General features: G+C 75.3%; 42 protein-coding genes, 1 pseudogene and 2 riboswitches (1 of these 45 running past the window's edge). Of the genes and pseudogenes, 23 read left to right on the plus strand and 20 right to left on the minus strand.

All coding sequences use genetic code 11. The features are described 5' to 3' along the window. Positions 1 to 282: 282 nt before the first annotated feature. Positions 283 to 1338, plus strand: a complete 1056-nt coding sequence (locus tag ABD345_RS30160; RefSeq protein ID WP_344556718.1) for a DUF6777 domain-containing protein — start codon at positions 283 to 285, stop codon at positions 1336 to 1338. 147 nt (positions 1339 to 1485) lie between these two features. On the opposite strand, the gene ABD345_RS30165 is transcribed toward ABD345_RS30160, so the two are convergent. The 3 genes from ABD345_RS30165 to ABD345_RS30175 all read right to left on the minus strand — a co-directional run bounded on the left by ABD345_RS30165 (position 1486) and on the right by ABD345_RS30175 (position 5080). Next, the gene (locus tag ABD345_RS30165) at positions 1486 to 3474 is read right to left on the minus strand and encodes an NUDIX domain-containing protein (RefSeq protein WP_344556720.1); all 1989 of its coding nucleotides are present in this window, start codon (positions 3472 to 3474) and stop codon (positions 1486 to 1488) included. Between the two features lie 216 nt (positions 3475 to 3690). Beyond that, entirely contained in the window at positions 3691 to 4362 is a 672-nt protein-coding gene (locus ABD345_RS30170) for an RES family NAD+ phosphorylase (RefSeq protein WP_344556722.1), read from the minus strand. A 4-nt stretch (positions 4363 to 4366) separates the two neighbouring features. Continuing rightward, entirely contained in the window at positions 4367 to 5080 is a 714-nt protein-coding gene (locus ABD345_RS30175; protein WP_344556723.1) for an aminotransferase class IV, read from the minus strand. A 162-nt stretch (positions 5081 to 5242) separates the two neighbouring features. Between ABD345_RS30175 and ABD345_RS30180 the strand changes: the two genes are divergently transcribed. From ABD345_RS30180 to ABD345_RS30215, 8 genes are all read left to right on the plus strand, one after another. Continuing rightward, entirely contained in the window at positions 5243 to 6553 is a 1311-nt protein-coding gene (locus tag ABD345_RS30180) for a coiled-coil domain-containing protein (RefSeq protein WP_344556724.1), read from the plus strand. Continuing rightward, positions 6543 to 8627 carry an AAA family ATPase gene (locus tag ABD345_RS30185; protein WP_344556725.1) on the plus strand — a complete coding sequence of 695 codons (2085 nt, stop codon included), beginning with the start codon at positions 6543 to 6545 and terminating at the stop codon, positions 8625 to 8627. The genes ABD345_RS30180 and ABD345_RS30185 overlap by 11 nt, the downstream gene beginning before the upstream one ends. Next, positions 8624 to 9289 (plus strand): 4Fe-4S single cluster domain-containing protein, encoded by a 666-nt coding sequence (locus ABD345_RS30190; protein ID WP_344556770.1) that lies wholly within the window; start codon positions 8624 to 8626, stop codon positions 9287 to 9289. Before ABD345_RS30185 ends, ABD345_RS30190 begins: the two co-directional genes overlap by 4 nt. Next, positions 9277 to 9852 (plus strand): FHA domain-containing protein, encoded by a 576-nt coding sequence (locus ABD345_RS30195; RefSeq protein ID WP_344556726.1) that lies wholly within the window; start codon positions 9277 to 9279, stop codon positions 9850 to 9852. Before ABD345_RS30190 ends, ABD345_RS30195 begins: the two co-directional genes overlap by 13 nt. Before the next feature lie 30 nt (positions 9853 to 9882). Beyond that, complete coding sequence (locus ABD345_RS30200; protein WP_344556727.1) at positions 9883 to 12819, plus strand: serine/threonine-protein kinase; 2937 nt, start codon at positions 9883 to 9885, stop codon at positions 12817 to 12819. Between the two features lie 142 nt (positions 12820 to 12961). Then, the gene (locus ABD345_RS30205; protein WP_344556728.1) at positions 12962 to 17149 is read left to right on the plus strand and encodes a CHAT domain-containing protein; all 4188 of its coding nucleotides are present in this window, start codon (positions 12962 to 12964) and stop codon (positions 17147 to 17149) included. Between the two features lie 93 nt (positions 17150 to 17242). Continuing rightward, positions 17243 to 17824 (plus strand): hypothetical protein, encoded by a 582-nt coding sequence (locus ABD345_RS30210; RefSeq protein WP_344556729.1) that lies wholly within the window; start codon positions 17243 to 17245, stop codon positions 17822 to 17824. 415 nt (positions 17825 to 18239) lie between these two features. Beyond that, positions 18240 to 19412 carry a serine hydrolase domain-containing protein gene (locus ABD345_RS30215; RefSeq protein ID WP_344556730.1) on the plus strand — a complete coding sequence of 391 codons (1173 nt, stop codon included), beginning with the start codon at positions 18240 to 18242 and terminating at the stop codon, positions 19410 to 19412. Positions 19413 to 19513: 101 nt separating this feature from the next. On the opposite strand, the pseudogene ABD345_RS30220 reads toward ABD345_RS30215, so the two are convergent. Together ABD345_RS30220 and ABD345_RS30225 are read right to left on the minus strand one after the other, a co-directional pair. Continuing rightward, positions 19514 to 19771 (minus strand): annotated as a pseudogene (locus ABD345_RS30220) (DUF2087 domain-containing protein); the annotation flags it as partial. A gap of 210 nt (positions 19772 to 19981) precedes the next feature. Further along, positions 19982 to 20314, minus strand: a complete 333-nt coding sequence (locus ABD345_RS30225) for a divalent metal cation transporter (RefSeq protein ID WP_344556732.1) — start codon at positions 20312 to 20314, stop codon at positions 19982 to 19984. A 737-nt stretch (positions 20315 to 21051) separates the two neighbouring features. Between ABD345_RS30225 and ABD345_RS30230 the strand changes: the two genes are divergently transcribed. Beyond that, a complete protein-coding gene (locus tag ABD345_RS30230) occupies positions 21052 to 22428 on the plus strand; it encodes an acyltransferase family protein (protein WP_344556734.1) in 1377 nt (458 codons plus the stop codon). 26 nt (positions 22429 to 22454) lie between these two features. Here ABD345_RS30230 and ABD345_RS30235 read toward each other — a convergent pair whose 3' ends face one another. Continuing rightward, the gene (locus tag ABD345_RS30235) at positions 22455 to 23372 is read right to left on the minus strand and encodes a GNAT family N-acetyltransferase (protein WP_344556736.1); all 918 of its coding nucleotides are present in this window, start codon (positions 23370 to 23372) and stop codon (positions 22455 to 22457) included. A 301-nt stretch (positions 23373 to 23673) separates the two neighbouring features. On the opposite strand from ABD345_RS30235, the gene ABD345_RS30240 reads away from it, so the two are divergent. From ABD345_RS30240 to ABD345_RS30250, 3 genes are all read left to right on the plus strand, one after another. Continuing rightward, complete coding sequence (locus ABD345_RS30240) at positions 23674 to 25032, plus strand: glutamine synthetase family protein (RefSeq protein WP_344556738.1); 1359 nt, start codon at positions 23674 to 23676, stop codon at positions 25030 to 25032. Positions 25033 to 25105: 73 nt separating this feature from the next. Continuing rightward, entirely contained in the window at positions 25106 to 26482 is a 1377-nt protein-coding gene (locus tag ABD345_RS30245; protein WP_344556740.1) for an aldehyde dehydrogenase family protein, read from the plus strand. Continuing rightward, positions 26479 to 27258 (plus strand): 3-oxoacyl-ACP reductase, encoded by a 780-nt coding sequence (locus tag ABD345_RS30250; RefSeq protein WP_344556741.1) that lies wholly within the window; start codon positions 26479 to 26481, stop codon positions 27256 to 27258. Before ABD345_RS30245 ends, ABD345_RS30250 begins: the two co-directional genes overlap by 4 nt. A gap of 70 nt (positions 27259 to 27328) precedes the next feature. Here ABD345_RS30250 and ABD345_RS30255 read toward each other — a convergent pair whose 3' ends face one another. Then, positions 27329 to 27736 (minus strand): hypothetical protein, encoded by a 408-nt coding sequence (locus ABD345_RS30255; RefSeq protein ID WP_344556742.1) that lies wholly within the window; start codon positions 27734 to 27736, stop codon positions 27329 to 27331. Between ABD345_RS30255 and ABD345_RS30260 the strand changes: the two genes are divergently transcribed. Beyond that, positions 27723 to 27884 (plus strand): hypothetical protein, encoded by a 162-nt coding sequence (locus ABD345_RS30260; protein ID WP_344556743.1) that lies wholly within the window; start codon positions 27723 to 27725, stop codon positions 27882 to 27884. The two genes, ABD345_RS30255 and ABD345_RS30260, sit on opposite strands and share 14 nt — an antisense overlap. A 76-nt stretch (positions 27885 to 27960) precedes the next feature. Here ABD345_RS30260 and ABD345_RS30265 read toward each other — a convergent pair whose 3' ends face one another. Next, positions 27961 to 31059 (minus strand): SpoIIE family protein phosphatase, encoded by a 3099-nt coding sequence (locus ABD345_RS30265; protein WP_344556744.1) that lies wholly within the window; start codon positions 31057 to 31059, stop codon positions 27961 to 27963. Positions 31060 to 31194: 135 nt separating this feature from the next. Here ABD345_RS30265 and ABD345_RS30270 point away from each other — a divergent pair, with 135 nt between their 5' ends. From ABD345_RS30270 to ABD345_RS30280, 3 genes are all read left to right on the plus strand, one after another. Continuing rightward, positions 31195 to 32142 (plus strand): pseudouridine synthase, encoded by a 948-nt coding sequence (locus tag ABD345_RS30270; protein ID WP_344556745.1) that lies wholly within the window; start codon positions 31195 to 31197, stop codon positions 32140 to 32142. Between the two features lie 192 nt (positions 32143 to 32334). Continuing rightward, a complete protein-coding gene (locus tag ABD345_RS30275; RefSeq protein WP_344556746.1) occupies positions 32335 to 33234 on the plus strand; it encodes an AurF N-oxygenase family protein in 900 nt (299 codons plus the stop codon). A 153-nt stretch (positions 33235 to 33387) separates the two neighbouring features. After that, on the plus strand, positions 33388 to 34551 hold the full coding sequence (locus ABD345_RS30280; RefSeq protein ID WP_344556747.1) for a CapA family protein: 1164 nt from the start codon (positions 33388 to 33390) through the stop codon (positions 34549 to 34551). A gap of 21 nt (positions 34552 to 34572) precedes the next feature. Here ABD345_RS30280 and ABD345_RS30285 read toward each other — a convergent pair whose 3' ends face one another. Beyond that, the gene (locus tag ABD345_RS30285; protein ID WP_344556748.1) at positions 34573 to 35781 is read right to left on the minus strand and encodes a transglycosylase family protein; all 1209 of its coding nucleotides are present in this window, start codon (positions 35779 to 35781) and stop codon (positions 34573 to 34575) included. Between the two features lie 3 nt (positions 35782 to 35784). Further along, positions 35785 to 35948, minus strand: a riboswitch (cyclic di-AMP (ydaO/yuaA leader). A gap of 505 nt (positions 35949 to 36453) precedes the next feature. On the opposite strand from ABD345_RS30285, the gene ABD345_RS30290 reads away from it, so the two are divergent. After that, on the plus strand, positions 36454 to 37773 hold the full coding sequence (locus tag ABD345_RS30290; RefSeq protein WP_344556750.1) for an MFS transporter: 1320 nt from the start codon (positions 36454 to 36456) through the stop codon (positions 37771 to 37773). 131 nt (positions 37774 to 37904) lie between these two features. On the opposite strand, the gene ppnP is transcribed toward ABD345_RS30290, so the two are convergent. Together ppnP and ABD345_RS30300 are read right to left on the minus strand one after the other, a co-directional pair. Beyond that, complete coding sequence (gene ppnP / locus ABD345_RS30295; RefSeq protein ID WP_344556752.1) at positions 37905 to 38186, minus strand: pyrimidine/purine nucleoside phosphorylase; 282 nt, start codon at positions 38184 to 38186, stop codon at positions 37905 to 37907. A gap of 301 nt (positions 38187 to 38487) precedes the next feature. Next, the gene (locus tag ABD345_RS30300) at positions 38488 to 39936 is read right to left on the minus strand and encodes a glycine hydroxymethyltransferase (RefSeq protein WP_344556753.1); all 1449 of its coding nucleotides are present in this window, start codon (positions 39934 to 39936) and stop codon (positions 38488 to 38490) included. Positions 39937 to 39967: 31 nt separating this feature from the next. Beyond that, positions 39968 to 40074: riboswitch (ZMP/ZTP riboswitch) on the minus strand. Positions 40075 to 40222: 148 nt separating this feature from the next. On the opposite strand from ABD345_RS30300, the gene ABD345_RS30305 reads away from it, so the two are divergent. Both ABD345_RS30305 and ABD345_RS30310 read left to right on the plus strand, forming a co-directional pair. Continuing rightward, a complete protein-coding gene (locus tag ABD345_RS30305; protein ID WP_344556754.1) occupies positions 40223 to 40738 on the plus strand; it encodes a DinB family protein in 516 nt (171 codons plus the stop codon). Between the two features lie 98 nt (positions 40739 to 40836). Continuing rightward, positions 40837 to 41328 carry a F0F1 ATP synthase subunit B gene (locus ABD345_RS30310; RefSeq protein ID WP_344556755.1) on the plus strand — a complete coding sequence of 164 codons (492 nt, stop codon included), beginning with the start codon at positions 40837 to 40839 and terminating at the stop codon, positions 41326 to 41328. An 87-nt stretch (positions 41329 to 41415) separates the two neighbouring features. Here the strand turns inward: ABD345_RS30310 and ABD345_RS30315 are convergent, their stop codons facing one another. Beyond that, positions 41416 to 42717 (minus strand): carbohydrate-binding protein, encoded by a 1302-nt coding sequence (locus ABD345_RS30315; protein ID WP_344556756.1) that lies wholly within the window; start codon positions 42715 to 42717, stop codon positions 41416 to 41418. A 237-nt stretch (positions 42718 to 42954) separates the two neighbouring features. Then, the gene (locus tag ABD345_RS30320) at positions 42955 to 43662 is read right to left on the minus strand and encodes a TetR family transcriptional regulator (RefSeq protein WP_344556757.1); all 708 of its coding nucleotides are present in this window, start codon (positions 43660 to 43662) and stop codon (positions 42955 to 42957) included. Between the two features lie 319 nt (positions 43663 to 43981). Here ABD345_RS30320 and ABD345_RS30325 point away from each other — a divergent pair, with 319 nt between their 5' ends. Continuing rightward, the gene (locus ABD345_RS30325; protein WP_344556758.1) at positions 43982 to 45490 is read left to right on the plus strand and encodes an MFS transporter; all 1509 of its coding nucleotides are present in this window, start codon (positions 43982 to 43984) and stop codon (positions 45488 to 45490) included. A gap of 17 nt (positions 45491 to 45507) precedes the next feature. Here ABD345_RS30325 and ABD345_RS30330 read toward each other — a convergent pair whose 3' ends face one another. Both ABD345_RS30330 and ABD345_RS30335 read right to left on the minus strand, forming a co-directional pair. Beyond that, positions 45508 to 47127 (minus strand): cellulose binding domain-containing protein, encoded by a 1620-nt coding sequence (locus ABD345_RS30330; protein WP_344556760.1) that lies wholly within the window; start codon positions 47125 to 47127, stop codon positions 45508 to 45510. A 260-nt stretch (positions 47128 to 47387) separates the two neighbouring features. After that, entirely contained in the window at positions 47388 to 48311 is a 924-nt protein-coding gene (locus ABD345_RS30335; RefSeq protein ID WP_344556762.1) for a lytic polysaccharide monooxygenase auxiliary activity family 9 protein, read from the minus strand. Positions 48312 to 49007: 696 nt separating this feature from the next. Between ABD345_RS30335 and ABD345_RS30340 the strand changes: the two genes are divergently transcribed. Beyond that, positions 49008 to 50387: a collagen-binding domain-containing protein gene (locus tag ABD345_RS30340; RefSeq protein WP_344556763.1), complete on the plus strand. Its 1380-nt coding sequence runs from the start codon at positions 49008 to 49010 to the stop codon at positions 50385 to 50387. 284 nt (positions 50388 to 50671) lie between these two features. Then, positions 50672 to 52105, plus strand: coding sequence for a lamin tail domain-containing protein (locus ABD345_RS30345; protein ID WP_425556891.1), 1434 nt, complete (start codon positions 50672 to 50674; stop codon positions 52103 to 52105). Here the strand turns inward: ABD345_RS30345 and ABD345_RS30350 are convergent. The 5 genes from ABD345_RS30350 to ABD345_RS30370 all read right to left on the minus strand — a co-directional run. Beyond that, complete coding sequence (locus ABD345_RS30350; protein ID WP_344556765.1) at positions 52042 to 52953, minus strand: hypothetical protein; 912 nt, start codon at positions 52951 to 52953, stop codon at positions 52042 to 52044. The two genes, ABD345_RS30345 and ABD345_RS30350, sit on opposite strands and share 64 nt — an antisense overlap. A gap of 140 nt (positions 52954 to 53093) precedes the next feature. Then, a complete protein-coding gene (locus ABD345_RS30355; RefSeq protein WP_344556766.1) occupies positions 53094 to 53861 on the minus strand; it encodes a hypothetical protein in 768 nt (255 codons plus the stop codon). Between the two features lie 600 nt (positions 53862 to 54461). After that, on the minus strand, positions 54462 to 54695 hold the full coding sequence (locus ABD345_RS30360) for a hypothetical protein (protein ID WP_344556767.1): 234 nt from the start codon (positions 54693 to 54695) through the stop codon (positions 54462 to 54464). Positions 54696 to 54921: 226 nt separating this feature from the next. Continuing rightward, positions 54922 to 56301 carry an NADP-specific glutamate dehydrogenase gene (gdhA, locus tag ABD345_RS30365; protein ID WP_344556768.1) on the minus strand — a complete coding sequence of 460 codons (1380 nt, stop codon included), beginning with the start codon at positions 56299 to 56301 and terminating at the stop codon, positions 54922 to 54924. A gap of 387 nt (positions 56302 to 56688) precedes the next feature. Further along, positions 56689 to 57671 carry the 3' portion of a glycoside hydrolase family 13 protein gene (locus tag ABD345_RS30370; protein ID WP_344556769.1) on the minus strand. 733 nt of this gene lie beyond the right edge of the window, so only the last 983 of its 1716 coding nucleotides appear in the window; its start codon lies beyond the right edge, outside the window; its stop codon occupies positions 56689 to 56691.

The following is a 57671-nucleotide window of genomic DNA, read 5'->3' on the forward strand; positions in this document are numbered from 1 at the left end:
CGGGGCTAGGAGCAGCGGAAGCGGGTGTCGGTGGTGCGGCGGAACCTCCGTCCGGGGCCGTCGGGGCCGGCGGGCCCGCCGTCCGGGCCGCTGTCGGCGGGCGGCCTGCGCCCGTCGAACGCCTCGGGCAGCGGCGTGGCGCCGCCGCCCGGCAGCGGCGGGGCGCCGGTCGGCGGGGCGGGCGTCGGGGGGAGCGGGCCGCCGAGCGGGGCACGGCCGGCAGCCGGGGGAGCGGGGTCGTCCGGCGGGGGCGGCGGGCGGCCGTGGTGGCGGAAGGGGCCGGTGCTCGCCGGGGCGGTCCTCGTCGCCGGGCTCGGCATCGCACTGGGCGTGGTCGCCACCGGGGGCTCGGGCGGTGGCGGCAGCGCGCAGGCCGTCGAGATGCAGCCGGTGTCCGCGACCGGACAGGAGCCCTTCACCGACTCGGTCGCCAACGGCGGTACGCCGGCCTCGACCTCGCCCAGCGGCTCCACCCCGGCCGGCGGGTCGGCGGCCTCCGGCAGTGCCTCGGCCCCGTCCGGTGCCGGAAGCCCGAGCGCGTCCGGCGGCACCGTGAACGGCGGGCAGCCCGGCCTGTACGGCGGGACCCGCGAAACGGCCAGTTGCGACGTCCCGAAGCTCTCCTCCTACCTCGCCGCCAACACCGACAAGGCCCGCGCCTGGGCCGGGGTCGAGGGCATCGACGGCTCGCAGATCAACGGATACCTGAACGGCCTGACGCCCGTGGTGCTGCGCCAGGACACCCGGGTCACCAACCACGGCTACCAGAACGGGCAGGCCACCCCCTACCAGGCCGTCCTGCAGTCCGGGACGGCCGTGCTGGTCGACAGCCAGGGCGTGCCGCGGGTGCGCTGCGCCTGCGGCAACCCGCTGACGCCGCCGAGCGGCACCGGCGGCACGTACACCGGGACGGCCTGGTCCGCGTTCCACCCGGACGGGGTGGTGACGGTGCAGCCCGCGGCGGCACCGGTGAACCGGATCGTGCTGGTGGACCAGGCGACGGGCGGCCAGTTCGAGCGCCCCGTGGGCGGAACGGGCGGAACCGACGGCTCGGCCTCGCCCAGTGCGTCCGGTTCGGGCCCGTCCGGCAGCCACTCCGGGACGGGCACGCCGTCCGGCGGCTCCTCGGCCCCGTCGTCCGGGGCGTCGTCGGCCCCGTCCTCCGGCGGTTCGGGCTCGCCCGGTCACTCCGGCTCGTCCGGGCCGGCCTCGCCCGGCGGCTCGGGCTCCGGTGCGGGGTCCGGAGGCTCGTCGGGGCCCGCGAGTTCGGCCGGAGTCCCCGGTGTGTCCGCGCCCTCGGCGGGCGAGTCGAAGGCGGCGGGCTCGGGCACGCCGTGACGGCCGCCTGCTGTCGGCCGGTCGGGCCGGTCGGGGTCGGCCGCGGCCGTGCCGGGCAACGGCGACTGCGCTCGGCGGGGCGGCCGGGGTGCTCCCCGCGGTGCCGGAACGCGACACCGCGGCGCGGGTTCAGCGGGTTGAACGGTTTCAGCGGACGAGGTAGGCCGGTACGCCGGTGCGGGCCGCGTCCAGGACGGCGAGGGTGAGCTGTGCGCGGCGGGGGTCGCTCCGGGCGGTCAGTTCGGCGCGGGTCAGCAGGACGACCTCGGTGTGCTCGGCCGGATCGAGGCGGATCGCGGCCAGCTGTCCGGCGGACAGCCGGCCGCCGTGGAAGGCGAATCCGATCTTGGCGGGCCAGCCGTTCCGGGGCTGTTCGAACACGGTGGCCAGCAGCGGTAGCCGCTCCGGGTCGGGTTCCAGCAGGATGCCGGTCTCCTCGAAGCACTCGCGCACCGCGGTGTGCAGGGGGCTGGGGTCGGTGAACTCGACGTCACCGCCTGCCCATTGGAGGCCCTTGGCCGGGTCGGTGGCGCGCAGCAGCACGGCCTTGCCGTCCTCGGTGGTGAAGAAGACGCTGCCCCACATCGGGGCGGCGGGGATGGTGGGGAGGTAGGCGGGCAGCGGCAGGTGGCCGGGCAGGGCGGGCGGCGGCGCGGTGTGGCGGCGGATCAGGTCCGCTTCGTGGGCGGCGACCGGCTCCGGCAGGTCGGCGGGCGGGGCCCAGCGGTGGGTGTCGTGCTCGGGCGACAGCCGCACCTCCCGGGAGTGGCCGAGCTGGGCGGCGATCACGTACGCGCGGGTGCGGTTGCCGCGGGAGTTGGGATAGTCCCGGTGCCCGAGGTGGGCGGTGACCCGGACGCCGGTGAGACCGGCCTCCTCGCCCAGTTCGCGCAGCCCGGCCGTGACGAGGTCCTCGCCCGGTTCGGTGCCGCCGCCGGGCAGCTCCCACAGCCCGGCCTGCAGGGTGCCGGGCGCGCGGCGCAGCAGCAGGACCCGGCCGTCCGGGTCGGTGAGCAGGACGCTGGTGGAGGTGCGCTCGATGCCGTCCGCCCGGGCCCGGTCCAGCGGGTCGAACAACGGGTCGCCCAGTGGCCGGGAGTCGGGCCGGGAGTCGGGCCGGGGGGCGGACGGTCGGGTGGCGGCCAGGGTGGCGGCGTGCTCCTGGAGGAGGCGGCGGGTGGAGTCGCGCAGGTGGAGGCGGTGCAGCTCCTCGGGGCGGAACCAGTGCACCAGGACGCCCTCGCGGAGGTCGGCCCGGTCGGGGTGGCCGTCCCAGCGGGCGGTGAAGATCCGGATCGGGACGGCCAGGCCGTGGCGGTCGGTCGTCCATTCGACGGTCAGCGGCTCGACCGCGCCCAGCGCCAACCCGGGGACTTCCTCGGCGAGTTCGCGCCGCAGCGTCGCCTCGATGGTGGCGTCCTGCGGTTCGCGGCCGCCACCCAGCAGGCTCCACTCGCCCGGCGCCCAGATGCCGGGGACGTTGTCGCGCAGGTGGAGGAGGTACTCGCCGCGGCCGTTGTGGATGACGGCGGAGGCGTTCACGGGCTCGGGCCGGCCGGTCAGGCCCGCGCCGCGGAGCTTGGCGCGCAGCCCGGGGGAGGAGACCTCGGCGAGCGGGCGCCACCCGGCCCCGGCGGCCTCCGCCGCCTGCAGGAGCGGTTGCGGCGGTTGCGGCGGTTCGCGGTCGGCGAGCTGGAAGACGAAGCGGAAGTCGTAGTGCCGGTGGGCGACTTCGCCCTCGCCCGGGTCCGGGTCGGTCTCGTTGACGTCGATGTCGACGGGGGTGTCGAGCAGGTGCGGCACCAGCCGGAGCGCTCCGGCGGGGATCCCGGTCTCCTCGGTGACCCCGCGGATCGCGGTCGCCAGCAGGCCCCCGCCGACGGGTTCGCCCGGGCCGCCCGGGCCGCCCGGGCCCGGCACCGGCCCGGCGGCCCGGTGGCGGACGTGCAGGACGCGCAGGTCGCGGTCGACGACGACGCCGCTGCAGGTGACGCGCGCGGGCGGCGTGGCGGGGTCGGTCGGGTCGGACGCGGTGGCGGACGGCTCCAGCAGCGGCCGGAGCCGGTCCCGTTCGGCGGGGTGGCGCTGGAGGTAGCCGCGGGTGGCGGCGGCGATCTCCGCGGAAGTGGCAGGCAATCGGGGCTCCGTTCCGGTCTCGCGGGACGAGTCCGCCTGCGGGGGCGGACGGCGGCAGGTCCCGGCGTTTCGAAGTGGTCGGTCGGCGGTGCCCGGGGGCCGGACGGGTGCTGGACGGGTGCCGGACGGGTGCCGTTCCAGCGGTGCCCGGGCACGGGACCGGGACGAGGACGACGGGTCGGGGCCCCGCCCCGGTGCCGTCGGCGGCACCGGTCTTCAGGAGCGGCGGCGCGGGGGCTCGATCCGCACCCGGCAGGGCGCCAGCAGTCGGTTCAGCAGTTCGGCGCCGGCCGCGGTGTCCAGCTCCACCGGCTCCGTGCCGGACGGCTTCACCAGCGCCGCCGACCCGGGCCGCTCGTAGAGCACGCAGGCCGCGGCGGTGGTGTCCCGCTTGGACATCCAGGCCAGTCCCTGCGCCCACGGCGCCTGCGCGCGGATCCAGGCCGCCCAGCGCCGGGTGTGCCCGTAGTCGGCGGCCGGGGCGTGCACCAGCCACTCGTCCTGGTGGACGGCCGCCAACTGCTCCGGCGTGCGCAGGCCCACCAGCGGAATGTCGCAGGTGGTCTCCAACCGGGACAGCACCTTGCCAGCCACCGCCTTGCGGACGATCCGCCGCCAGCCCGCGTCGTCGAACTCGATGCCCCGGACCAGCGTCTCCAGAAGTGCGGTGCGCTCGGTGAACCCGGCGTACAGGTACGGCAGTTCGGTGCCGTCACCGGTGAACGAGCAGAACCGGCCGCCGCCCCAGTGCATGTCCGCGGGGCGCGGGTTGAAGGCGGCGGGCGGGTAGGCGGCCGAGTGCAGCCGCCACAACGCCGTTCCGGCGGGCAGCAGCTCGCGGTGCGGCGTGGCGCGCACCGTCGGGCCGGGGACCATCACGTCGGGCATCCGGTCACCAGTCCGCGAGTTCGGCACGGGCGGCGGGCAGCAGGTCGGACTCCCTTACGGTGCCCAGCAGTTCGGCCGGCACCCCGGCCAGCCAGGCGTTCCTGCCCAGCCACCAGTCGGCGACGCCCCACGGGTCCTCGTCCGCGTCCAGCAGGCGGTTGACCGCCAGCACCGCCGGGAGCGGATCGCCGGTGTACCGGTCGAACTGGAACGACGGGATCACGACGCGCCCCTGACGTACCGTCAGGCGGATCAGGTCCGGCCCGGACGGGTCGGCACCCGCCGAGCGGCACTGGGCCTCCGTCCAACTCGCCCGCAGCAGCCGCTCGTCGGAGTCCAGAGGCGGACCGGGGTCGGTGGCTCGCGCGACGGCCGGGGCATCCGGCGGAGCCAGGACCGCACCGGCCACCGAGCCCTGCTCGGACGTCATGATGACCACCGGCCCGCCGAGGCCCGCCAGGGCCGCGCGCAGCGCCTCCGGGGTGTCCTCGCCGCCCTCCGCGTAGCGCGCCGAGTCGCTCTCGCCGGACGCGCCCCGCAGCGGGTGCCCGGCGGGCAGGGCGCGCTTCAGCAGGCGCTGGACGCTCCGGGCGGCGCGCACCGGGTCGTCGCCCGGATCCGCCAGCAGCGCGGCCAGTTGGCGGCGCGCGTCGGCGTCCAGCAGCGCCCACACCGCCTCCCAGTCCTCGCGCAGCGCGCGGAGCAGCTGGACCAGCACCCGTGCACCCCCTTCGCGTGGACCGTCCCGCACAATGTATCGCCTGGGCCGCTGCGGTGTAGCGTTCTCCCGGACGCGGGGGAAGCGAACGACCGCCCAGCGCACCGGGGGTGACGGGAAGTCACCTCGCGCCGCCGGTGCCACGGGTCCGGAAGGGGGACGGTGAGCAGTTCCGCGGCGTACGGGTGGACGTATCAGGACCGGGAGGTCGAGCGGCAGCGCCTGCTGCGCGCGCAGCTCGCCGAGCAGGCACAGCGCGCGGAGAACCTGCGGCGGGCCCAGCTGCGCACCCGGCTGGACGAACTGGGCGAGCAGGCAGCCGAGTTGCTCGGCGAGGCCGGCCACCTGCGGCGCACCCACCGGATCGCCGAGGTGCAGGTCGACACGGTGACGGCGGCGGCCGACGCGGACTCCGCCGAGCTGGCCGCGGCGGTGCGGCGCGCCGAACAGCAGAACGCCCGGGCGGAAGGCGAGTTGGCGCGGGCCGTCGACCGGGCGTGGACGGCGCTGGTGGCCGAGGCCGCCACCGCGCCCGCCCGTCCGGCCGCGCCCCGCCCCCGCGGCGGGACGCCCGCCGAGCAGGCCGTCGCGGCCCGCGCGGCCGCCGAGGAGCACCTGGCGGACGTCCGGGCCCGGGCGGTGGCCGGGGCGCAGGCGCTGCTGGCCCGCGAGGTGGTCCGCTGCGACCCCGCCGACCTGCCGGAACTCGCCCTGCTGCGCCGCGCGTTGGACACCGCGCCGAGCGCCCAGTCGGTGCGCGCCGCGCAGGCCGACCTGGCGGACGGCGTGCAGCAGTCGGTGGCACGCCGCCGGACCGCCGAGCAGCGGGCCGAACTGCGCGCCGGACTCCTCCAGTTGGCGCAGGACGCGGAGCCCGCCGAGCGGGCCCGGCTGACCGCCGCACTCGCCGCCGCCGAGGACCCGGAGACGCTGCGGGTCCAGGTCGCCCGGGCGGTCGCCGCGGCCGACGCCGCCCGCAACCGGGCCCGGGTCGCCGAGGCGCTGGCGGCGGCGCTGCGCGAACGGGACTACCGGGTCGGCGAGGACTTCGCCGACCTGCTCGCCGAGGACGGCGCGGCCGTGGTGGCGTTCGACGCGCCCGACGGCGGCGGCCCGGCCGAGGGCTACGGCCTGCGGGTGGTGCTCTCCCGGGAGACGGCCGCGGTGAGCACCGCCGTGGTGCGCGGACCGGGCTCCGACGAGGACGGACGGCGCGACGAGGAGGTCCAGCGCTGGTTCTGCGAAGCCCAGTTGCCGGCCATCGAGAGCAGCGCCCGCGAACACGGCGTGGACCTGGAGCGCCGGCACGCGATGCTGCCCGGCCTGATGGCCGCCCCGCAACTGCCCGCGGAGGCCTGGCCGCGCACCGGGACCGCGCCGGCCGCGCAGAAGCCCCAGCCCGCCAAGCGCCGCAGCGCGACCGACACCGGGACCGCGACCCCGTACCGGCAGGAGCACCACCGTGAGCGCTGACCCCGTCGACGTGGGCAAGGCGGCCGGGGCGGACGACGCGGACGAGGCCGGGCGGCGCCGCGCGGCCCTGCCGAGCTGGGTCCGCGAGCTCGAACTCGCCCTCGCCGTGCACCCGCAGATCCTGTTCACCGGCAACGTCCGCGACCAGTACCTGCTGCCCAGCGACCTGCCGCACTGCCGCAGCCCCCGGCTGGCGCCGTTCGACCTGGCCGCGGTGGTCGACGCGGTCTGCCGGGCCCGCGGCTACGGCGCGCTGGCCGTCGTCGACCAGGTCACCGACCACATCGCGGTCCGGCTGCTGGCCGGCGCCCCGGACGAGATGCCGCCGGTGATCCGCGAGTTGGTGGCCGCCGACGCCCGCGCCGCGCGCGCCAAGGAGGCCGGCGAGGAGGACGAGGAGCCCGCGCTGACCGACCGGCTGCGGGACGTCATGGTGGCCGCCGTCCGCCACCCCGGCCCGCCGGTCGGCCTGCTGGTCCCGTACGCCGCCCGACTCGGCTCGGCCCGCGCCCCGGCCGCCGGGGAGGTCGCCCGGCTGTTCGCCGCGGTGGAGGAACTCGGCCACACCGCCCGGCCGGTGCGCCGCGGCGACGCCAACGGCGTCTACAACACGGTGTTCTGGGTGGTCGAGCGGCAGGAGGAACTGCCGATGGAGTTCCCGGTCGGCAGCCGCGCCGTCCGGGTGGTCAGCGTTCCCGCACCGCCGTACGACCAGCGGCTGGCCGCCGCCCGGCACGTGGTCGACGCGGTGGCCGCCCGGCAGGACGCCGCGGACCGGCCGGACGCCGCCGCCCGGGAGACCGCCGCCCGGGCGCTCGCCGACTCCTCGCACGGCATGGGCAGTTCCGAGGTGATGGCGATCGGCCGGATGGCGGTGGACCGCGGCCTGCCGGCCCACCGCCTGGAGGAGGCCGCCCGGCTCTACCGGGTCGGCGTCACCGACAACCCGTGGGCCACCGAGGCGCTGCGCGAGCGCATCCGGGACGGCGAGGAGTTCCTGAACGCCCGGGTGATCGGCCAGCCGCACGCGGTGCGCCGCACCCTGGAGATCTTCATGCGCTCCGCGTCCGGCCTGAGCGGCGCGCAGTCCTCCAGCTCGCCGAACCGGCCGCGCGGCACGCTGTTCCTGTCCGGCCCGACCGGCGTCGGCAAGACCGAACTCGCCAAGGGCATCGCCGAGATGATCCTCGGCAAGGACGCCCGGCCGATCCGCTTCGACATGAGCGAGTTCGCCGAGGAGCACGCCCGCGACCGCCTGATCGGCGCCCCGCCCGGCTACGTCGGCCACGACGCGGGCGGCGAACTCACCAACGCCGTCCGGGCCAACCCGATGAGCGTGCTGCTGTTCGACGAGATCGACAAGGCCAACCCGCGGCTGTTCGACCTGTTCCTGCAGATCCTGGAGGACGGCCGGCTCACCGACGGCCGCGGCGCCACCGTCTACTTCACCGAGTGCGTGCTGATCTTCACCTCCAACCTCGGCGCCGCCGCCTCCGCGCAGCACGTCGGGGGCGCACCGGCGGACCGCCCCCCGGTGGACGGCTCCCCGGCGGACAGTCCGTCGGCGGACGGCTCCCGGGCGGACGGCGGCGACCGGCCGGAGCGCCGGTCCGGTGCCACCCGCCGGCTCAGCCGGCACGACGACCCGACCGCGGTGCGCCTCGCCCTGCGGGAGGCCTTCGACCTGTTCTTCAACGACCACATCAAGCGGCCCGAACTGCGCAACCGCTTCGGCGACAACTTCATCCCGATGGACTTCATGCAGGAGAAGTGGGTGCCGCGGATCCTCGACAAGGCGATCGCCGCGGTGGCCGGCCGCATCCTGGAGGTGCACGGCGCCACGCTGGAGGTCGGCGAGGACGCCTGGGAGGTGCTCCGGGTGGAGGCCGGCGTCCGGCTCGACCACGGTGGCCGCGGCGTCCTCACCGCCGTCGAGTCCGCGCTGGTCAACCCGCTGTCCCGGGAGCTGTTCCGCAACCCGCCGCGGCGCGGCGAGCGGATCGAGGTGACCGCCGTCGAGGGCGACGGCGACGCCGACGGCTACACCGTCGAGGTGACCCGTTGGCCCGGGTGAGCCGGGTCCCCGCCCGGGTGAGCCAGGTCTCCGCCCCGGTCACCGCGCTCGGCCCCGGCCGGCGGCTCGGCGTCTGGTTCCAGGGCTGCGCCCTGGCCTGCCCCGGCTGCATGTCCCGGCACACCTGGGACCCCGCCGGCGGCCGGGAGCTGACGGCCGACCGGTTCGCCGAGCTGTGGCGGCAGGCCCTCGCCGACGGCGTCGACGGACTGACCGTCAGCGGCGGCGAACCGCTGGAGCAGCCCGCCGCCCTCGCCGAACTGCTCGCCGCCGCGGACCGCGAGCGGCGGAGCGCCGGCGTCGAGGCCGACCTGCTGGTGTACACCGGCTGGGAACTCGCCGACGCCACGGCCGACCCCGCGACCGCCGACGCACTGGCCCGCGCCGATGCCGTGATCACCGGCCGCTACCTGGCCGGGCAGCCCACCGACCTGGTCTGGCGCGGCTCCGCCAACCAGCGGATCGTCCCGCTCAGCGCGCTCGGCGAACGCCGCTACGCCCCGCACCTGGAACGCCGCACCGACCGGCCCGACCTCCAGGTCCGGGTCACCGACGGCGAACTGCGGATCATCGGCGTGCCCCGCCCCGGCGACCTCGGGCGGATCGAACGGGAGCTGCGCGAGCGCGGCGTGACGGTACGGGAGACCACATGGCGGCCCTGAGGTACCGCTGCCCGGTCGGCGAGGACGACTGCCCCGAGCACGACGAGCCCGGCTACTGCCCGAACCACGTGTTCGAGCCCCTGGAGGCGTACCAGCCGCGCCCCGCGGCGGCCGTCGCGGCGGAACCGGCGGCAGAGGAACCGGCGGGGACGGGAGCGGCGGGGACGGGAGCGGCGGGGACGGGAGCGGCGGGGACGACGGACAGCGCGCCGACCCGCAAGGTGGTGGCGCGGCCCGCCGCGCCGCCGCGGCTCGCCCTGGTGCTCGCCGGGGTGATGCTGCCGCTGCACCCCGGCCGCACCCTGGCCGTCGGCCGCGACGACCCGGACTGCGCCGCCGTCCCCGGCCTCGCCGCGCTCGACCAGCTGTCCCGGCACCACGCCCGGCTGCGCTGGATCGACGGCGTGCTGCACGTCGAGGACCTCGCCTCCACCAACGGCACCTTCCTGGACGGCCGCCCCGTCGAGGCACCCACCCCGGTCGGACCCGGCTGCCGGCTGCGGTTCGCCCTGGACATCGACGTCCAGCTGATCGAGATCGACGAATTCGGATCCCCGCGCTGAGCGGGCCGGCGAGAAGGACCACACCGCGCGATGGCCGCCACACCCGAGCCGTCCGGCCCGCCCACCCGCAAGCAGGGCGGCACCCCGGGCAGCCCGCCCACCCGCAAGCAGGACGCCGGCCGGCCCGGCAGCCCGCCGACCCGTCGGCAGGGCACCGGCCGACCCGCCCGCGAGCAGGACGCCGACGGCGGCGACGCCACCCGGGTGCAGCGGGCCGGGGGCGTCCCCGGCCCGCGCACGGGCGACTTCCCCGAGCAGCTGACCGACCGCTACCGGCCGCTCGCCCACGCCGGAGCCGGGAGCGAGGGCACCGTGTGGCGGGCCGAGCGCACCGACGGCGGCGGGGAGGTCGCGGTCAAGGTCGGCTGGGCCGGCGCCCCCGCCGACCAGGAACTGCTGGAACACCTGAGCGCCGCGGAGTTCCGCCGGTGCGTCCCCGAGATCGTCGAGCACGGCGAGGTGGTGCACGCCGGCGACGTGCGCGCCTTCCTGGTGATGGAGTACCTGCCGACCACCCTCGCCGACCACCTCGCCGCCCTGCGCCCCGCCGGCGGCGGCGCGGTCCGGGCGGCGCAGGCGCGCCGGGTGGTCGAGGGCCTCACCGACCTGCTGGACTTCTGGCAGCTGGTCATCGAGCGCACCCCCGTCGACTTCAAACCCGCCAACGTCCTGGTCCGCGACCGGGGCGACCGCCCCGAGTTCGTGGTCGCCGACTTCGGCGGGGTGCGCAAGCAGACGGCCAGCCAGACCTTCCCCACCGAACTCCAGGTCACCCCCGCCTACATGGCGCCCGAACAGCTCGCCGGCCGCAACGACGCGGCCGGCCCCTGGTGGGCGCTCGGCGTCATCCTGTACGAGATGTACGCCGGCCGGAGCCTCTACGAGCGCACCGGCGGCGGCCGGGTCAGCGAGAACGCGCAGCGCGAACGCCTGGTGCTGGACGCCGTGGTGGAACTCTCCGGCATCACCGACCCCCGGCAACTGCTGCTGCTCTCCGGCCTGCTCACCCGGGAACCCGCCGACCGCTGGCGGGCCGCGCAGGTCCGGGAGTGGCTGAACGGCGGCAGCCCCCGGGTGGTCCGGCCCGCCACCGGCCCGGCGAACCCCGCGCACCGGCCGGTCAACTTCCGCGGCGAGGACTACCGCAGCCCCGCCGAACTCGTCGAAGCCATGATGGCCCGCTCCGCCGAGGCCACCAGCTGGCTGGGCTTCGCCGGCGCCGCCCGGCTCGCCGACTGGCTGGACGAGATCGGCGACAACGCCGTCGACCTGCACCTGCTGCGCGCCGTGACCACCGCCGGCCCGGTCGACCGGGACCGCACCGCTTCGCTCGCCCTGCTCGCCCTCGGCGTCGCCTACGCCCCGCACGTCCGCCCGCACTACCGCGGCCGACCGGTCGACGCCGAGGGGCTCGCCGCCCTGGCCGTCGAGGAGAACGCCTCGGCCCTGGTCCGCGAACTCATCCAGCACGCCGTCCCCAACCACGCCGCCCGCTTCCACTGCGCCCACCGCCACTGCCCCCCGGACCGCTGCGCCCGGCTCCAGGCGTTCGACAGCCTGCCCGCCGCGGTCGACGAAGCGGGCCGGCTGGCCGCCGAGGCCGGACGGCCGTTCAGCGCCGCCGACCGGGACCGCGCGCTGCGGCTCGCCGTGCTGCTCACCGCCCGCCCGGAGGCCCGCACCGCCACCATCCGCAAGATCACCCCGCTGCCCGCCGCCCTCGCCGCCCTGCCCGGCCCCGCCCACCTCGCCGCGGCCGCCACCGCCGCCGCCGTCGGCCCGGCCGCCGACCTGCTCCGGCGCGCCGACCGCGACACCTTCCGCCGCCGCTGGCCCGCACTGCGCCGGGCCGCGCTCACCGTCGACCCCGGCACCGTCCGGGTCCGCGCCGCCGTGGTCGCCGCCGACCTGCTGAGCGTCCACGCCGCCCGGCAGCCCGGCGCCGGCCGCGGCCGCGCCCGCCGCGCCTGGCGGGACATCCTGCGCGACGCCCGGCCGAACGGCGCCGGCGCGGCCGGCGTCCTGCGGGCGCTGCCCCGGCGGCTGCTCGGCGGCGCCGTGCTCACCTTCACCCTGGCGCTGTGGCTGTGGAGCGGCACGACGCTGCGGATCGCCAACGACCTGTCGGCCGGCTCCACCGACGGCAACCTGCTCGGCGCACGGTTCGCCACGGCGGCGGAGACGGCCTCCCGCCAACTCCCGCCGGTACTGGGCGCGGCGCTGGCCGCCGCGCTCGCCGTGGCGCTGTTCCCCGGCCGGGTCGGCCGGCGGATCCTGCTGCTCGCCCACGCCGGCGCGCTGGTGGTCGGCACCGGCGGCTGGGGACCGCCGATGACCGTGCTGCGCACCCCGCCCTGGCTGGCCGACCGGGTCCAGGTGTTCGGCAGCGGCGCCGGCCACTGGTCGGGCTGGGTGATCGTCGCCGCGATCCCGCTGACCGTCTCGCTCAGCCGGCGGGTCGTCGTCCCGCAGCTCGCCGCCGCCCACCGCACCTCCCACGGCGGCCACCAGGCCCCCACCGCCGGCACCCCCGCCCGCTGGCGCCACGGCCGCCGCGAGCAGGCCGCGTTCGCGCTCGCCGCGACGCTCGCCCTGACCGCACTGCTGTGGGCCGCCGTCGAACTCCGCCTCGCCGTCCACCTCCCGCCGCCCGGCCCCCGCCCGGACGGCGCCGCCTACCAGGCCGATTTCCTGCCGCTGCTCGCCGCCTGCTCCGCCCTGGCCGCGCTGGCCAGCGCCGCCGCCGCCCGCCGCGCCTTCAGCTGGCTCGCCGCCGGCACCCTGCTCCTCGGCGCCTGGCCGCCCCCGCTGGGCCCGCTGGAAGCCGCCCGGATCCCCGTCCTCGCCCCCTGGTTCCGCGCCCTCGCCGACACCTGGGGCCAGCAGACCTTCTGGGCCGCGCTGCTGCTGGCGCTCCCGTTCGCGTGCTACGCGGGACGCTTCGCACTGCGGCGGACCTGCGGGTGAGCGCGCCGGGAGCCGTGGCAGGGCTGCGGGTGAGCGCGCCGGGAGCCGGGCTGGGGCTGCGGCTGAGCGCGCCGACAGACAGAGCCAGCCTGCGGGGGCCCGGCCGGGCCGACGCCCCGTCCGACCCCACCGGGAGGCGTCCGTGACGGCCGGTCACCGGGAGCTGCTCGACCGGGGACGCGCGCACCTCACGGCGTACGAGGCCGACGGAGAACCCGGCCGACTCGACGCCGCACTGGAGGCGCTGACGGCCGGCTACGCGCGGCTGGCCCAGGACGGCGGGTCCGACCCCGTGGCCGACCCCGCCGAATTCGCCGAGGCACGGGCCCTGCTCGGGTTGGCCCACGCGATGCGGCACTGGCAGCTGCGCGAGCAGCCCGACCACCCGGGGGACCCCGCCCGGCGGGCCGCCGCGCTCGGCGAACGGGCCGAGGCCACCGACCTGTTGGGCCTGGCCGTCAACTGGCTCGACCCCGCTGCGGCGGACCGCACGACCACCGCGGACCGCACGACTGCCGTCGCGGACGGTACGGCCACCGCGGACCGTACGGCCGCCGCCGCCCACCTGGGGCTGCTCCTGCACGCCCGGCACGAGGACACCAAGGCCGACCGCCCCGACCCCGCGGCCCGGCCGGACGACCTGGACCGGTCGATCAGCGCGCTGCGCACCGCGCTAGGCCACCGCCCCGCCCACCGGGCCGAGCCCGACCACCTCGATCCGGACACCCACGTCCTGCTGGCCGGCACCCTCGGCTGCGCCCTCGCCGACCACTGCGACCGCACCCCCGGAACAGCCGCACTGCGCGCCGCCACCGCCCAGCTCGAGTACGCCCTGGACCTCCAGAGCGACCTCCGGACGCAGCTCGCACTCGAAGTGCGCGAACGCCTCGCCGTCCTGCTGCTCGACCACCCCGACACCCCGGAGCAGCTCGACCGCGCCGTCGAGCAGCTCGAACACGTCGCCGCCGACAGCGACCCGGACGACCCGCTGCGGCTGCGCGCCGCCCTCCGGCTGGCCGACCTCTACGGCGAACGCGCCGCCGCCGACCGGGCCCGGCCCGAGGACCAGGACCGCCGGATCGACCGGCTGCGCGACCTGCGCCGACTGCTGCCCGCCGACGACCCGTACGGCGCCACCGCCCGCTGGCTGCTCGCCAACCAACTGACCCCGCGCGGGCTGCAGGACGCCCGGATCAGTCCGTCGGCCCTCGAAGCCGAGGACGCCCTGCGGGAGAACCTCGCCGCACTGACCGTCGACGACCCGCTGCGCCCGCCCTGCCACGCCGTGCTCGGCTCGCTGCTCACCGCCCTCAACCAGCGCGACCCGCTCTCCCACCCGATCGCGGACGGCGTCCACCACCTGGAGACCGCGGTGCGGACCATGGCCGAGCTGGACCACGGCATCCGCCGCGCCGACATCGCCAACCAGCTCGCCCACGCCCGACTGGTGGCCGGACAGTACGGCACCGACCAGGGCGAGGTCGACGGCACCATCGAGCTGCTGCGGGGGATCCAGCACGACCCCAGCGAGACCGCCGGCTTCAGCCAGCACGTGCACGCCTCGCTCGGCTCCGCGTTCGGCCACCGCTTCACCCTGAGCAACTCGCCGCAGGACCTGGACGCGGCGATCCGCCACCAGACCGAGGCGTTCCGCGCGGCCGGCCCCGACGACCTCAACCGCGTCGTCTACCTGCAGAACCTCGCCACCAGCCTGCACCAGCGCTACCAGGCCGGCGGCGACAAACAGGACCTGGAAGCGGCGCTGCGCTACTACGACGAGGTGCTCGCGCACGCCGCCGCGCAACCCGCCGAGGGCCTCGCCGACCTGCTGCGGGCCGACCTCCCCGCGCTGCGCCGCTACCGGCTGATGCTCGCCTTCCAGCTCGCGCTGACCGTCCGGGACACCGCGACGATGGGCCGGGTGGTCGAGGAACTCGAATCCCTCACCGGAGAGTTGGCCGCCGACGACCCGCTGCGCGACCTCGCCCTCGGCGACTTCGGCGCGGCCATGCTGATCCACGCCATGACCACCGGCCGCAGCGAGCCCGCGATCCGGGCGATCGGCATCATGGTGCAGGCCGCCGACCGCACCCCCGCCGGCAACCTCTACAAGCCGCTGCTCACCATGCGCGCCGCCGGCGCGCTCACCATGCTCGCCGTGGAACCGGGCTACTCCGAACACCGGGCCCGGGCCGCCCTCGACTACCTCGACCGCTTCCTGGCCGACACCGACCCCGACAGCCTGGAGGGCATCCGCGGCGCCCTGATGCGGTCCGCCCTGCTGCGGGTCCGCTACCAGCACGGCCGCCGACCCGCCGACGGCGCCGAGGCGATCGCCTCCGCGACCGCCGTCCGCGACCGCATCCGGCACGGCGCCCCCACCGAGGTCCTCGCCACCGTCAGCGGCCTGCTCGCCGACCTCCACCGCGAACGCCTCGCCCCCGGCGACCGGGCCGCCGGCCGCGACCTCGGCCTCGCCGGCCTCCGCGAGACGGCTGCCGCCGCACTCCTCCAGGCCACCGCCGACCACGCCCTCACGGTCGCCCGCAACACCGCCGCGCGGGCCCTGCGGATCGCGCGCTGGTGCCTGGACGACCACCAACTCGGGCAGGAGCCGGGCGAGCCTGGGGAGCCGGGGGAGCCGGGCGAGCACCGACGGACCTCGCGGGGCGGTGAGCCGGGCGAGCAGCGGGGGTCGTCGCTGCGGTCGGGCGAGCCGGGCGAGGGGCGGGGGTCGTCGCTGCGGTCGGGCGAGCCGGGCGAGCACCGGCAGACCCCGCCGGGCGGTGAGTCGGCGCAGCCGCAGAGCGCGCTGCGCGGTGCCGTGGAGGCCCTGGAACTCGGGCGCGGGCTGGTGCTGCACGCCTCCACCGCCACCACCGACGTCCCCGACCAACTGCGGGCGGCCGGACACCACGACCTCGCCGCCGCCTGGCAGGCCGGCCCGCCCCCGTCGGACGGCGGTGCGGCCGCGGGGACGATCGGGCTGGAACCCGGCAGCCTGCTGGCCGAGCTGCCCGACGGCGCGCTCGTTCCGATGCCGGACGACCTCCGCCGCCGCGCGCTGACCGCGCTGGCCGCCGCCCCCGGCGGACCGGGGCCCGCCACGCCGCCGTCCGTCGAGGAGGTCGGCGCCGCGCTCCGGGCCGCGGGCGCGCACGCCCTCGCCTACCTGCTGCCGCCCGGTGGCGGGCGCAACGGCGAGGCCGTCCTGGTCACCGCCGACGGGCGGGGCGAACTCCAGCCGCTCACGCTGGTCCGGGCCGGGTCGCTGACCGCCGTCACCGCGTACCGCGACGCCCACCGCGCCCGGCAGGCCACCCTGACCCTGCCCGGCCGCCACCCCGAACGCCGGGCCGCCCGCCACCGCTGGCGGGCCGCCCTCGCCGAACTCTGCGACTGGGCCGGCACCGCCGTCCTGCGGCCGCTGCTGCGCCACCCGGCGCTGCGCACCGACGGGACGCCGCCCAGGCTGGTACTGGTGCCGTTCGGCGAGTTCGGGCGCGTCCCGTGGCACGCCGGGCTGCTGCACAGCGGACTGCGCGACGGCAGCCGCCCGGTGCGGGCCGCGGAGCGGGTGGTGCTCTCCTACGCCGCGTCGGCCCGGCAGTTCTGCCAGACCGTCGCGCGCGAGCGCCTCCCGCTCGACCGGCACCCGGTGATCGTCGGCGACCCGGCCCGCAACCTGCCGGGCGCCGAGATCGAGGCCGAGTACCTGCACGCCGACCACTACCCGGACGGCACCCTGCTCGGCTACGTCACGGGCGCGCAGGGCCCGGGCACCCCCGCCGAGGTGCTCGCCGCGCTGCCCGCCCCCGGCCGGGCCGGCGCCTCCGTGCTCCACCTCGCCTGCCACGCCCGCCCGCTCGGCCGCTCCCCGCTCGAAGCCCACCTGGAACTCGCCCCCGCCCCCGACGGGCCCCCCGACAGCGGACGGCTCCCGGTCGCCGACATCCTCCGCCAGGCCCAGGGCCGCCCGCCCGCCGCGCCCGGCGGCCTGGTCGTCCTCGACGCCTGCGTCAGCGACCACAGCGACGACGACCTCGACGAGGCGCTCACCCTCTCCACCGCGTTCCTGGCCGCCGGCGCCACCGGCGTGATCGGCTCCCGCTGGGAGGTCCAGGACGACCAGGTCGGCCTGCTGATGTACGTCCTGCACGGCCGCCTCCGCCTCGGCGATCCCCCCGCCGAAGCCCTCCGCGCCACCCAGCTCTGGGCCCTCGACCCCGACCGCCGCCTCCCGGCCGGCACCCCCGACGAACTCGCCGACGCCGCAACCGGCCTGGACGCCCTGGAAGCCTGGGCCGCCTTCGGCTACCAGGGCCGTTGACGACGGTTCGCCGCGCCGCCGCTCCGCACGCTCCTGCTCCGCACGCTCCTGCTCCGCACGCTCCTGCTCCGCACGCTCCCGGAAGGACGTCAGATGGACGCCGCCGCTCTCGCCGCCGTCATCGCCGCCGTGGTCGGCGTGCTCGGCACCCTCGCCTCCGCCCTGCTCACCCAGCGCCGCAGCGACGCCGCCCGCCGCGAGGAGCGCGAGCTCGCCGAGCGCAGTCGGCGGGCCGACCGCGAGGAGGCGCGAAACACCGCGGCGCGGACCGAGCTGCGGGCCTGCTACGTCGCGCTCAACACCGCCGCCCGCCAGTACCTCACCGCGCTCAACGACCACGCGCACGCGCTGCGCCGGGAGCAGCCGAGCAGCATCGCCGAGACCGCCGCCGTGGAGGCCGCCCGCACTGAGTACCGGCAGCGGTACGCCGAGGCGCAGATGACCGTCCCCGACGCGGTGCTCGCCGAAATCTCCCGCGCCAACCGCCGGCTCGGCGCGCTGTACGGCGCGCTGGCCCGGAACGCCCACGGCACCGCCCGCCCCGGCGACGACCTCGCGTCCTGCTTCGCAGCCGTCGACGCCGCCTGGGACGGGCTCGCCGTGCTGCGCCACGCCATGCGCGCCGACCTCGGCATCACCGAGGCGGCGGACGGGGCCGACCCGGCCGAGGACTGATGTCCGCCGCCCCCGTCCGCGCCCCCGTCCGCGCCGTGCGGGGGCGGTGGGGGCGGCGGGGCTGGCGTGGTCGGCAGGGGCCGTGGAACGGCCGTCGATCGGTACGGACACCACCGGCACGGGCTCGGACATCGGCACCTCCGGGGCCGGTCGCGGTCAAGGGCGCGGGTCACGCTACTGGCGCGCGGCACCCGAACGGCGGAGGCGGGCGGCGCCGGACGCGCGCGCCGCAGGAAAGCGACGACCGGTCGATGGCGGGGTCGACCGATCGGCTGATGGGGCGTCAACCGATCGGCACGCCAGCGGTAGCCGATCGTTCGGTGAGCGGGTCGCGGGGCCGGGGCACACTTCCGACAGCAGGATGCAGAAGGTGCGTACGGTGCGGATCGGGCACCGGTGACGAAAGGGGACCGCCATGCGCGAGGTGCGCGGGGCAGACGAGGTGCGCGCGGAGAGCGAACCGTCCGGGTCGGGCGGTCTGCAAGCGCTGCTGGACCGACGGGTCGCGGACGGGACGGTGCCGGGGGCGGTCGCCCTGGTCGCCCGTCCGGGGCAGGTCGAGACGGCCGCCGCGGGCGAGCTGGGCCGGGGTTCGCCGGTGCGGATCGCCTCGGTGGGGAAGCCCGTCACGGCCGCGGCCGTGCTCCAACTGGTCGACGACGGGGTGCTCGCCCTGGACGCCCCGGTCGAGCGCTGGCTGCCGGAGCTGGCCGACCGGCGGGTGGTGCGGACGCCGCGCGCCCCGGTGACGGACACCGTCCCGGCCGACCGGCCCGTCACGGTGCGGGACGTCCTGGAGTCGCGGGCCGGCTACGGCTTCCCGGCGGACTTCAGCCTGCCTGCGCTGGCCCCGCTCTTCACGGAGCTGGGGCAGGGGCCGCCGCAGCCGCAGCGGTTCGCCCCGCCCGACGAGTGGGCGGCCGCCCTGGCGGAGGTCCCGATGCTCCACCAGCCCGGTGCGGCCTGGCTGTACAACACCTGCTCCGACATCCAGGGCGTCCTGGTCGCCCGGGCGACCGGCCAACCGCTCGACCAGGTGCTGGAGGAGCGGCTGTTCGACCCGCTGGGCATGCCCGACACGGCCTTCCACGCGCCACCGGACCGCCTCAGCCCGCTCTACCGCCCGAACCCGGACGGCACGCTGACGGTGGCCGACCCACCGGACGGTCAGTGGAGCACCCCGCCCCCGTTCCCGTCCGGGGCCGGCGGCCTGGTCTCCACGCTCGACGACGTGTTCACCTTCCTGCGGATGCTGCGCTCCGGCGGCCGCGCCGAGGACGGGCGGCGGGTGCTCTCGCTGGGCGCGGTGCGGTTGATGACCACCGATCACCTGACGGAGCGCCAGCGGGCGGACAGTGAACTCTTCCTGGAGGGGCAGGGCTGGGGCTACGGCGGCTCGGTGGACGTGGCCCGGCGGGATCCGTGGAACGTGCCGGGCCGCTACGGCTGGGTCGGCGGCACCGGCACCGCCGCCCACGTGGTGCGCTCGACCGGGCTGGTGACGGTGCTGCTCACCCAGCGGGAACTGACGGGCCCCACCCCGCCCCCGCTGATGCGGGAGTTCTGGCGCTACGCGGCGGACGGCTGAGCGTCCGCCGGGGCGGCGGGAGCGCCGGGGGCGGTCGGGTCGACGGCCGTGTCGATGGCCGTGTCGATGGCCGTGTCGATGGCCGCCCCGGGGGCGGCCAGGCGGTAGCTCGACCCGTCCCGGGTCCGGTTCAGCAGCGGGGCCTCGACCAGGTAGCGGCGGAGCATGGAGGTGTCGGAGTGGACGGTGAGCAGCGCCTCGTTGACCTCCCGCTCGGTGTACGAGCGCTCGGGCTCGAAGAGGGTGTGCGCGAGGTACTGGAGCAGGGCGGTGCGGCGGGCCGGCCGGCGCGGGACCGAGGTCAGACGGCCGTCGGTGAAGAACGCGGACAGGCCGGCCGGTGGTTCGTGAGCAGACATGACAGGCAGCCTGTCAGGGCGTTCGGTGCGGGACAACCGGTTTACCGGGCGGGCCGACACCCCGCCGGAGGGGAGGAAGGCATGCGGACGGGACGATCGTGGCCCGGTCGTTCGGGCCTCGGTCGTTGGAGGCCGGGTCGTTCGTGGCGGGGCCGGGTGGTGGTGCGAGCGCTGTCGGCGCTCCGCCCCGGTCGGGGCCCGCGCCCGCGGTCAGACCAGGCCGAACCAGCCGAGCACGGTCTGCACCAGCAGGACGGTGGACATCAGGGCCACTCCGATGACCACCGCGGTCGCGGCGATCCGGTAGCGCGGGCCGTTCGCCGCGGCTCCGAGCAGGGAACGCCAGTTGGTCAGCACCAGCAGGTACACCAGCACGACCGGACTGATCAGTCCCTGGAGCACCTGGGTGCCGATCAGCAGCCGGATGACGTCGACCGGGGTCAGCGCCACGACCGCGCCCAGGGCGATCTGCGCGGTGAACACGCCGAGGAACAGCGGGGCGTCCCGGAACCGCCGGGAGACCGAGCGTGGCCAGGCGGGCACGGTGGAGCGGCGCGGCGAACGGTGGACTCCGGTGGGGCAGGGGCAGGTTCGGCGAAGCCGGTCAGCCGGTCAGCCGGTCAGCCGGGTCACCCGGTCACCCGGTCACCCGGTCACCCGGTCACCCGGGCGGTCGGGGCCGGTGCCGGGCAGCGAGTGGCGACCGCTGCCCGGGACGGCTCCGGTGTGCCGCTCGGAGTGGGCGCGACGGGCGGAGCAGGACGGCGGTCGGCGGTTCGGTCGCACGGCAGGAGGACGACCCGACGGACCGCCGGTACCGCCCGGCCCGCCGGTACCGGCGGAGAACGGGATCAGTGGAGGAGGAACTGCCTCGAACCGCGGAACAACGGCGAGGGCGGAACGGGAAGGGGCTGACTGTGCCCCGGACTACTGCTGTCCATCTCGCCTCCTCCCGGTCCTGGCCGGAGGGTTCGACTCGCGGCCGCGCGGCAGGCGACCGGGCCGTGACGGCCCGGCACACCCCAACTCGTCAGAGCTTTGGCACTCCACGGCGTGTCCCCGGCAGCGGGGAAGCCACTCGGGGTCACCCCTTGGGCCGGGGAGACCTGTCCTGATTTGACCGCTCGACCACCTTCCGGCCCGGCAGGCCCCCGGCACCGGGCGGCCCCCGGCGGGGCGCGTAACGGCGGACGGGTTGTGGCCGAACCGCAACGCGCCGGGTGGCGTGGTCGTGAACGGCAGTTGGCGATGATGACCGGCACGGGAGACGGGGGAGGACCATGGACGGTGGGACGGACCGCAGCAGGTACGTGGACCTGCTGCGCGCGGGGGCGATCGTGCTGGTGGTGCTCGGCCACTGGCTGATCACCGCACTGGTGCGGCGGCCCGACGGGGAGCTGACCGCGCCCGAACTGATGGTGGCCGTGCCGTGGACGCAGTGGCTCACGCTGGGCTTCCAGATCATGCCGGTGTTCTTCCTGGCCGGGGGCTACGCGGCGGCCGGCTCCTGGGACCGCTGCCGGGCCGGAGGCGGTGGCGCGGCGGCCTGGATCCGCGGCCGGGCCCTGCGGCTGCTGCTGCCCACCGCCGCCTACCTGGTACCGGCACTGGGCGGTCTGGCGGTCGCGGCGGCCTGCGGGGCCGATCCGGCACTGCTCGGCATGATCGGGTGGGCGCTGGCGATGCAGTTCTGGTTCCTGCCGGTGTACCTGGCGATCAGCGCGCTGACGCCCTGGCTGGCCGCACTGCACCGGCGCTGGGGCCTGGGCTCGGTCGCGGCCCTCGCCACCGCCGGGGCGGCGCTGGACCTGCTGGTGCTCGGCGCGGACACCGGCTGGGCGGACCGGGTCGGCCTGCTGAACTACCTGCTGGTGTGGGCCGTCGCCTACCAACTCGGCTTCGCCTGGCGGGAGGGCGGGCTGACGGCCCGTCCGGCGTTCGGCGCGGCCCTGGCCGCGGGCGGGGCGGCCGGGTACGCCGCACTGGTCGGGTTCGGACCGTTCCCGGTCAGCCTGGTCCTGGTCAGCGGGGAGGACGTCTCGAACACCGATCCGCCGTCGCTGGCGATGCTGGCCTGGCTGTTCGCCCAGTGCGGCCTGTGCCTGCTGCTGGCCCCGCACGCCGAACGCGTCCTGAACGCCCGGCGGGGCCCGGCCCGGCTGACCGCCCTGCTCGGCCGGGCCAGCATGTCGCTGTACCTCTGGCACATGGTGCCCGTGCTGGTGGCCGGTGCCGCGTTCTACCTCACCGACCTGGCCCCCGAACCGGAGGTCGGCTCGGCCGCCTGGTGGGCCTGGCGCCCGGCCTGGGTGCTGGTGCTGGCGGTGCTGCTCGCCGCGCTGCTGGCCGCGCTCCGTCCGGTCGACGGCCTGCTGCTGCGCCTGGCCGCCCGAACACCCCCGCCGCCCGGGGCCGCCGGCGCGGGCCCGGCCGCCGCCCGGGCCGCCGTCCTGCTCGCCGGCCTGGCCGCCGCGGGCTGGGCACTGGCCCGCTGGGCGGTCCAGGGTCTGGCCCGGGGCGGAGCGCCCGACTGGAGGGTCCTGCTCTCCTTCGCCGTCGGCGCGGTCCTGGTCGGCGGTGCCACGGCCCGGTGGACCGCCGCCGGGGCCGACGACGCGGGGGCGGCCCCGGGCGGGGTGGTGGAGCGGGCGGGTTGAACGGGGACACGGGCGGGCGAGCGGGGCTACAGGGGCAGCCGGAACTCGACGCAGCGGTGGGTGCTGCGGTAGCCCAGGGCGCGGTTGACCGCCAGCATGCCGGTGTTGTGCTCGGCGGTGTCGGTGAGCAGACCGGTGATCCCGGGGTGCTCGGCCCTGGTCCAGCGGATCGCCTCGGCCTTCATCGCCCGGGCCAGGCCGCGCCTGCGGTGGTCGGGTCGGACGGCGGTGCCGTAGTGCTGGGCGTCACCGCACCGGTCGGCGGGCAGCACCAGTTCGCTGAAACCGACCAGGTCGCCGGTGGCCTCCTCGGCCACGGCGACGGTGTGCAGCAGTTCGCCCCGGGCGGCGACCGCCCGCGCGGCGGACAGCACCCGGGCCTCGTCCCAGACCACCTGGCCGAAGCCGGTGTCGCCCATCGGCACGTCGTCCATCGCGGTGCGCGAGCGGGTGAAGGCCGGCAGCCACTCCGCGGGGCAGTGGCCGACCCAGGAGACCAACCGGTAGCCGGACGGGAGTTCGGCGGCCGGGCCGGTGCCGTGGGAGGCGGGGTCGACGGGGTCGGCGGCGGTGCCCTGAGCGGTGCGGCCGGTGGCCAGGTCCAGCCGGGCGAAGTCGAGGACGAGGGCCGGTTCGAAGCCGCGGTCGGAGAGGAAGGCACCACCCGGGGAGCCTTCGACCGCCCGGGCGAGCAGCGCGCGGCGCCCCTCCGTCCGGGCGGTGGCCAGCGCGGCCGCGAGCAGCGCCGACCCGACCCCGCGCCGCCGTTCGGCCGGGTGGACGTCCAGGGAGAGCTCACCGAGGTGGGCCTGTTCGGGGGAGGTGAACAGCCGCAGGAAGGCGCTGCCGAGCGGGGCGCCGTCCGGGGCGGCGGCCAGCCAGGCGAGGCGGCGGGCGGAAGAGCTTTCGGCGGGATCGACGAGGGGGGTCAGGCGGAAGGTCACGGGTGGCGGACTCCAGGAGAGGTGGGACGGGCGAGCACCGGCCACCGAAGCAGGACGGCCCGCCCCGGGCAATCGGATTTCCGACCGCGCGCGGAGCGGAGAAGCGGGAAGCACGGGCAGGAGGGGCGAGCATTTCGACTGATGAGCAGTCATATCTCATTCACAGGTGATCTTCTGACGGTTGATCAGGTACGTACGACACCCGCGCGGACACTGGTGCGCCCGTGCCCGGGGCGGGATCATCGTCGCTGTGGCGGACCGGTCCGCGTGCGGCTGGCCGGGTGGCGGAGGTGGTGGGCGGATGACCGGGACACGGCTCACGGTGGAGCGGCTGCGGGAACTGGTGGCCGGGGGTGAGGTGGAGACGGTCGTGCTGGCCGTCACCGACATGCAGGGCCGACTGCAGGGCAAGCGCCTGGACGCCGGGTACTTCCTGGCCGAGGTGCTGGCCGACGGCGCCGAGGGCTGCGGGTACCTGCTGGCGGTGGACGTGGAGATGAACACGGTGGACGGCTACACCGTCTCATCCTGGGAGAGCGGCTACGGGGACCTGGTCTTCGCCCCGGACCTGGCCACCCTGCGGATGGTGCCCTGGCACCCGGCCACCGCCATGGTCCAGTGCGACCTCGCCCACCACGACGGCACCCCGGTGGCGGTCTCGCCCCGCCAGGTGCTGCGCCGCCAGCTGGAACGGCTGGCCGGCTACGGCTGGCGCGCGTACGTGGGCACCGAGCTGGAGTTCATGGTGTTCCGGGACAGCTACGAGCGGGCCTGGGAGAAGCACTACCAGGACCTCACGCCCGTCAACCAGTACAACGTCGACTACTCGATCCTCGGCACCGCCCGGATCGAACCGCTGCTGCGCCGCCTGCGCACCGGCATGGCCGGGGCCGGGCTGACGGTGGAGTCCGCGAAGGGCGAGTGCAACCTCGGGCAGCACGAGATCGCGTTCCGCTACGCCGACGCGCTGACCACCTGCGACGACCACGCCGTCTACAAGACCGGCGCGAAGGAGATCGCCGCGCAGGAGGGTGTCAGCCTCACCTTCATGGCCAAGTACGACCAGCGCGAGGGCAACTCCTGCCACGTGCACCTGAGCCTGCGCGACGAGCGCGGCCGCCCGGTGTTCCCCGCCGAGGGCGCGCACGGCTTCTCCCGGACGATGGAGCACTTCCTCGCCGGGCAGCTCGCCTGCCTCGACCAGTTCGCGCTGCTGCTCGCCCCGACCGTCAACTCGTACAAGCGCTACGTGCCGGGCAGCTTCGCCCCCACCGCGATCGCCTGGGGCCGCGACAACCGGACGTGCGCGCTGCGGGTGGTCGGGCACGGGGCCTCGCTGCGGTTCGAGAACCGGGTGCCCGGCGGCGACGTCAACCCCTACCTGGCGGTGGCCGCGCTGATCGCCGCCGGGCTGCACGGGATGGAGCACCAACTGCCGCTGGAGGACGAGTTCACCGGCAACGCCTACGCCTCCGACGCGCCCCGGGTGCCCGCGGCGCTGCGCGAGGCCGTCGACCGGTTCGAGCGCAGCGAGGCCGCCACGGTGGCCTTCGGCAAGGACGTCGTCCGGCACTACGCCCACGCCGGCCGGGTCGAACTCGCCGCCTACGACGCCGCGGTGACCGACTGGGAGCGCCGCCGCGGCTTCGAGCGGCTGTGACACCGGCACGAGTACGCATACAGGCAGGACCCGAGCACGGGCAGGACACGAGCACGAGCGCGAGGAGGAGCAGGTGCCCGAGGAACCCGACCGGTACCGGGTGGTCAACCCCGCCACCGAGGAGGTGATCGCCACCGTCGACCTGGCCGACCCGGCCGCCACCGACGCGGCGATCGCCCGGGCCGCGGCCGCCTTCGAGGGCTGGCGGAAGGTGGCGCCCGGCGACCGGGCCCGGCTGCTGCGCCGCTTCGCCGCCGAAGTGGACGCCGAACGCGAGCAGTTGGCCCTCCTGGAGGTCGCCAACGCCGGGCACACCATCGGCAACGCCCGCTGGGAGGCGGGCAACGCCCGCGACGTCATCGAGTACTACGCGGGCGCCCCCGAGCGGCTGTTCGGCCGGCAGATCCCGGTCGCCGGCGGTCTCGACGTCACCTTCCACGAACCGCTCGGCGTGGTCGGCGTGATCGTCCCGTGGAACTTCCCGCTGCCGATCGCCGCCTGGGCGCTGGCCCCCGCGCTGGCCGCGGGCAACACCGTCATCGTCAAACCCGCCGAGCTCACCCCGCTCACCGCGCTGCGGCTGGCCGAACTCGCCCTGCGCGCGGGCCTGCCCGAGGGCGTGCTGCAGGTGCTCCCCGGCCGCGGCCCGGTGGTCGGGCAGCGCTTCGTCACCCACCCCGGCGTCCGCAAGGTGGTGTTCACCGGCTCCACCGCCGTCGGGAAGTCCGTGATGGCGGGCTGCGCCGCCCAGGTCAAGCCCGTCACGCTCGAACTCGGCGGCAAGAGCGCCAACATCGTCTTCGCCGACGCCGACCTCGACAAGGCCGCCGCCACCGCCCCGTACGCCGTCTTCGACAACGCCGGGCAGGACTGCTGCGCGCGCTCCCGGATCCTGGTCGAGGCGAGCGTGTACGAGGAGTTCCTGGAGCGGCTGGAGCGCGCCGTCCGGGGCGTGCGGGTCGGCGACCCGGCGGACGAGAAGACCGAGATGGGACCGCTGATCTCGGCCGCGCACCGGGCCCGGGTCGCCTCCTACGTGGACGGCGACACCGAGGTGGCGTTCCGCGGCAGCGCGCCCGAGGGGCCCGGCTTCTGGTACCCGCCGACGGTGCTGGCGCCGATCGCCCCCGACCACCGGGCGTTCACCGAGGAGGTGTTCGGCCCGGTGGTCGCCGTGGTCCCGTTCCGCGGCGAGAGCGACGCGGTGCGGATCGCCAACGCCACCGAGTACGGCCTGTCCGGTTCGATCTGGACGCGCGACGTGGGCCGGGCGCTGCGGGTGGCCCGGGCGGTGGAGGCGGGCAACCTGTCCGTCAACTCGCACTCCTCGGTGCGCTACTGGACGCCGTTCGGCGGCTTCAAACAGTCCGGCCTGGGCCGCGAACTCGGACCGGACGCCCTGCACGCCTTCACCGAGACCAAGAACGTCTTCATCGCCACGGAGGAATGAGCCACATGAGCAAGCGACTGGAGGGCCGGGTGGCGGTCGTCACCGGCGCGGGCAGCGGTATCGGCCTGGCCACGGTGCGCCGCTTCGCCGCCGAGGGGGCGAAGGTGGTGTGCGCCGACATCGACGAGGAGAGCGGCGCCAAGGCCGCCAACGAGGCCGGCGGCCTGTTCGTGCGCACCGACGTCACCGACGAGGAGCAGGTCCGGGCGCTGTTCGACACCGCCGTCGAGCGCTACGGCAGCCTCGACGTGGCGTTCAACAACGCGGGCATCTCCCCGCCCGACGACGACTCGATCCTGGTCACCGGCCTGGAGGCGTGGAAGCGCGTCCAGGACGTCAACCTGACCTCGGTTTACCTGTGCTGCAAGTACGCGATCGGCCACATGCGGCGGCAGGGCAAGGGTTCGATCATCAACACCGCGTCCTTCGTGGCGGTGATGGGCGCCGCCACCTCGCAGATCTCCTACAGCGCGTCCAAGGGCGGCGTGCTGGCGATGAGCCGGGAGCTGGGCGTGGAGTTCGCCCGCGAGGGCATCCGGGTCAACGCGCTCTGCCCGGGGCCGGTCAACACCCCGCTGCTGCGGGAGCTGTTCGCCGAGGACCCGGAGCGCGCCGCCCGCCGGCTGGTGCACATCCCGCTCGGCCGGTTCGCCGAACCCGAGGAGATCGCCGCCGCGGTGGCCTTCCTGGCCAGCGACGACTCGTCCTTCATGACCGCCAACACCTTCCTGGTGGACGGCGGCATCTCCGGCGCGTACGTCACCCCGCTCCCGTAGCGGACGCGACGGCCGGGCGGGTCCGCGAGGACACCGCCCGGCCGCGCACTCCTACCGGGTCACCGGGTGGTCAGTGCGAGGAGAACGCGTCGCCGCCCACCGCGAGGGCGTCGCCGCCGTTGCCCAGCGCGTCGCCGCCGACGGCCAGCGCGGAGCCGCAGAGCGCCTCGGCGTCCCCGCCGATCGCGCCCGCGTCGCCGCCCTCGGCCCAGGCGTCGCCGCCCGTCGCCAGGGAGCTGCCGCCCAGCGCGCCCGCGTCCCCGCCGACCGCGCCCGCGTTCCCGCCCTCGGCCCAGGCGTCGCCGCCGATCGCGCCCGCGTCGCCGCCCTGGGCCGCCGCGTCGCCGCCGACGGCCAGCGCCCCGTGCGGGTGCATGTGGTGGTGGTGGGAGTGGGCGGAGGCGGTGCCCGCCGTGCCGAGCAGGGCGAGACCGGTGAGGAAGGTGGCGGTGGTGACCTTGGCCATGCTGGAACGCATCGAGTTCTCCATGCTCGGCGCCCAACGCCGTGGCGTCGGACGCGGGTTGCTGCCGGACGCGACGATCATCGGCGGCCGCGGGCCCGCACCGCACGCCGCGGGCCGGGCGGTCACCCGGCCGGGGCAAGAGCACCGCCGCGACGGGTGAGCGCGGTACCGCCGGATGCCGTACCGAGGGGTGCGCGCGGTTGACGGGCCAGCAACGCAAGGGAGTTGGCGCCGCGTCAGTGCGACGATCGCACCGGCAGCTCCATCTCGAACCAGACCACCTTGCCGTCCCGGGTCGCCCGGCTGCCCCAGCGGTGCGCCAACTCGTTGATCAGCAGCATCCCGCGCCCGCCCTCGTCGTGCTCGCCCACCGGCCGCAGCCGCGGCTCCCGGCTGTCCGCGTCCGACACCTCCACCGTCAGCAGCGCCCCCCGGAACAGCCGCAGCTGCAGCGGCGAACCGGCGTGCAGCACCGCGTTGGCCAGCAGCTCCCCGGTCAGCAGCACCGCCGGCTCCACCAGCGAGGTCAGCCCCCAGCCGGTCAGCGTCCGCCGGGTGAACTCCCGGGCGTGCCGCAGCAGCGCCGGATCGCCGGACAGCGCCAGCGTCGCCAGCCGGTCCGCACCGACCGGCCCGGAGTGCGCCATGATCACCGCCACGTCGTCCTGCCCCAGCGTCGACCCGAACGCCCCCAGCACCGCGTCGCAGCCCTGCTCCAGGGTCGGCTGACGGTGCGTCACCGTCTCGCGCAGCAGCTCCAGCCCCTCGTCCAGGTCCTGCCCGCGCCGCTCCACCAGTCCGTCGGTGTACAGCACCAGCAGCCCGTCCTCGTGCAGCGGGAAGCGCACCGACTCGAACGGCACCCCGCCGACGCCCAGCGGCGCCCCCGGCGGCGGCTCCACCAGCCGGGCCCGGCCGTCCCGGTCGGAGAGCACCGGCGGCAGGTGGCCCGCCGAGGCCAGGACGCACTCCTCGTCGACCGGGTCGAACACCGCGCACACGCAGGTCGCGAACTGGCCCTCGCCCAGCTGCGCGGTCGCCTCGTCCAGCCGCCGCAGCACCCGCGCCGGATCCAGGTCCAGCGTCACCAGCGTCCGCGCCACCGTCCGCAGCTGGCCCATCGTGGCGGCCGCCCGGATGCCGTGCCCCATCACGTCGCCGACGATCAGCGCCACCCGGCCGCCGGTCAGCGGCACCACGTCGAACCAGTCGCCGCCGATCTCGTCGCCCACCGTCGAGGGCAGGTACCGGTGCGCGACCTCCAGCCCCGGCGTGCCGTGCACGTCCTGCGGCAGCAGGCTGCGCTGCAGGGTCAGCGCGGTGTCCCGCTCCCGCCGGTACAGCCGGGCGTTGTCGATGCACACCGCCGCCCGGGCCGCCAGCTCCTCGCCCAGCGCCCGGTCCGCCGGGGTGAACGGCTCCGGGTTCGCCAGCCGCACGAACTCCACCCCGCCCAGCACCTGGCCGCGCGCCAGCAGCGGCACCATCAGGTACGAGTGGATCCCGGCGTCCAGGCCCGGCTGGACCCGCTCCGGGTGGGTGACGATCCGGCGCAGCTCGAACTCGTCCACGTGCGGGACCAGCACCGACCGGCCGGTGCGCATCGCCCGGGCGTACAGCTTGGCCGAGTGCGTGGTCTCCCCGACCTGGTCCGCCGCCCCGGTCAGCAGGGTGCCCTCCTCCCGCTCGCCCACCGCGATCGCGCGCAGCGCCACCGAGCCCGAGTCCGGCACCGGCTCCGGGTCCTCGCCGGTCAGCACCGCCTCGCGGATGTCCACCGTCACGAAGTCCGCGAACCGGGGGATCACCACGTCCACCAGCTCCCGCGCGGTGATCGCCAGGTCCAGCGTGGTGCCGATCCGGGTGGACGCCTCGTTCAGCAGCGCCAGCCGCTGCTGCGCGGCCTCCGCCGCCTCCAGCGCCCGCTGCCGCTGCTCGGCCGCGTCCCGCTCCCGGGTGTACAGCAGCGCGTTGTCGATCGACACCGCCGCCCGGGCCGCCAGCTCGCTCGCCAGCGCCAGGTCCGTCCGGTCGTACGGCGCCGCGTTCCTGGAGCGGAAGAAGGTGGCCGTGCCGATCGCCGCCCCGCGGGCGATCAGCGGCACCACCATCAGCGAGTGCACCCCCTGGGCCCGGATCGCCCCGCCGCGCACCGGGTCGTCCGCGAACCAGCTCATCGCGGCGCCGTCCGTGCGCGGCACCAGCACCGGCCGGCCGTGCGACAGCGCCCACGCGTACGGCGTGCTCGGGTGCAGCCGCTGCACCGAGCCCACCGGCGCGGTCGGGGTCATCCCGCTGTCCGGGACGGTGTGGAACGCCATCCGGCGCAGCACCGCGGTCCGGTCCGCCCGGCCGGGCAGCACGGCCGGCTCGCCCCGCACCAGGCCGTCCAGCACCTCCACCACCACGGTGTCGGCCAGGCTCGGCGCGGCGGTCTCGGCCAGCTCCCGGGCCGTGGTGGCCAGGTCCAGCGTGGTGCCGATCCGGGTGGACGCCTCGTTCAGCAGCGCCAGCCGCTGCTGGGCGGCCTCGGCGGCGCTCTCCGCCTCGAAGCGGTCGGTGATGTCCACGACCGTGGTGCACACGCCGAGCACCGTGCCGTCCGGCTGCTCCAGCCGGAAGGTCGACACCGACCAGGCGTGCTCGCGCTCCGGGTCGGCCGCCGTCCGGCCGTGCGTCCGCAGGTCCACCAGCGGCCGGCCGTCGGCCAGGATGCGGCGCATCGTCGCCTCGGCGGTCCGCCCGTCGATCCCGGGCAGCACCTCGGACAGCCGCCGCCCCAGGTGCCGGTCCACCGGCAGCCCGTTGATCCGGGCCAGCGCCTCGTTCAGCCGGACGAAGCGCAGCTCGGTGTCGAAGACCCCCATGCCCACCGGCGACTGCGTGAAGAACCCGTCCAGCACCGCTAGGTCCGCCGCCAGCCGGCGCACCTCGCTGACGTCCGAGGCCACCGCCAGCACCATCGGCGAGCCGTCGCGGTCGAACACCGGGAAGGTCCGGAAGTCGAGCCGCACCAGGTGGCCGTCCCGGTGCCGCACCGGGAACACCCCCGCCCAGGCGCGGCCGCTCAGGATCCGGCCGAACAGCTCCAGGGCCTCCGGGCGCCGCTCCGGGCCCACCAGGATGTCCGCCGCACGCGTTCCCACCGCCCGCTCCGCGGAGAAGCCGAGCAGCGCCTCCGCGTCCGGGCTCCAGTGCAGGATCCGGCCGTCCGCCGCGATCAGCGCCGTCGCCACCGGGATCGACAGCAGGCCGTCCGGTACCGGCGTCCCGCCCGCCGCGGGCGGGGAGGCGGGGCGGAAGCGGGGGATCGTGCGCTGTTCGTCGGTGTCCATCTGGCCACCTGCCGTTCCGGGGGCGGTCACCGCCCTGCCATCGTCGCACGGCGGGCCGCCCGCGCCCAGACGGGTGACCTCCCGCTAGGGTGGTCCGGATGGACACCCGTCGGACGAACCCCCGGGCGGCGCGCGGTGGTGCGTAGGAAACCCGCCCCGGTCGGCCCGCTGCCGCAGCGCGACGGCATCGACCCCGTACACGTCAGACTTCCGCTGGACGGCCCCTGGCCGACGGTCCGCGCCTACCTGGAGGAGCGCTACGGCGCCGCCGCCGGGGACGGGCGGATCGCGGCGATGCTCGCGGCGGGCGAGTTCGTCGCCGCCGACGGGCCGGTCACCGCCGGGACGCCCTACCGGCCGGGCGGCCACGTCTGGTTCCACCGCGAACCCGGCCCGCCCGAACCCGTGGTGCCCTTCCCCGTCGAGGTCCTGCACCGCGACGAGCGCATCGTGGTCGCCGACAAGCCGCACTTCCTCGCCACCACCCCGCGCGGCAGCCACGCCACCGAGACCGCCCTCGCCCGGCTGCGCCGCGACCTCGGCCTGCCCCGGCTCAGCCCCGCCCACCGCCTGGACCGGCTCACCGCGGGCGTGGTCCTGTTCGTCGCCGACCCCGCGCTGCGCGGCGCCTACCAGGGCCTGTTCGAGCGCCGCGAGGCCGTCAAGGAGTACGAGGCGGTCGCCCGGTACGAGCCGTCCGCGGCGGCCCGGCTGCCCACCGTGGTGCGCAGCCGGATCCGCAAGGACCGCGGCCGGCTCGACGCCTACGAGGAGCCCGGCGAGCCGAACGCGGAGAGCCGGGTCGAGCTGGCCGAGGCCCGCGGCGGCCTGGGCCGCTACCGGCTCGCCCCGCGCACCGGCCGCACCCACCAGCTGCGGGTGCACATGAACGGGCTCGGCCTGCCGATCCTGGGCGACCCGCTCTACCCCGAGGTGCTGGGCGGGGACGCCCCCGAGGACTACCGGCGCCCGCTCCAGCTGCTGGCGCGCTCGCTGGAGTTCACCGACCCGGTGGACGGGCAGCGGCGGCGCTTCACCAGCGGACGGGAGCTGGCGGCCTGGCAGGACCCGGCGGGCTGGTAGGGGGGGTCGGCGGGCCCGGAGGAGCTGTGGCAGGCCCGCCGGGCCCAGCGGGGGCGGGGGCCGGTAGGAGCCCGGCGGGGCGGCCCGGGCCGCTCTGTGCGCGGTGTATTGACGGAAAGTCTAATAACTTCTACCTTCGCGGCAGTGCCACCACTCCACCCTCTCCGCCCCCCCCACCGCGAAGGAGCCGGCATGCCGCCCCAGCCCGCCCGCACCGCCCCCGACCGGGAGCGCACCGCCGAACGCCTGCTCGCCTCCTCCGCGAAGCTCTCGTTCAACCCCCTCACCGACGTCGACTGGGACGCCGACCCCGTCCCCGGCGCCTACTACTGCCCGCCCCGGCACCTCTCCCTCTACGGCACCGCCCTCTGGGAGCGGATGACCGAAGAACAGCGGATCGAACTCTCCAAGCACGAGGTCGCCTCCATCGCCAGCGTCGGCATCTGGTTCGAGGAGATCCTCATGCAGATGCTGCTGCGCCACGCCTTCGACCGGGACCCGACCAGCAACCACGTCCAGTACGCGCTGACCGAGATCGCCGACGAGTGCCGGCACTCGATCATGTTCGCCCGCATGATCGCCAAGATGGGCGTCCCCGCGTACGGCGCCGGATTCGTTGCGCACAACCTCGGCCGACTGTTCAAGGCGATCTCCACCCACAGCCAGACCTTCGGCGGCACCATGTACGTCGAGGAGATCCTGGACGCCTTCCAGCGCGAGGTGATGAACGACGACACCCTCCAGCCGCTCACCCGCCAGGTCTCCCGGATCCACGTCATCGAGGAGTCCCGGCACATCAGCTACGCCCGCGAGGAGCTCGTCCGCAAGCGCCTGGGCCCGGTCCGCCGCCGGTACGAGCAGCTGTTCATCGGACTGATCGTCTACTACGCCACCACCGCGCTGATCCACCCCCGGCTCTACGCCGCCGTCGGCATCGACCCCGAGGTCGGCAGGGCGGCCGCCCGGGCCAACCCGCGCTGGCGGGCCACCAAGACCGAGATGGCCCAGAAGGTCGTCTCGGTGCTCGACCGGGCCGGACTGGTCGGCCGCACCAACCGCTGGCTGCTGCGCGCCGCCGGGGTGGTGGCCTGAGCGGACGGGGCTCCGCGCCCCCGCCGGTGCGGTGCGGGGGGCCGGGTCCGCCCCGGAGGTGCGATCGTGATCGTTCGGTGTCGATGTTGGGCTTCCGGTGTTCGGGCGACGCGGATAAAGTGCGTCGTCACCGAACCACCGGGGGGTCCGTTCATGCACCGCGCCACGGCCGGCACAGCCGCCGCCATCGTCCTGCTGCTCAGCACCGTCGCCGGGTGCGGCGGACCGGAGCCCTCCGCGGACCGGGCCGCCACCGGCCCTGCCACCGGCGCCGCGGCCCCGGCGTCCGCGACGCCGGCACCGACGGCCGCCGCGTCCACCGGACCGGCCCCCGGGGAGTCGCAGGGGAGCAGCCCGGCGAGCCCCGGCACGGGCGGCAGCATCACGGTCGCCTTCGCGGGAGACGTCCACTTCGAGGGCCGCACCGCCTCCCGGCTCGGAGCGGGCAAGGCCGACACCGCCCTCGGCCCGATCTCCGCGACGCTCTCCGCCGCCGACCTGGCGGTGCTCAACCTGGAGACCGCCATCACCGGCCGGGGCAAGGCCGAACCCAAGACCTACACCTTCCGCACCACCCCCAAGGCGCTCGACGCGCTCAAGGACGCCGGTGTCGACGTGGTCTCCCAGGCCAACAACCACGCCGTCGACTTCGGCCCCGACGGCCTCGCCGACACCCTCGCCGCCAAGGCCGCCTCCCCGATCCCGGTGGTCGGCATCGGCAAGGACGCCGAGGAGGCGTACGCCCCGTACGTCGCCACCGTGCGCGGCGTGAAGGTCGCCGTGCTGGGGGCCAGCCAGGTCAACGAGATCACCAACCAGAAGTGGCGGGCCGGCGCCCACAAGCCGGGCATCGCCTCCGCCCTCGACGAGACCGCGCTGCTGCGCGCCGTCACCGCGGCGAAGGCGCAGGCGCCGGTGGTCCTGGTCTACCTGCACTGGGGCGACGAGGGCGTGGCCTGCCCGACCCGCGCGCAGAGCGCCCTCGCCAAGAAGCTCGCCGACGCCGGGGCGACCGCCGTGGTCGGCACCCACGCCCACACCATGCTCGGCGCGGGCATGCTCGGCAAGACCTACGTGGCGTACGGCTTCGGCAACTTCCTCTGGTACGGCACCTCGAACTACACCGCCTCCGACGAGACCGGAGTCACCACGCTCACCGTCACCGCCGACGGCCGCGTCACCGGCGAGACCTTCACCCCCGCCCACATCGACGGCCGGGGCGTGCCCGTCCCGCAGAGCGGGAACGCCGCGAAGGCCGCCCAGCAGCGCCGCGACGGCCTGCGCGGCTGCACCGGGCTGGCCGCCGTCCCGAAGTGACGGCGGCCGGCCCGGAGCCGGTCAGCCCAGGTCGAGCACCTGGCCCGGACGGATCAGGTCCGGGTTCTCGCCGACCACCTGCTGGTTGGACCTGTAGAGCTCGGACCAGCCGCCGCCCAGCGCGTGCTCGCGGGCGATGGCGGCCAGGGTGTCGCCGGTGGTGACGGTGTACGGCTGCGCGGACGCGGCCGCCGCCGGGACCGCCGACGCGGCCGGGTCCGGGGCCGTCGGTGCGGCCGGGTCCGGGGTCGGGGCCGGGGTCGGGGTTGCCGACGGGGCGGACGCGTCCGGGGCCGCCGTGCTGCCGGTGGGCGAGGGGGCGGGGGTGGTGCCGGAGGAGTCGGCGCTGCCGGACGGACTGGGAGACGGGGTGACCGGGAGGGTGGGGACCAGGCCGGTCCCGTTGCCGTCGTTCCCGTTCCCGTTGCTGCCGTCGGTGGGCGTGCCCGGGCCGGGCGTGGCGGTCGGGTCGGTGGGCAGCAGCGGGGTGCCGGGGGCGGCCGACGGGGTGCCCGGCGCGGTCGGGGCGTCCGTGGCCGGGGCGTTGGTGGCGGGGGCGGTCGGGGTGGGGGCGCTCGGCTGCGGCTGGGGGTGCGTCAGCTGCAGGTAGCGCTCGTACAGGCTCTGGTGGCTGGTCCAGAACCAGGCGCCGTTCTTCTCGTACCAGTACACGTGCGAGACCGGGTCGTAGCCGGGCAGGCCGGAGAACACCGGCGCGGTGTTCCCGCTCGGGACGGTGCTGCCGTCCGGGGCGGCGTTGACCGCCGCGATGCCGCGGGCGCCGCGCAGCGAACCCGTCTCGTCGGCCGAGTCGTTGTCGTCGACGACGCCCGGCGCGGTGGCGGTGCTCAGGCCCGCCTCGTCCACGCACGAGGACCAGGGCGAGGGGCCCTCGGTGGCCAGGATGCGTTCGGCGACGGCGATCTGCTGGCTGCGGGTGGCCCCGTTCGGCAGCGGGGCGAACTGGGTGCCGCCGTAGTCCGTCCAGCGCTGGGCGTTGATCTGCAGGCCGCCGTAGAGGCCGTTGCCCGCGTCGGAGCCCCAGTTCCCTCCGCTCTCGCACTCGGCGACCCGGTCCCAGACCGCGCTGGGGGCGGCGTGCGCGCCGGTCACGGCGAGCAGCGGCAGGGCGATGCCGACGCCGGCCACGCCGGCCACCGCGATCGCGCGCTCGGCTGCCTTCTCCGCCGGACCCTGCCGACGGTGACGTCCCGAACCCGTGAAGAGCATGCGAGATCCTCTCCGCACGCCTGCGAGGTGAGCTGTCGGGTTCGGACCGGGAGGGAGGCCCGGCCGCCGCGTCCGGTCACCCGGTGCGGACGGCTTCACCCCTAGCCGTGGGGGACGGCAACAATCGTGGTTCCCCCGCCCCTGTCCAAGGGTGGTGGTGGTCGACCCGACGGCGCGGCGGACAGGGCTCGGCGTTCTCGCGCGCGGGGCCCGGTGGTGCGGGCTGGGAGGAGCCTATTCACTCGAACGCGGCAATCACAAGCGCGTCGCGCCCGGATCACGCCTTCGTCACGCCGGTTCCCGCGTGGTGTGTGGACGACCTGTTGACGATGTCTCGGGCCGGAGGCGGGGGCGGCCGTGGGCGGGAGGTCGGCGGACCGGCTGGAGAAGTGTGGCCGATCGGTGGGATTGGGGGGAAGGCGAACGGGGAAGGCGGGCACACCGGTTGGGCGACGACGGTAGGCGATTGGTGTCAAGTCACTTGCAGGGCAAGGAAGTTCGGTGAAATCGGGGCATTGTCCGCGTTGCGGATAAATCACGCGACAGGGGGTGCGCGGGCTTCCTACGATCGCCCTGCTCGCCGTCCCGTGCGGCGGGTGCGCTGCTCCGGTCCGTCGGGCTCGTCGGGTTCGTCGGGTGGGCCGGGAGCGCCGGATTCGTCGAGGAGGTCCCGTGCGCGTTCCGATCCCCGAAGTGCTCCGCACCGAGCGCCGGTTCGCCCGGCTGTTCGTCGGGCAGTCGCTGTCGGTCCTGGGGGACCGGGTCTCGTTCGTGGCGCTGCCCTTCGCGGTGCTGGCGATCGGCGGCTCGGCCGCGGACGTCGGCCTGGTCACGGCGGCCGGGCTGCTCCCGCTGCTGGTGTTCACGCTCGCCGGGGGCGTCTGGGCGGACCGGATACCGCGGCAGCGCATCATGCTGGCCTCCGACCTGGTGCGCTGCGCCGTCCAGGCGGCCGCCGCCGTGCTGCTGCTCACCGGCACCGCCCGGGTCGGGACGCTGGCGCTGCTGATGGCGCTGTTCGGCGTCGCGGACGCCTTCTTCCTCCCGGCCTCCACCGGGCTGCTGCCCCTGCTCGTCCCCGCCGACCGACTGCGCGAGGCGAACGCGCTGCGCGGGTTCGTGCAATCGGCGTCGCTGGTGGTCGGGCCCGCGCTGGCCGGGGTGCTGATCGCGGCGGTCGGGCCCGGCGGTGCGCTGGCGGTGGACGCCGCGAGTTTCGCCGCCAGCGCCGCCGTGCTGGCCCGGCTGGGCCCGGCCGGCGGGGCGGCACCCGAGGAGGCGGACGGGGCGACACCCGCCGACCCGGAGCGGGCCGAGCGGCCCGGTTTCCTGGCCGAACTGCGGGTCGGCTGGCAGCAGGTGCGCAGCCGGACGTGGGTGTGGTCGGGGATGCTGGCGATAGCGGTCTACCACGTGGTGGTACTGCCCTCGGTGTTCGTGCTCGGGCCGGTGCTGGCGGAGCGCGAATGGGGCGGTGCCGGTGCATGGGCCGTGGTGGTCATCGCCTTCGGCCTCGGCGCGATCCTGGGAGACGTCTGCGCCTACCGCCTGAAACCCGCCCGCCCGATGGCCGTCGCCGCGGTGGCGATGGCGGTGGCCTCCTGCCAGGCGCTGGTCATCGGGTCCGGCGCGCCGGTCTGGGTGATCGCCGCGCTGGAGGCGGTCACCGGAGTCGGGGTCTCCCTGTTCTTCGTGCTCTGGGAGACCCTGCTCCAGGTGCACATACCGGAGCGGGTGCTCTCCCGGGTCAGCTCCTACGACCACCTGATCTCGGTGGCCCTGATGCCGCTCGGTCTGGTGCTGGCCGGTCCGCTCTCCGACGGCCTCGGCGTGCGGCCCGCCCTGTTCGGGATGACCGCCCTCGCCGTCCCGGCCGCGCTCGCCCTGCTCGCCCTCCCCGCCGTCCGCCGACTGCCCGCAAGCCCGCCGGGCGGGAGCGACGCGGTCCCCGGGGCCCGGGGGCCCGTGCCGGAGGCGGTGACGGGCGCATGATCCCGCCCGTGGATCCAGTGGTCCGCGGAACAGCGGAACGGCGGGCAGCGGTGCGAAGCAGCGGAGGAGAAGGGGACGGGAGAGGAGGGAGGCCCGCCCCACCGGCCTCTTCGGCCAGTGGGGCTACGGGATCAGCGGTACTCGCAGAGGTACGCCGTGTCGATCGAGACCTGGAGCTGGAACTTGCTGTCACCCGGAACGGAGAACCGCTCGCCGGCGGAGAAGGTCTGCCACTCCTCGGCGCCCGGGAGCTTTACGGTCAGCGCGCCGCTGACCACGTGCATGACCTCCGGCGCCGCGGTGCCGAACTCGTACTCGCCGGGGGCCATCACGCCCACGGTGGCCGGGCCGTCGGCCGAGGTGAAGGCGACCGACTTGACCGTGCCGTCGAAGTATTCGTTGACCTTGAGCATGCGCGTTCTCCTGCGGAAGGTGTGCGGAACGGCGGCCGGGGCGTCGCGCGCCCGGCCGCGGCGGGGGCGAGCCTATCGGCGCGGGCCGTCCGGTAGTCGCGGGTGTCCGCTGGTTGGTCACCGACCGGCGGCGGCCCCCGGCGGGGGGTGGAACGCGGTGCGCAGGGCGGTGGGTTCACCGTTCCCGGCCCTGGGCGCACCGGCGCCCGGCGGGGCAGGCGGAGCAGGCGGGGGCCCGGCCCGCGGGGGTGGCGGCGGGCCGGGCCGGGGGCGTCCGGACGGGGACGCCGGGGAGGGAGGATCAGCCGAGCGCGATGCCCGGGTAGAGCGGGTGGTCGGCGAGCAGGTCGACCGCGCGCTTGGCGACGGAGTCGCGGACGGCCCCGTCCAGCGCGTACTGCGCCTTGGAGGAGCCGACCGGGGTGGTCGCCGTCAGCACGGTGTGGATCAGCTCGGCGACCTCGTCCAGCTCCGCCGCGCCCAGCCCGCGGGTGGTCAGCGCGGGCGTGCCGAGCCGGATGCCGGAGGTGTACCAGGCGCCGTTCGGGTCCTGCGGCACGGCGTTGCGGTTGGTGACGATGCCGGAGTCCAGCAGCGCCGCCTCCGCCTGACGGCCGGTCAGGCCGTACGAGGAGACGTCCGCCAGCACCAGGTGGTTGTCGGTGCCGCCGGTCACCAGCGTGGCGCCGCGCGCCAGCAGGCCCTCGGCGAGCGCCCGGGCGTTGTCGACCACCTGCCGGGCGTACACCTGGAACTCGGGGCGGCGGGCCTCGGCGAACGCCACCGCCTTCGCCGCCATCACGTGCGACAGCGGGCCGCCGAGCACCAGCGGGCAGCCCCGGTCGACGTGCTCGGCCAGCTCCGAGGTGCACAGCACCATGCCGCCGCGCGGGCCGCGCAGCGACTTGTGCGTGGTGGTGGTGACGATCTGGGCGTGCGCCACCGGGTCGAAGTCCCCGGTCAGCACCTTGCCCGCGACCAGGCCCGCGAAGTGCGCCATGTCGACCATCAGGGTCGCGCCGACCTCGTCCGCGATCTCCCGCATCCGGCGGAAGTTCACCAGCCGCGGGTACGCCGAGTACCCGGCGACCAGGATCAGCGGCTTGAACTCCAGGGCGATCCGCCGCACCTCGTCGTAGTCGACCAGGCCGGTGGCCGGGTCCGTCCCGTAGCTGCGCTGGTCGAACATCTTGCCCGAGATGTTCGGCCGGAAGCCGTGGGTGAGGTGGCCGCCCGCGTCCAGCGACATGCCCAGCATCCGCTGGTTGCCCAGCTCGCGGCGCAGCTCGGCCCAGTCCTGCTCACTCAGGTCGTTGACGTTGCGCACGCCGGCGCGCCGCAGTGCCGGGCTCTCCACCCGCTGCGAGAGCACCGCCCAGAACGCCACCAGGTTGGCGTCGATCCCGGAGTGCGGCTGCACGTACGCGTGCTCCGCGCCGAACAGCTCGCGGGCGTGCTCGGCCGCCAGCTCCTCCACGGTGTCCACGTTGCGGCAGCCCGCGTAGAAGCGGCGGCCCGGCGTGCCCTCCGCGTACTTGTCGCTCAGCCAGTTGCCCATCGCCAGCAGCACGGCGGGCGAGGCGTAGTTCTCGCTGGCGATCAGCTTCAGCGAGGCGCGCTGGTCGGTCAGCTCGCCGGAGATCGCCGCGGCGATCCGGGGCTCGACGGCGCGCACCACGTCCAGGGCGCTGCGGAAGGCGGTGTCGGCGGCGGGGCTGCCGAAGGTGTGGGCGGACACGGACTCGACCACGGGCGGTCTCCTCGTAGTACGGAACGACGATTCGGACGGCCCAGGCGCACGGCGACAGCACGCGGTGCCCGGGGGCACCGCACGGAGCCGCTTCCCGATGGTGACTTCCATCCCAGCGCGCCAGTCACGGCTCACCGCGATGCTACCAACCGGCGGGCCGGCACCGGGAGGGGGCCCGGGAAGGGGCCCGGGAGGGGGTCCGGGAGGGGGTCCGCGGAGGAGGGCGGAGGGCGCGCGGGGGAAATCCCCTGGTGCGCCGGGGGCGGGCGTCGGCATGATCGGGCACATGACATGGACCGTCCCCGCCACCACCCGCACCGGCGGCTCGCTCACCGCGCCCGAGACCGAGCTGCTGCCGGACTACCTCGCCTGGCACCGCGCCACCTTCCTGCACAAGTGCGCCGGCCTGACCGGCGAACAGCTCGCGCTGCGCCCGCTGCCCGCGAGTTCGCTCTCGCTGCTCGGGCTGATGCGCCACCTGGCCAAGGTGGAGCGGACGTGGTTCCGGATCCGCTACGCCGCCCAGGACGTCCCGCCGCTGCACGCGGTGGAGGGCCACAAGGACGCCGACTTCGACCTGCTGGAACCGGAGCGGGCCGAGCAGGAGTACCTGGCGCTGCTGGAGGAGCAGCGGCTCGCCGACCTGGCGGTGGCCGGGGCCGGGCTGGACGAGCAACTGGCCGCGTACGGGGAGGAGATGTCCCTGCGGATGACGTACCTGCACGTCATCACCGAGTACGCCCGCCACAACGGGCACGCCGACCTGCTGCGCGAGCACACCGACGGGGTGACCGGCGGCTGAACGGGGAGGCCCCGGCGGGCGAAGTCCCCTGCCGGGCAGGGGCGCTGAAGCGGGCCCCGACCGAACGGATCGTCAGATGAGCGGATAGCATACTGAGTATGGGACCTCTCGAACCGAACGTGCCCGAGCTGATCCTCGGACTGATCGTCTTCTTCGCCCTCTTCTGGGCGCTCGGCAAGGTGCTGCTGCCCCGCATCGAACGCACCCTCGCCGAACGCCACGACAAGACCGACGGCGGGATCGCCCGCGCGGAGGCGGCCCGGGCCGAGGCGGAACGCATCCGCCAGGAGTTCCAGGCCGAACTCGCCGCCGCCCGGCACGAGGCCGCCGCCATCCGGCAGACCGCCGCCGAGGAGGGCGCGGCCCTGGTCGCCGCCCTGCGGGCGGAGGCGCTGCAGCAGCGCGAGCAGCTGGTGGCCGAGGCGCAGGTGCAGCTGGCCGCCGACAAGGTGCTGGCCGAGGCCGAACTGCGCGAGGACGTCATCAAGCTGGCGTCCGAGCTGGCCTCCCGGGTGGTCGGCGAACCGCTCGGCGACCTGCCCTCCACCCGCGCCGTCGCGGAGGAGTTCCGCAACCGCGCCGAGGTCTGACACCCCGCCGGGGGGAGAGCGGACGGGCCGCCCGGTCCCGAGCACGAGGCTCGTGGACCGGGCGGCCCGCCCGTTCGCGCGGGTGGCTCAGGAGCACGGGCCGTCGTCGGCCCACACCCCCCACTGGCCGCTGGCGGACGGGTTCTCGTTCAGGGTCCACCACTTGGCGTGGTAGTTGTGGCCGCCGTAGCTGGCCTTGTCGTTCGCCACGTAGGTGGTGGAGGCGGACCAGGCCGGGCTGCAGGTGCCGGTGCCGGTGCTCGGGGAGGAGCTGGTCCCGGTGCTCGGCGAGGTGCTGCTGCTCGGCGACGGGGTGGTGGTGGGCGGGGTCGCGCCGGCGAACTTCACCGTGTACTTGGTGAAGTCCCAGTCGTTCTGGGCCACGCTGGAGCAGGCGCCGGACAGGCCGGGGTCGACCGTGCCGGGGCACTGCCGGTCGCGGTTGACGGACCAGTAGGTGTACCGGGCCAGCTTGTGCGCGGTGGCGAAGTCCAGCACGGTCTGGAAGTCCGCCTGCCTGAAGTACTCGGCGGCGTCGGTGCGGCCGTTCATCATCGACACGCCCTCGTGGGCGTACGCGGTGGCCTCGTTCCAGCCGAAGGTGCTCTGCAGGAGCTGGTTGAACTTCACCAGCGCGTCGGTCTGCGCCGAGGCCCCGCTGAAGCCGCCGTCGAACGGCATGATCGAGTAGTTGTTCGGGGTGAAGCCCTGGGACTTCGCCTCCAGCAGCATCTGGGTGCCGAACCAGCCGGTGCCGGCGTTGGTGCCCGCGGTGGTGATGGAGATGTAGATGCCCGGGTTGTTCTGCTGCAGGATCCGGGCCGCGCCGATCTCGTTGTGGATGGCGGCGGTGTTCTCGTACTCCGGCTCCTCCAGGTCGAAGTCGATCGCCTTGAGGTTGTACTTGGTGACGACCTTCTGGTACGCCGCGGCGGTCGCCTCCGGGGTGCCGCAGGTCTGGCCGAGCTTGGTGCCGCCGTAGCCGCCCACCGACACCGAGACGTCGCCGCCCTTGTTGCGGATGGTCTGGATGACGGCCGGCATCGTGGTGTCGGTGTCGATCGAGGAGGTGCCGCCCCAGGACGGGCTGCAGGTGCTGCCCTGGGCCAGGATGAAGGCCAGCTGGAACGCCTTCTGGCCGGTGGCGTCCATCACGGCGGCGGCGTCCGGCGGGCTGTTGTCCTCCGGCATCAGGTACGGCGCGGAGGCGTACCAGTTGGAGCCGAGCCCGGCCGTGGTCGCGGCGTTGGCCGGGCCGGAGGCGGCGACCGCCGAGACGGCGCCGGCCAGCAGGCCGAACACGGACAGGGCGACCGCGGCGGAGCGCCGGGTGCGGCGGGTCCGGGCCGGGGCGGTGGCGGGGGTGTGTGGGGGAAGTGCGCGTTCCATCGAGGACCTCTCCAGGAGGCGGCGAGGACGGCGGCCCGGACGCGCGGCAGGTGGGGGTGCGCGGCCGGGTCAACGGTCGGGTGCCTAGCCGAGGTTGACGTGACTGCCACTGGTATAGACCTGTGCGGGGTCGCCGTCAACCCTTGCCGCCGCACTCCGGGAGGCCCGTTCCAGGACGCGGTCAAATCGCGGCAAAGCACTGGTCAAAGCGGGTGCGGCGGGTTCGCTGACGGCCCGTCAGGCGGCGGGCAGGTAGGACTCCAGGCCGCGCAGGAACACCTCGATCTTGAAGGCGTAGCGCTCGTCGCCCTCGCCCGTCACCATGGTGTCCGCCATCCGCTGCAGGTTCGGGAAGCGGTCGGCCGGGAGCGCCAGCAGGAAGCCGTGCAGCTGGCCGAAGTACTCGCCGATGTCCGTCCCGCGGGCGATCCGCTCCGCGTACACCGACGCCTCGTACGCGTCGGTGTCGATCAGCTGGCCGAGCCCGTCCAGCGCCCAGGCGGCGACCTGGGGCGGCAGGCCGACCCGGAGCAGCAGGTCGAGCAGGAACTCGGTGATCCCCAACTGGCTCTCGCCCAGCGGGATGCTGCCCAGCGAGACCAGCGACACGTCCCGGTGGGAGGTCAGCACCCGCTGCGCCTCGAAGCAGATCTCGGTGATCTGCTCCTTCCAGCGCTCGGGCTCCGGCCGGAGCGGCATCCGGATCTCCGAGACCACCCGCTCCAGCACCAGGTCGAGCAGCTCCTCCTTGTTGGAGACGTGCGCGTAGAGCGAGGCGGGGCCGGTGCCCAGCTCCTGGGCGACCCGGCGCATCGTCACCCCGGACAGGCCCTCGGCGTCCAGCACCCGCAGCGCGGTCTCCACGATCAGCGAGCGGCTGAGCGGCTGCCGCGGCTCCGCCTTGCGGGGCTTGTGCCACGGGATCTCGGGCATCCGCGCGGACATCTGGTCACCTGCTTTCGCTGGACGTTCCGTCGGCGATCATCGTACTCCGGGCGAACGCCGTTCGACGGGTGTGCGAAGCGCTGCACCCGGGGCCGGCTCCGGTGCGGGCCGGAGCCGGCGCGGCGGGGCAGGTGGGGCGGGCAGGCGGGGACGGGTCGGGGTCGGGTCGGGGTCGGGTCGGGGTCGGGGTGGGGGAGAAGTCAGGGGAAATCCGTTTGACGGGAACGCCGCTCGACTCGTAGAACGGTGTTCGTCCAAGGAAACACCGTTCAATCGCGCGGCCCCCGTCCTCCGCGCCTGGTAGCAAACAGGAGCTGTCATGACCGACGCGGTCGGCCCCACCACCGCGGCGCCGCCCTCCGGCGCCGCCGCCGAACCCTACCGCTGGCGCTGGGTCGCGCTGTTCGTCATCCTCGCCGCCGAGGTGATGGACCTGCTGGACTCGCTGGTGACCAACATCGCCGCCCCCGCGATCCGGGCGGACATCGGCGGCGGCGAGTCCACCATCCAGTGGCTCGGCGCGGCGTACACGCTGGCGATGGCCATCGGCCTGATCACCGGCGGTCGGCTGGGCGACATCTTCGGCCGCCGCCGGATGTTCATGATCGGCGCGGCCGGGTTCACCCTCGGCTCGCTGGCCTGCGGCCTGGCCCAGGAGCCCTGGCAGCTGGTCGCCGCGCGGGTGCTGCAGGGCCTGCTGGGCGCGGTGATGCTGCCGCAGGGCCTGGGCATCATGAAGGAGATCTTCTCGCCCAAGGAGCAGGGCGCGGCCTTCGGCATGTTCGGCCCGGTGATGGGCCTGTCGACGGTCGGCGGCCCGATCCTGGCCGGCTGGCTGGTCGACGCCGACCTGGCGGGCACCGGCTGGCGGATGATCTTCCTGATCAACATCCCGCTCGGCGTGTTCGCCTTCGTCGGCGGCCGGGTCTTCCTGCCCGCCCGGGAGCGGGGCCGGACCGTCCGGCTCGACCTGCTGGGCGCGCTGCTGGCCGCCGTCGGCGCGGCCGCGGTCATCTACCCGCTGGTCCAGGGCCGCGAGCACGACTGGCCGCTGTGGGCGTTCGCGCTGCTGGCGGTGGGCGTGGCGCTGTTCGGCCTGTTCGGCTGGTACGAGGCCCGCCGCAAGGCGTCCGGGGCCGACCCGCTGGTCGAGCCCAGCCTGTTCGCCAAGCGCGGCTTCAGCGGCGGCATGGCGCTCGGTCTGGTCTTCTTCACCGCGATGACCGGCTTCTGGCTGACGTTCAGCCTGTACACCCAGCTCGGCCTGCACTACAGCGCCTTCAAGTCCGGCCTGACGGGCATCCCGTCCTCGATCGGCATGGTGATCGCGTTCGTCGCCTCCCAGGCGCTGCAGAAGTACGGCCGCAAGGTGATGCACGTGGGCCTGGTGGTGATGCTGGCCGGCGTGCTGGGCCTGATGTACACCCTGCACAGCCAGGGCGCGGCGGTCACGCCGTGGCAGATGGTGCCCGCGCTGGCGGTCAGCGGTCTGGGCATGGGCCTGGTGATGGCCCCGTTCTTCGGCATGGTGCTGGCCTCGGTGGAGCCGCACGAGACCGGTTCGGCCTCGGGCACGCTGACCTCGGTGCAGCAGCTCGGCGCGGCCCTGGGCAGCGCGATCCTGGGCACCGTTTTCTTCGAGAGCCTGAAGAGCTCGGGCTTCGCCGACGCCGAGCAGGTCACCCTGTGGGCCGAGGCGGGCCTGCTGGTGGTGGTCTTCGCGGCGATCTTCCTGCTGCCGATGCACGGCCGCCCCGAGCACGAGGGCGCCGAGGAGGGCGGCCCCGAGGGCGCGCTCCGCACGGCGGACGAACACCAGCCCGCCTGACGCCCGGACGGGCCGGATCAGCCGTGGTAGCCCGCGAAGAGCTTCGAGAACTGGTACGGCGTCTGCGGCACGTTGGTGCACTTGGGCAGCGAGCCGGTGCAGGCGTTGGCGTCCCGGGTCATCTCCCAGAAGGCCAGCTCGCCGAGGTGGTTCTGCTGGGCGAAGGAGATCAGCTGCTGCGCGTCGGTGAGGCCGAACACCTCGGAGGTGGTGTCGTTCTGGCCGAGCATCGGGGTGACGCCGACCATGGCGTACGCCTGGGCGTCCGTCAGGTTGGTCCACACGGAGCGGATCTGCGCCTGGGTGGACTGCGCGGACTGGATCGCGTAAGCGCCCATCTTGCCCGCCGGGCTCGGGGCGGCCCAGTCGCCGAAGTCCATCGCCATCACGTTGACCAGGTCCACGGACAGGCCGGCGTTCTTGGCGGACTGCAGGATGTAGACGCCGTCCGCGGTGAGGCCGCTGGGCAGCACCGGCAGGGTCAGGCTGACCTTCAGGTCGCGGCCCTTGGCCCGCTGCGCGGCCTGGACCTGGGCGAGCGCGGCCGAGCGCCGGTCGACCGAGGCGTGGTCGGTGACGGCGGTGCCCTCGATGTCGAAGTCGACCCGGTCGAGCGCGTAGACGTCCACGACCTTCTGGTACTGCGCGGCCAGCGCGGCCACCGTGGTGCAGGACTGGGCCAGTTCGGTGCCGTTGGCGCCGCCGAAGGACGGGCGGACGTCGCCGCCGGTGTCCCGGACCGCGTCCATGTCGGCCTTGTTCCAGCCGGTGGCCGGGTCGTAGGCGCCGAACCAGCTGGCGGTGCACGGCTGGCTGCCGTTGATGATGAACGCCAGCGAGAACTCCTTGATGCCGCTGGCGGCGGAGAGCGCGGGCAGGCTGGGGGTCGGGTAGGCGCCGAGGTCCACGTAGGGGGCGGCGGTCCCGGCGCTGGTGCCGGTGCCCGCGGTGGCGGTGACGGCCGCGGACTTCGCCGACTCGTTGCCCGCCGCGTCGAAGGCGCTGACGGTGAAGGTGTGGCTGCTGCCCTGGAGCAGGCCGCGGACGGTGGCCGAGGTGCCGGTCACGGTGGCGACCGCGGTGCTGCCCTCGTACACGTGGTAGCCGGCCACCGCGGTGTTGTCGGTGGAGGCGGTCCAGCCGAGGGTGACGCTGCCCGGTCCGGTGCCCGTCGAGTGCGGGCTGCCGGGGACGGACGGCGCGACGGCGTCGGCGGGGGCGCCGGCGCACGGCTGGTTGTTGATCGTGCAGTTGAGCGGGGTGGCCTGCACGGCGCCGGTGGTGACGCCGAAGCCGATCGCGGGGGCGGCGGCGCCGGGGGCCAGCGGGGCGGCCCAGCCGGGGGAGGTCACCGTGTAGTGGGTGCCGGTGGAGGTGCTGGTCGAGGTCAGCGTGCCGTTCCACAGGCTGGATACGCTCTCGCCGGTCGGCAGGTCGAAGGAGAGCGACCAGCTGTTGACGGTGGCGTTGGTGTGGTTGGTCACGGTGTACGTGGCCTGGAAGCCGTTCGACCAGCTCTGGGTGACCGCGTAGTCGGCGGTCAGGCCGGACACGCCGGCCGCTCCGGCGGCGGCGGCGCCCAGCGGCGCGGCGATCAGGGCCGCGGCCGCGGCGAGGGAGAGGGTGACGCGCCTCATGGGCGAGTCCTCCTTGACGGTGTGGGGGACGGGTGGGGCCGTGCTCAGGTGCGTGGGGCGCACTCAAGATGGTCCAGACCAATCCGGGCCGTCAAGGTGAAGTCCTGCGGTTTTGCGAGAAGTTGACGATTCAATCAGGTGCGATGAAGTCTCTTGAGGTGCCCGAAAGGAAGCCGGGGAACGACGGAGGGCGCGGCCCCCGAAACGTGGGGGAGGGGGCCGCGCCACCCGCCTGACTCAGGTCAGGCGTCCATGGGCCGTCAGGCGGAGACGGCGGCGCCGCGCATCCGGCGGGCCAGGTGCGCGCCCGAGGCGGCCGCCGCCAGCAGGCCCGCGGCGGCCAGGCCGAGCAGCAGGTCGTCGTGGCTGGTCCGGTTGAGCGTGGCGGTGCCGGACGCGGCCACGGCGGCCTCGGCGGCGGTGAGGTCGCCGCCGTGGCCGTGGTGCGAGACGGTCGAGCGGGCGGCGCCCGCGTCGATCTGCGCCTGGGTCGGCGCGGAGGGCGCGTCCGCGGCCAGCGGCAGGGTCGCGGCCGCGGCGGTGGCGGTGCCGAAGTCGAGGTCCGAGCAGCCGTAGAACGCCTCCGGGCTGTCCGAGCGCTGCCAGACCATGTAGACCAGCTGGCGGCCGGTGCGCTGGGGCAGGTTCACGTTGACGTGGTAGTACCCGTTGTCCGAGGTGCGCGCCGTGTCGTAGACCGCGACCGGGTGGGCCAGGTCCAGGTCGGACCACTTCAGCGGCTTGGTCGGGTCGTAGCCGGCGTTGGTGATGTACAGCTTCATGGTGCCCTGGTGGGGCGCGGTGACCCGGAAGTCGAAGTTCCTCGCGCCGACGGTCGCCGCCGTGGCGGGCCAGTCGGTGCGGGCCCAGTCCAGGGCGCGGTACTTGTCGCGGTTGGCCGAGCAGAGGTGGCCGTCCGGGATGATCTGCTGGCTCTGGCCGTTGGCGCTGGCGATGTTGACCTCGTTCCAGTCGTACAGCGGCTGGGTGCCGCTGTCCGCCACGAGGTCCTTGCAGACCTGGGACTTCGGGGTCTCGGGGCCTTCCGCGTAGCAGGCCGCGATGCGGCTGGGCGGGCCGAACATGGCGCCGTGCGCACTGGCGGTGCCGACGGCGAGGGTGGTGGCGACCAGGGCGCCCGCGCCCACCGCGGAGGCGGCGAGCAGACGGCGGGACCGGGACATGGTTCTCCTCAGAAAAGATCGGGCCGTTAGTGGGGGAAAAGCGGGCACGTCTGCCCGCGGGCCACGGGGAGCGACCCCGGGGCGACGTGGTGTGGACCCGACACACCGCGAGCCGTCCGAAGGCTACGATTGGCCTATACCAATTGACAAGTGTCGGCCACCGCGGAGCAGTTGGTGAATGGCGGGATCCGGCCACCGTCACCATCCGTCCGGTCGCGCCGACCTGGCCCGGCGTCAGGGGCCGACCGGCGGACGGACTGCGGAGGTACTGCGGGTGGGCCGTGGGTGGACGCGGTGAAGTCGCAGGCGGGAGGGCCTGCGTCGGACGCGGCGACCGGTCGCCGGGGCCCGGGGGTCCGCCGTCCGGGTGACGGGCCGGATCGGGGGGTGGTCCCGGGTCGGACCCGGGGCGGAGCGGGTGCCGGGTGGCGGGGTTAGCGGAATCCAAGCTGCGGATAATGCCCCGATAAGCCGTCGGCCGGGGATGGCGGAGGCCCCGGGGAAGCCGATGGTTCGTCAGGGAACCGTTCCGGCGGGATTCCTGGGAGCCGGCTCGGAATCCACCGGGAATTCGCCGACCGTGCGGCGCGGCGCACGGCCGGACCGGGTCGGCGGCTCCGGCGGGGGGTGCCGCCGTCCGGGGAGACGCCGCGTGGCAGCGCGTGATGTACCGCTTTACCTGCCTAATCTCCCGCTATGTCCGTACGCCCCCTCACCCTCGCCGCCCTCTCGTTGGGCCTGGCCACCGCACCCGTGCTCGCCCCGGCCCTGCTGTCGCCGTCCGCCGTCGCCGCCGGGTCCAAGCGGGCCTCGATCGGCAACCCGGTCGAAGGGAACCTCGGCTACAACGCCTTCGTCGAGCAGAACACCGTCCTGGGCAGCACCGAGGCCGAAGGCCCGATCGCCACCGGCGGGAACCTCACCTTCGGCTCCGGCTACAACGTCAGCCTGCACACCCCCGGCACCTTCACCGCCCCCGGCGACGACCACCCGGCCGCGCTGGTGGTCGGCGGCCGGGTCGACTTCGCCGGCAGCTCCCCGGACGGGGTGCTCAAGGTGCTCAGCAACGGCTACACCAAGATCGGCGACATGACCGGCGCGCTCGCCGTCGACCGGGACGCCCAGAACGCCGAGGTCAACACCCAGGTGGTGGCCGCCGGCACGGCGCACAACTCGGTGCCGCGGATCGAGATGACGCTGCACCAGCCGCCCGCCTCGGTCGGACCGGCCCCCGGCCTGATCGACTTCACCGCCGCCTTCGAGGTCTTCCGTGAACGCGCCCGGACGATGGCCTCCTGCGAGCAGAACGTCACCCTGGTCGACGACGCGGGCAACCCGCTGCCCGACGGCCCCTACCCGCCCGGCACCAACGGCAGCCTGACCCTCACCCCCGGCCGCACCAACGTGCTGCACCTGACCGGCCAGCAGATGAACGCGCTCGGCGAGATCAAATTCAACAACCAGCCCACCAAGGACACCCCGCTGCTGGTCGTCACCGACACCACCGCCGAAGGCGGCGTGTTCGTCTGGGACAACCCCAACACCCCGGGCATCGGCGGCCAGCAGGCCCCCTACGTGCTGTGGGACTTCCCGGACGCCACCGACATCACCATGGCCACCGGCGACTCCCTGGAGGGCACCATCTACGCCCCCAGCGCCCACCTCAAGGACATCAACGGCTCCAACATCGAGGGCGACGTCATCGCCCGCGCCTACGACGCCGGCCCGCTGGTCAACGGCAGCTCGATCTTCGCCGGGGAACTGCACTACTGGCCGTTCGACGCCGTCATCAACTGCGAGAGCACCAGCCCCTCGCCCAGCCCCAGCCCCAGCGGGAGCCCCTCGCCCAGCCCCTCGCCGAGTCCCAGCCCCAGCCCGTCCGCCAGTCCGAGCACCAGCACCAGCCCCGGCCCCTCGCCCAGCGCCTCGCGCACCCTGCCCGCCCCGACCCCCACCGGCCCGGGCGGTGAACTCCCCGCGACCGGCAGCGACCCGGCCCTCCCGCTCGCCGCCGCCACCGCCGCCGCGGCCCTCGCCACCGGCACCCTGCTGCTGCGCCGCCGCCGCCGGCACTGAGCACCCGCGCACCCGCGGAAAGCCCCACCCCGGCGGCCCGTCACCCCGACGACGGGCCGCCGCGCCGCTCCGAGGGGCCCCGCGACGGGTGATTCCGTCGAAGAGGAGTTCCACGTGGAGAGGCGGTGGTGGCGGTGCGAGGGGTTTCCCGCAGGGAGCGGGGCGGTGCTGGGGTTCGTCGGGCGTTCATGAGGGGGCCGGGTCGTGGTGGCGCCTCGTTGGGGCGGGCTCGGGAGGTTGGGCGGCGCCGTACTCCCACCCACCCGATCCGAGGGACGGAACCCGTGACCGAACCGCGCACCCCCGCCTGGCGCCGTCGACTCGCCCTGCTGCTGGCCGCCGCGGCCCTGCCCGTCGCGGGCCTGGGCGTGCTGGGCGCCGGGCCCGCCGCCGCCGCGCCCGCCGACGACGTCCGGCTCAACGAGGTGGTGACGACCGGGTCGGTGAACGACTCGATCGAGCTGTACAACAAGGGCACCGCGACGGTCGACCTGTCCGGGTGGGTCCTGCGCGACAGCACCAGCAGCAAGTACACCGTCGCCGCCGGCACCACCCTCGCCCCCGGGGCCTCCAGGGCCTTCGACGTGCACGGCAGCTTCGGCCTCGGCTCCTCCGACAGCGCCCGGCTCTACCTCGCCGACGGCAGCACCCTGGTCGACTCGTTCAGCTGGACCTCGCACTCCGCCCCGTCCTGGTCGCGCTGCCCCGACGGCACCGGCGCCTGGAGCCGGTCCGCCGCGCTGACCCTCGGCTCCGCCAACGACTGCGCCGGCTCCGGCGGTTCCAGCACCCCCACCGGCCCGGTCGCCTGGCCCGGCAGCTCCGCCGTCACCACCGCCGACGGCTCCAACGTGTTCGGCTCCGACCTGTCCGGCCTCCAGCAGGAGGGCGGCGTGCTGTGGGGCGCGCAGAACTCCGGCAAGCTGTGGCGGCTCGTCCCGAACGGCTCCGGCGGCTGGAAGCCCGACACCGCCAACGGCTGGGGCTCCGGCAAGTCGCTGCGCTTCACCGGCGGCACCGGCACCCCCGACGACGAGGGCGTCACCCTGACCGGCGCGGGCTCGGCCGGCGGCGTGTACGTCTCCAGCGAGCGCAACGCCGACTCCTCCTCCACCAGCCGGCTCTCCGTGCTGCGCTACGACGTCTCCGGCACCGGCAGCACACTGACCGCCACCCGGGAGTGGAACCTCACCTCCGACCTGCCGTCCACCGGCTCCAACGCCGGACTCGAAGGCGTCACCTGGGTGCCCGACGGCTACCTGACCGGCGCGGGCTTCAAGGACGCCGCCACCGGCGCCGCCTACGACCCGGCCCACTACGGGGCGCACACCGGCGGCGTGTTCTTCGTCGGCGTCGAGGGCACCGGCACGGTCTACGGCTACGTCCTGCTGGAGGCCGGCGGCTTCACCAAGGTGGCCACCGTCAGCAGCGGCATGGCCGGCGTGATGGAACTGTCCTGGGAGCCGCAGGCCAACCGGATGTGGGTGGTCTGCGACGACAACTGCTCCGGCCAGCTGCGCACCTTCCAGGTGAACGGCAGCGGCGCGTTCGCACTCACCGCGGTCTACGACCGGCCCTCCGGCATGTCGAACATCAACAACGAGGGCTTCACCCTGGCCGGCGCCGACGAGTGCACGGGCGGCAGCAAGCCCGTCTACTGGTCGGACGACAGCAACACCGGCGGCCACGCCCTGCGCAAGGGCAGCATCACCTGCTGACGCCCGGGACCTGACGCCCGGCGGCCCGGTTCCCCGCGCGGGGCCGGGCCGTTCGGTGTCGGGCCGCTCGGGCCGCTCGGGCCGCTCGGGCCGCTCGGGCCGCTCGGAGCCGGGCCGTACTCGGACAGGTTCAGCGTCGAGACGGCCCGGTAGCCGTCGCCCTCGCAGGTCACCGTCAGGTGGGAGAGCCGGCCCTCGGTGTCGACCAGCAGGTCGGTGGCGCACTCCGCGATGCGGTGCTCGGCGATCCGCTGCCGGATCGTCTCCCCGAGCGCGTCGGCGATCCGTTCGACCGGCAGCGGGCCCGCCAGGTGGTAGGCCGGGCCGCCGTTGCGGCCGGGCAGCTTCTCCGTGCCCCGGTAGGAGGCCGGGTCGGCCTGCAGCAGCGCCCGCACCATCGGGCGGTGGTCGGCCACCAGCAGCCCCTGGCCGTTGCGCTCGTGCTTCGTCCACTCCTCGTCGTCGACCCTGGTGTACACCGCGTCCCGCGTGGTGGTGGTGTACACCCGCACCGGGGTGTCCCCGGCGAGCATGCCCAGGCTCATCGAGCTGGTCTGGACGTCCGACACCCCGACCGTGCCCCCGCCCCGGACGTGCACGCTGTCGTCGGAGGCGTCCACCCCGAGGGTGGCCGAGTACGGCTGCGTGGGGGCCTCGATCGCGGCCCGGAGCCGGTCGATCTCCTGCGCCCGGTCGCCCGCCGGAGCGTCGTCGGACAGCGCGGCGGCCGGGGCCGGGGCGGAGGACGCGGCCCGCGGGGCGGGGGAGGAACCGGAGCAGCCCGTCAGCGCGGCCGCCAGCACGACCCCCGCCACCACGGCGGCGACCCCGCCCGCACGCGTCTTCACCGACACGACCCCACCGCCACGAAAAACCCGACAATCGAACTGCGTCGGACACGTTCTCGCAGTTCACGGGCAGAGCACAAGTCAAATCGTGGGCGAAGGCACGTGGTTGGACCCCCACCCGGCCGGGCCCCGCGGCCCGGTCAGTCGCGGAACCCCGCGTGCACGTGGTCGTGGTGGGTGGGGTCGCTGAAGAACTGGTTCGCCGTCCGCCCGCCGGACAGTTGCCGCGGCCCGCCCACGTTGTACGAACCCGCCGCCGCGGCCGCCCGCATGAAGGACTCCACCAGCGCGGCCGGGGTCGCCGGATCCACCACCGGGTGCCCCTCGATCCGCCAGGTGTCGAACGCCAGCCCGCGCGGGTGGTCGCTCGGCCGGTCCGCCCCGAACACCAGCAGCGGATGGCCCGAGCGCAGCACGCTCACCTCGAAGCCGTACGACCCCGCCAGCGTCAGCATCGCCTCCAGCGCCGCACCGTGCACCTGCCCGCTGCGCACGTCCGCCACCGCGGCCGGCGGCAGCACGATCCGCGGCTGGGCCAGCACCCGCACCGCCGGATCGCCCGGTGCGGCGGCCGCCGCACCGGGGTCGGCCGGGTGCAGCGCGGTGACGTTCCAGCGCGGCGCGGCGGCGGCCAGCCGGACGTCGACCGTGCTGCCGGTGGACACCGGCGCGCCGTCCGGCCCGGCCACCCACTGCCGGCACACCACCAGCACGCTCGCCGAGTCCGCCAGCAGGCCGCCGTACTGCGCGTACACCACCTCCAGCGCGGCCCGCGGCGCGTCCGCCAGCAGCGGGCCGCCCTGCTCGGCCAGCGCCGGATCCGCCCCGAGCGCCGCCACCCGCTGCCGGGCCGCCGCCACGCCCTGCCCGCCCGGCGGCCACCCGCCGATCGCCTCCACCACCTGCACGGCCCGCAGTTTGACGTCCGGCTGCAACTCGCCCGGCCCCGGCTGCCAGGCCGCGGGCGCGGGGAACGCCGCGGACGGACTGCCGGAACCGCCGGAACCGCCCTGACCGCCAGGGCCGTTGGGGCTTCCTGAGCTCCCAGGGCTGCCTGAGCTCCCAGGGCTGCCAGGGCCGCCGGGGCTGTTCGGGCGGCCGGAGGCGCAGGCCGTCAGGGCGGAGCCGATCCCGGCGAGCAGGACGGCGCGGCGGCCGGGCGGGGGAGGGAGGGCGCACATCCCGCCAGTGTCGGTCGCGGGCGGCGGCCCAGGCCGGCACGACCCGCCGTCCGGGCGGCGCGGGGGGCGGGTGGGAAGGGGCGGGCGAACCGGGGGGAGCGGGGCCGGGGGCGGCGCGGCGGCGCGGCGCCGCGGCGCGGGCCGGGGCGAACGTCCCGAGCAGGACGAGGAGCAGCAGGACCAGGCCGCTGCCGGTGAGGGCCAGGCCGCCCGGCAGCAGGACGGCGACCACGAGGTGGTGGGGCGTCCCGAGTTCGTGGCAGGAGCCGCCGGTGTCGCAGCGGACGGTCACGACGGCGCCCGCCCGGTAGGAGTCGGACGCCCCGTTCAGGTACCAGGTGCCGGTGGTGACACCGCTGCGGCCGGGGTCCCGGTGCCCCGGCAGTGGTGGACCCAGCTCCGGGACCGGCCGGTGGTGCGGCAGTCGGAGAGCGTCATCCGCAGTTCGGGCTGGTGGTGCTCGGCCCGGATCCCGGCCGCCTCGGCGGCGCTGCCGATCGTCACGCCCGTCCCCGCGGTGATCCAGGCCAGCGCGAGCAGGATGCCCAGCAGTGCCGTCACCGCGGGTGGCAGCCGCCGCTTCGCCGCTCCGGCGGCCTCGCCGCGCTTCGGGGTGGCCCCGTGCTTGGTCCGGTCCGCGTGCCGCGTCCCGGACTTCTCCGGCTTCCCGGATATGACGGTCCGCCTCTCCCCGTGCGCGCCCGTCGCCGACGGCGGGCCGTGGTGGCGGCCGGCCACGGGGAAGGCCCGGACCGCGGGTGCGGTCCGGGCCTTGGGTGGGCGAGCGTCAGATCAGGCCCTGGGCGAGCATCGCGTCGGCGACCAGCTCGAAGCCGGCGATGTTCGCGCCGACCACGTAGTTGCCGGGGCTGCCGTACTTCTCCGCGGTGGTGAAGCAGGAGTCGTGGATGTGCTTCATGATCTCGCCGAGGCGGGCCTCGGTGTGCTCGAAGGTCCACGAGTCGCGGGAGGCGTTCTGCTGCATCTCCAGCGCCGAGGTGGCCACGCCGCCGGCGTTGGCGGCCTTGCCGGGCGCGAAGGCCACGCCGGCCTCCTGGAAGACCCGGACGGCCTCGGGGGTGGTGGGCATGTTGGCGCCCTCGGCGACGGCCTTGACGCCGCCCCGGACCAGGGCGACGGCGTCCGCCTCGTGCAGCTCGTTCTGGGTGGCGCAGGGCAGCGCCACGTCGCAGGCGACGTTCCACACGCCGGTGCCGGCCACGTACTTCACGTGCGAGCCGCGCGCCTCGGCGTAGTCGGAGACGCGGCCGCGGCGGGTCTCCTTGATCTCCTTGAGCAGTTCGAGGTCGATGCCCTTCTCGTCGACCACGTAGCCGGTCGAGTCGGAGCAGGTGAGCACGGTCGCGCCGAGCTGCTGGGCCTTCTCGATCGCGTAGATCGCCACGTTGCCGGAGCCGGAGACCACCACGCGCTGGCCGGACAGGCTCTCGCCGCGGGTGCGCAGCATCTCCTCGGTGAACATCACGCAGCCGTAGCCGGTGGCCTCGGTGCGGGCCTGCGCGCCGCCCCAGCCCAGGCCCTTGCCGGTGAGCACGCCGGACTCGTAGCGGTTGGTGATCCGCTTGTACTGGCCGAACAGGTAGCCGATCTCGCGGCCGCCGACGCCGATGTCACCGGCCGGGACGTCGGTGTACTCGCCGAGGTGGCGGTGCAGTTCGGTCATGAAGGACTGGCAGAAGCGCATGATCTCGGCGTCCGAGCGGCCCTTGGGGTCGAAGTCGGAGCCGCCCTTGCCGCCGCCGATCGGCATGCCGGTGAGGGCGTTCTTGAAGATCTGCTCGAAGCCGAGGAACTTGACGATGCCCAGGTTGACCGAGGGGTGGAAGCGCAGGCCGCCCTTGTACGGGCCGAGGGCGCTGGAGAACTCCACCCGGAAGCCGCGGTTGACGTGGATGCCGCCCTTGTCGTCGGACCACGGCACCCGGAAGATCAGCTGGCGCTCGGGCTCGCAGACCCGCTCGATGATCCGGGCGTCGACGAGCTCGGGGCGCTGCCGCAGCACCGGGCCGAGGGTCTCCAGGACCTCGCGGACCGCCTGGTGGAACTCGTTCTCGCCCTGGTTGCGGCGCAGCACTTCCTGGTACAGCGGCTCGATCAGGCGGGCGCCGGCGTCGGTGGACGCGGCAGAGCTGGGGGTGGCCGGCATTCAGGCACAACCTTCCGTGATCGGATGGTGCACGAGGGCGCTCCCGTCCCGGGAGGGCCCTTGGTCCTCCTCGCCGTTGAGGACCGCCGGCGGCGCGCCTGACACGCGCCGGTCGACGGGGTGGGACCGTTGGTCTGCACCATTGTCACAGGGCTGACCTGCGTGCATCGACAGTATGTCCACGATGTGAACACCTGAATGGGTTATTTCGGTCACCCGAAAGGTAAAGATTCGTTCATCAGCACCCCATGGGCCGGGCTCCCGTGTGCAAACTCGGCGAATGGTGTGAGTTCGCTGTGAGTTCCGGGCGTGTCTGGGAAGTCCCTGCTCGGAAGGCCCTCCCGGTGGTCCTCCCGGCGGCCGGCCCGCCGCCGGGAGGGGGCGGCGTCAGCGGCGCGGCTGGATCCACCAGGCCGTGGTGGCCGGCGGCAGCACCCCGGCCGGGCACGGGCCGGAGGAGAGCAGCGGCTGCCCGGTGACCGGCGCCGGAGCGGGGACGGTGCCGAAGTTGATCGCCACCAGCAGGCCGTCGCCCCGGACGAAGGCCAGCACGTTCGGCGGCGTCTCCAGCCAGCGCAGCGTCCCCTCGCCCAGCTGCGGCAGCAGCCGGCGCAGGTGCAGCGCCTCCCGGTACAGGTGGTACGCCGAGGTGTGGTCGGCCAGCGCCCGCTCGGCGGTGTACCGGGCGAACGAGGCCGGCTGCGGCAGCCAGGTCGGCGCCGAGCCCTCCGGCCCGAACCCGTACGGGGCCTCGGCCCCGGCCCACGGCAGCGGGACGCGGCAGCCGTCCCGGATGCCCTTGCGGCTGCCGGTGCGGTGGAAGATCGGGTCGGTGATCACCTCGTCCGGCAGGTCGTCGACCTCCGGCAGGCCCAGCTCCTCGCCCTGGTACAGGTAGGCCGCGCCCGGCAGCGACAGCATCAGCAGCGCCGCCGCCCGGGCCCGCTCGGGGCTGCCGAAGCGGGTGGTGGTGCGGACCTGGTCGTGGTTGTTCAGCACCCAGGTCACGGTCGAGCCGGTCGCGGTGATGTCCCGCACCGCGGCGTCGATCACCTGGTGGAAGTGCTCGGCGTCCCACGGCGCGTGCAGCAGGTGGAAGAAGAACGCCTGGTGCAGCTCGTCCCCGCGCACGTACTTGGCCTGCTCGGCCGGGGTCGGCACGGACGCCTCGCCGACCAGCAGCCGCTGCCGGCCGTCCAGTGCGGTGTACTCCTCGCAGATCGCCCGCCAGGAGCGCCACACCTCGTGCACCTCCGGCTGGTTCCAGGCCAGCGGGTTGACCGAGTCGCGGGTGCGCTCGTCCGCCTCCGGGTCCGGGGAGTCCGGCAGCTCCGGGTGCTTGAACAGGCCCGCCGCCACGTCGATCCGGA

The sequence above is a fragment of the Kitasatospora saccharophila genome (assembly GCF_039529925.1).
GTDB classification, from domain to species: Bacteria; Actinomycetota; Actinomycetes; order Streptomycetales; family Streptomycetaceae; genus Kitasatospora; species Kitasatospora saccharophila.

What these genes read in the sequence shown, in the direction of transcription:
- ABD345_RS30170 (WP_344556722.1), bottom strand. Translation starts at nt 4,362, where the DNA reads ATGCCCGACGTGATGGTCCCCGGCCCGACGGTGCGCGCCACGCCGCAC.
- ABD345_RS30195 (WP_344556726.1), top strand. Translation starts at nt 9,277, where the DNA reads ATGGCGGCCCTGAGGTACCGCTGCCCGGTCGGCGAGGACGACTGCCCC.
- ABD345_RS30200 (WP_344556727.1), top strand. Translation starts at nt 9,883, where the DNA reads ATGGCCGCCACACCCGAGCCGTCCGGCCCGCCCACCCGCAAGCAGGGC.
- ABD345_RS30210 (WP_344556729.1), top strand. Translation starts at nt 17,243, where the DNA reads ATGGACGCCGCCGCTCTCGCCGCCGTCATCGCCGCCGTGGTCGGCGTG.
- ABD345_RS30215 (WP_344556730.1), top strand. Translation starts at nt 18,240, where the DNA reads ATGCGCGAGGTGCGCGGGGCAGACGAGGTGCGCGCGGAGAGCGAACCG.
- ABD345_RS30230 (WP_344556734.1), top strand. Translation starts at nt 21,052, where the DNA reads ATGGACGGTGGGACGGACCGCAGCAGGTACGTGGACCTGCTGCGCGCG.
- ABD345_RS30240 (WP_344556738.1), top strand. Translation starts at nt 23,674, where the DNA reads ATGACCGGGACACGGCTCACGGTGGAGCGGCTGCGGGAACTGGTGGCC.
- ABD345_RS30250 (WP_344556741.1), top strand. Translation starts at nt 26,479, where the DNA reads ATGAGCCACATGAGCAAGCGACTGGAGGGCCGGGTGGCGGTCGTCACC.
- ABD345_RS30260 (WP_344556743.1), top strand. Translation starts at nt 27,723, where the DNA reads ATGCTGGAACGCATCGAGTTCTCCATGCTCGGCGCCCAACGCCGTGGC.
- ABD345_RS30255 (WP_344556742.1), bottom strand. Translation starts at nt 27,736, where the DNA reads ATGCGTTCCAGCATGGCCAAGGTCACCACCGCCACCTTCCTCACCGGT.
- ABD345_RS30265 (WP_344556744.1), bottom strand. Translation starts at nt 31,059, where the DNA reads ATGGACACCGACGAACAGCGCACGATCCCCCGCTTCCGCCCCGCCTCC.
- ABD345_RS30275 (WP_344556746.1), top strand. Translation starts at nt 32,335, where the DNA reads ATGCCGCCCCAGCCCGCCCGCACCGCCCCCGACCGGGAGCGCACCGCC.
- ABD345_RS30280 (WP_344556747.1), top strand. Translation starts at nt 33,388, where the DNA reads ATGCACCGCGCCACGGCCGGCACAGCCGCCGCCATCGTCCTGCTGCTC.
- ABD345_RS30285 (WP_344556748.1), bottom strand. Translation starts at nt 35,781, where the DNA reads ATGCTCTTCACGGGTTCGGGACGTCACCGTCGGCAGGGTCCGGCGGAG.
- ppnP (WP_344556752.1), bottom strand. Translation starts at nt 38,186, where the DNA reads ATGCTCAAGGTCAACGAATACTTCGACGGCACGGTCAAGTCGGTCGCC.
- ABD345_RS30305 (WP_344556754.1), top strand. Translation starts at nt 40,223, where the DNA reads ATGACATGGACCGTCCCCGCCACCACCCGCACCGGCGGCTCGCTCACC.
- ABD345_RS30310 (WP_344556755.1), top strand. Translation starts at nt 40,837, where the DNA reads ATGGGACCTCTCGAACCGAACGTGCCCGAGCTGATCCTCGGACTGATC.
- ABD345_RS30315 (WP_344556756.1), bottom strand. Translation starts at nt 42,717, where the DNA reads ATGGAACGCGCACTTCCCCCACACACCCCCGCCACCGCCCCGGCCCGG.
- ABD345_RS30320 (WP_344556757.1), bottom strand. Translation starts at nt 43,662, where the DNA reads ATGTCCGCGCGGATGCCCGAGATCCCGTGGCACAAGCCCCGCAAGGCG.
- ABD345_RS30325 (WP_344556758.1), top strand. Translation starts at nt 43,982, where the DNA reads ATGACCGACGCGGTCGGCCCCACCACCGCGGCGCCGCCCTCCGGCGCC.
- ABD345_RS30330 (WP_344556760.1), bottom strand. Translation starts at nt 47,127, where the DNA reads ATGAGGCGCGTCACCCTCTCCCTCGCCGCGGCCGCGGCCCTGATCGCC.
- ABD345_RS30335 (WP_344556762.1), bottom strand. Translation starts at nt 48,311, where the DNA reads ATGTCCCGGTCCCGCCGTCTGCTCGCCGCCTCCGCGGTGGGCGCGGGC.
- ABD345_RS30340 (WP_344556763.1), top strand. Translation starts at nt 49,008, where the DNA reads ATGTCCGTACGCCCCCTCACCCTCGCCGCCCTCTCGTTGGGCCTGGCC.
- gdhA (WP_344556768.1), bottom strand. Translation starts at nt 56,301, where the DNA reads ATGCCGGCCACCCCCAGCTCTGCCGCGTCCACCGACGCCGGCGCCCGC.